The 54,450-nt window shown below is 38.1% G+C and carries 54 protein-coding genes and 1 pseudogene; 6 read left to right on the forward strand and 49 right to left on the reverse strand.

Features of this window, described 5'->3' with window-relative positions; all coding sequences use genetic code 11:
• Window positions 1-74 precede the first annotated feature (74 nt).
• Both ACR65M_RS11870 and mce read right to left on the reverse strand, forming a co-directional pair.
• Window positions 75-1,394: pseudogene (locus ACR65M_RS11870) on the reverse strand (acyl-CoA carboxylase subunit beta); the annotation flags it as partial.
• Entirely contained in the window at window positions 1,391-1,813 is a 423-nt protein-coding gene (gene mce, locus ACR65M_RS11875) for a methylmalonyl-CoA epimerase (protein ID WP_440273416.1), read from the reverse strand. The pseudogene ACR65M_RS11870 and the gene mce, both read right to left, overlap by 4 nt.
• Window positions 1,814-2,002: 189 nt before the next feature.
• Here mce and prli42 point away from each other — a divergent pair, with 189 nt between their 5' ends.
• Entirely contained in the window at window positions 2,003-2,095 is a 93-nt protein-coding gene (gene prli42, locus ACR65M_RS11880; RefSeq protein WP_165918224.1) for a stressosome-associated protein Prli42, read from the forward strand.
• Window positions 2,096-2,171: 76 nt separating this feature from the next.
• Here prli42 and ACR65M_RS11885 read toward each other — a convergent pair whose 3' ends face one another.
• From ACR65M_RS11885 to ACR65M_RS11960, 16 genes are all read right to left on the reverse strand, one after another.
• Window positions 2,172-3,125 (reverse strand): aromatic acid exporter family protein, encoded by a 954-nt coding sequence (locus tag ACR65M_RS11885; RefSeq protein ID WP_341330938.1) that lies wholly within the window; start codon window positions 3,123-3,125, stop codon window positions 2,172-2,174.
• 125 nt (window positions 3,126-3,250) lie between these two features.
• Entirely contained in the window at window positions 3,251-3,985 is a 735-nt protein-coding gene (locus ACR65M_RS11890; protein WP_341330937.1) for an amino acid ABC transporter ATP-binding protein, read from the reverse strand.
• Window positions 3,978-4,637, reverse strand: coding sequence for an amino acid ABC transporter permease (locus tag ACR65M_RS11895; RefSeq protein ID WP_121447982.1), 660 nt, complete (start codon window positions 4,635-4,637; stop codon window positions 3,978-3,980). Before ACR65M_RS11895 ends, ACR65M_RS11890 begins: the two co-directional genes overlap by 8 nt.
• Before the next feature lie 39 nt (window positions 4,638-4,676).
• A complete protein-coding gene (locus ACR65M_RS11900) occupies window positions 4,677-5,462 on the reverse strand; it encodes a transporter substrate-binding domain-containing protein (RefSeq protein WP_341330936.1) in 786 nt (261 codons plus the stop codon).
• 303 nt (window positions 5,463-5,765) lie between these two features.
• Window positions 5,766-6,203, reverse strand: a complete 438-nt coding sequence (locus ACR65M_RS11905) for a BrxA/BrxB family bacilliredoxin (RefSeq protein ID WP_440273417.1) — start codon at window positions 6,201-6,203, stop codon at window positions 5,766-5,768.
• A gap of 205 nt (window positions 6,204-6,408) precedes the next feature.
• A complete protein-coding gene (gene meaB / locus ACR65M_RS11910) occupies window positions 6,409-7,509 on the reverse strand; it encodes a methylmalonyl Co-A mutase-associated GTPase MeaB (protein ID WP_341330934.1) in 1,101 nt (366 codons plus the stop codon).
• A complete protein-coding gene (gene scpA, locus ACR65M_RS11915) occupies window positions 7,502-9,700 on the reverse strand; it encodes a methylmalonyl-CoA mutase (RefSeq protein ID WP_440273418.1) in 2,199 nt (732 codons plus the stop codon). Before scpA ends, meaB begins: the two co-directional genes overlap by 8 nt.
• Window position 9,701: 1 nt before the next feature.
• The gene (locus ACR65M_RS11920) at window positions 9,702-11,600 is read right to left on the reverse strand and encodes a methylmalonyl-CoA mutase family protein (RefSeq protein ID WP_440273419.1); all 1,899 of its coding nucleotides are present in this window, start codon (window positions 11,598-11,600) and stop codon (window positions 9,702-9,704) included.
• Between the two features lie 107 nt (window positions 11,601-11,707).
• Window positions 11,708-12,991: a dihydrolipoamide acetyltransferase family protein gene (locus ACR65M_RS11925; RefSeq protein ID WP_440273420.1), complete on the reverse strand. Its 1,284-nt coding sequence runs from the start codon at window positions 12,989-12,991 to the stop codon at window positions 11,708-11,710.
• 44 nt (window positions 12,992-13,035) lie between these two features.
• A complete protein-coding gene (locus tag ACR65M_RS11930) occupies window positions 13,036-14,019 on the reverse strand; it encodes an alpha-ketoacid dehydrogenase subunit beta (protein WP_341330930.1) in 984 nt (327 codons plus the stop codon).
• A 12-nt stretch (window positions 14,020-14,031) separates the two neighbouring features.
• On the reverse strand, window positions 14,032-15,027 hold the full coding sequence (locus ACR65M_RS11935; protein ID WP_341330929.1) for a thiamine pyrophosphate-dependent dehydrogenase E1 component subunit alpha: 996 nt from the start codon (window positions 15,025-15,027) through the stop codon (window positions 14,032-14,034).
• Window positions 15,028-15,107: 80 nt separating this feature from the next.
• Window positions 15,108-16,529 (reverse strand): dihydrolipoyl dehydrogenase, encoded by a 1,422-nt coding sequence (gene lpdA, locus ACR65M_RS11940; RefSeq protein ID WP_440273421.1) that lies wholly within the window; start codon window positions 16,527-16,529, stop codon window positions 15,108-15,110.
• A gap of 181 nt (window positions 16,530-16,710) precedes the next feature.
• The gene (gene buk / locus ACR65M_RS11945) at window positions 16,711-17,835 is read right to left on the reverse strand and encodes a butyrate kinase (protein ID WP_440273434.1); all 1,125 of its coding nucleotides are present in this window, start codon (window positions 17,833-17,835) and stop codon (window positions 16,711-16,713) included.
• Window positions 17,836-17,937: 102 nt separating this feature from the next.
• On the reverse strand, window positions 17,938-19,035 hold the full coding sequence (gene bcd, locus ACR65M_RS11950) for a branched-chain amino acid dehydrogenase (protein ID WP_440273422.1): 1,098 nt from the start codon (window positions 19,033-19,035) through the stop codon (window positions 17,938-17,940).
• Window positions 19,036-19,069: 34 nt separating this feature from the next.
• Window positions 19,070-19,975, reverse strand: a complete 906-nt coding sequence (gene yqiS / locus ACR65M_RS11955) for a phosphate butyryltransferase (RefSeq protein WP_440273423.1) — start codon at window positions 19,973-19,975, stop codon at window positions 19,070-19,072.
• Window positions 19,976-20,133: 158 nt separating this feature from the next.
• On the reverse strand, window positions 20,134-21,855 hold the full coding sequence (locus tag ACR65M_RS11960; RefSeq protein WP_341330925.1) for a sigma 54-interacting transcriptional regulator: 1,722 nt from the start codon (window positions 21,853-21,855) through the stop codon (window positions 20,134-20,136).
• A 173-nt stretch (window positions 21,856-22,028) separates the two neighbouring features.
• On the opposite strand from ACR65M_RS11960, the gene ACR65M_RS11965 reads away from it, so the two are divergent.
• Window positions 22,029-22,292, forward strand: coding sequence for a DUF2627 domain-containing protein (locus ACR65M_RS11965; protein WP_099351839.1), 264 nt, complete (start codon window positions 22,029-22,031; stop codon window positions 22,290-22,292).
• A 48-nt stretch (window positions 22,293-22,340) separates the two neighbouring features.
• Here ACR65M_RS11965 and ACR65M_RS11970 read toward each other — a convergent pair whose 3' ends face one another.
• Complete coding sequence (locus ACR65M_RS11970) at window positions 22,341-23,069, reverse strand: glycerophosphodiester phosphodiesterase (protein WP_440273424.1); 729 nt, start codon at window positions 23,067-23,069, stop codon at window positions 22,341-22,343.
• Between the two features lie 67 nt (window positions 23,070-23,136).
• Between ACR65M_RS11970 and ACR65M_RS11975 the strand changes: the two genes are divergently transcribed.
• Window positions 23,137-23,283 (forward strand): YycC family protein, encoded by a 147-nt coding sequence (locus ACR65M_RS11975; RefSeq protein WP_309101019.1) that lies wholly within the window; start codon window positions 23,137-23,139, stop codon window positions 23,281-23,283.
• An 83-nt stretch (window positions 23,284-23,366) separates the two neighbouring features.
• Here ACR65M_RS11975 and spo0A read toward each other — a convergent pair whose 3' ends face one another.
• The 27 genes from spo0A to ACR65M_RS12110 form a co-directional block, all read right to left on the reverse strand.
• Window positions 23,367-24,155 carry a sporulation transcription factor Spo0A gene (gene spo0A, locus ACR65M_RS11980; RefSeq protein ID WP_121447884.1) on the reverse strand — a complete coding sequence of 263 codons (789 nt, stop codon included), beginning with the start codon at window positions 24,153-24,155 and terminating at the stop codon, window positions 23,367-23,369.
• Window positions 24,156-24,438: 283 nt separating this feature from the next.
• On the reverse strand, window positions 24,439-25,728 hold the full coding sequence (spoIVB, locus tag ACR65M_RS11985) for a SpoIVB peptidase (protein WP_440273425.1): 1,290 nt from the start codon (window positions 25,726-25,728) through the stop codon (window positions 24,439-24,441).
• A gap of 212 nt (window positions 25,729-25,940) precedes the next feature.
• A complete protein-coding gene (recN, locus tag ACR65M_RS11990; RefSeq protein ID WP_341330923.1) occupies window positions 25,941-27,650 on the reverse strand; it encodes a DNA repair protein RecN in 1,710 nt (569 codons plus the stop codon).
• Window positions 27,651-27,680: 30 nt separating this feature from the next.
• Window positions 27,681-28,130, reverse strand: coding sequence for a transcriptional regulator AhrC/ArgR (gene ahrC, locus ACR65M_RS11995; RefSeq protein WP_099351844.1), 450 nt, complete (start codon window positions 28,128-28,130; stop codon window positions 27,681-27,683).
• A 172-nt stretch (window positions 28,131-28,302) separates the two neighbouring features.
• Entirely contained in the window at window positions 28,303-29,121 is an 819-nt protein-coding gene (locus ACR65M_RS12000; protein ID WP_440273426.1) for a TlyA family RNA methyltransferase, read from the reverse strand.
• A gap of 2 nt (window positions 29,122-29,123) precedes the next feature.
• Window positions 29,124-31,016: a 1-deoxy-D-xylulose-5-phosphate synthase gene (gene dxs / locus ACR65M_RS12005; protein ID WP_341330921.1), complete on the reverse strand. Its 1,893-nt coding sequence runs from the start codon at window positions 31,014-31,016 to the stop codon at window positions 29,124-29,126.
• A 51-nt stretch (window positions 31,017-31,067) separates the two neighbouring features.
• A complete protein-coding gene (locus tag ACR65M_RS12010) occupies window positions 31,068-31,961 on the reverse strand; it encodes a polyprenyl synthetase family protein (RefSeq protein WP_440273427.1) in 894 nt (297 codons plus the stop codon).
• A gap of 2 nt (window positions 31,962-31,963) precedes the next feature.
• The gene (locus ACR65M_RS12015; protein ID WP_121447878.1) at window positions 31,964-32,197 is read right to left on the reverse strand and encodes an exodeoxyribonuclease VII small subunit; all 234 of its coding nucleotides are present in this window, start codon (window positions 32,195-32,197) and stop codon (window positions 31,964-31,966) included.
• A complete protein-coding gene (gene xseA, locus ACR65M_RS12020; RefSeq protein ID WP_341330919.1) occupies window positions 32,198-33,544 on the reverse strand; it encodes an exodeoxyribonuclease VII large subunit in 1,347 nt (448 codons plus the stop codon).
• A gap of 12 nt (window positions 33,545-33,556) precedes the next feature.
• Window positions 33,557-34,423: a bifunctional methylenetetrahydrofolate dehydrogenase/methenyltetrahydrofolate cyclohydrolase FolD gene (folD, locus tag ACR65M_RS12025; protein WP_440273428.1), complete on the reverse strand. Its 867-nt coding sequence runs from the start codon at window positions 34,421-34,423 to the stop codon at window positions 33,557-33,559.
• 52 nt (window positions 34,424-34,475) lie between these two features.
• A complete protein-coding gene (nusB, locus tag ACR65M_RS12030) occupies window positions 34,476-34,868 on the reverse strand; it encodes a transcription antitermination factor NusB (protein ID WP_341330917.1) in 393 nt (130 codons plus the stop codon).
• A gap of 476 nt (window positions 34,869-35,344) precedes the next feature.
• The gene (locus tag ACR65M_RS12035) at window positions 35,345-35,755 is read right to left on the reverse strand and encodes an Asp23/Gls24 family envelope stress response protein (RefSeq protein WP_099360670.1); all 411 of its coding nucleotides are present in this window, start codon (window positions 35,753-35,755) and stop codon (window positions 35,345-35,347) included.
• 115 nt (window positions 35,756-35,870) lie between these two features.
• Window positions 35,871-37,220 (reverse strand): acetyl-CoA carboxylase biotin carboxylase subunit, encoded by a 1,350-nt coding sequence (accC, locus tag ACR65M_RS12040; protein WP_341330916.1) that lies wholly within the window; start codon window positions 37,218-37,220, stop codon window positions 35,871-35,873.
• A gap of 33 nt (window positions 37,221-37,253) precedes the next feature.
• On the reverse strand, window positions 37,254-37,760 hold the full coding sequence (gene accB, locus ACR65M_RS12045) for an acetyl-CoA carboxylase biotin carboxyl carrier protein (protein WP_341330915.1): 507 nt from the start codon (window positions 37,758-37,760) through the stop codon (window positions 37,254-37,256).
• A gap of 228 nt (window positions 37,761-37,988) precedes the next feature.
• Entirely contained in the window at window positions 37,989-38,591 is a 603-nt protein-coding gene (locus ACR65M_RS12050; protein WP_341330914.1) for a SpoIIIAH-like family protein, read from the reverse strand.
• A gap of 1 nt (window position 38,592) precedes the next feature.
• Window positions 38,593-39,264, reverse strand: coding sequence for a stage III sporulation protein AG (gene spoIIIAG, locus ACR65M_RS12055; RefSeq protein WP_121447870.1), 672 nt, complete (start codon window positions 39,262-39,264; stop codon window positions 38,593-38,595).
• Entirely contained in the window at window positions 39,265-39,927 is a 663-nt protein-coding gene (gene spoIIIAF / locus ACR65M_RS12060) for a stage III sporulation protein AF (RefSeq protein WP_341330913.1), read from the reverse strand.
• A 133-nt stretch (window positions 39,928-40,060) separates the two neighbouring features.
• Entirely contained in the window at window positions 40,061-41,257 is a 1,197-nt protein-coding gene (spoIIIAE, locus tag ACR65M_RS12065) for a stage III sporulation protein AE (RefSeq protein ID WP_341330912.1), read from the reverse strand.
• Window positions 41,258-41,295: 38 nt separating this feature from the next.
• A complete protein-coding gene (spoIIIAD, locus tag ACR65M_RS12070; RefSeq protein WP_121447868.1) occupies window positions 41,296-41,685 on the reverse strand; it encodes a stage III sporulation protein AD in 390 nt (129 codons plus the stop codon).
• A 14-nt stretch (window positions 41,686-41,699) separates the two neighbouring features.
• Window positions 41,700-41,906 (reverse strand): stage III sporulation protein AC, encoded by a 207-nt coding sequence (gene spoIIIAC / locus ACR65M_RS12075; protein ID WP_010284588.1) that lies wholly within the window; start codon window positions 41,904-41,906, stop codon window positions 41,700-41,702.
• Between the two features lie 15 nt (window positions 41,907-41,921).
• Complete coding sequence (gene spoIIIAB / locus ACR65M_RS12080) at window positions 41,922-42,437, reverse strand: stage III sporulation protein SpoIIIAB (protein WP_341330911.1); 516 nt, start codon at window positions 42,435-42,437, stop codon at window positions 41,922-41,924.
• Window positions 42,438-43,361, reverse strand: coding sequence for a stage III sporulation protein AA (gene spoIIIAA / locus ACR65M_RS12085; RefSeq protein ID WP_121447866.1), 924 nt, complete (start codon window positions 43,359-43,361; stop codon window positions 42,438-42,440).
• A gap of 317 nt (window positions 43,362-43,678) precedes the next feature.
• Window positions 43,679-43,960, reverse strand: a complete 282-nt coding sequence (locus tag ACR65M_RS12090; protein ID WP_121447865.1) for a DUF2619 domain-containing protein — start codon at window positions 43,958-43,960, stop codon at window positions 43,679-43,681.
• Window positions 43,961-44,146: 186 nt separating this feature from the next.
• Entirely contained in the window at window positions 44,147-44,704 is a 558-nt protein-coding gene (gene efp / locus ACR65M_RS12095) for an elongation factor P (RefSeq protein ID WP_121449700.1), read from the reverse strand.
• 41 nt (window positions 44,705-44,745) lie between these two features.
• The gene (locus ACR65M_RS12100; protein WP_440273429.1) at window positions 44,746-45,807 is read right to left on the reverse strand and encodes a M24 family metallopeptidase; all 1,062 of its coding nucleotides are present in this window, start codon (window positions 45,805-45,807) and stop codon (window positions 44,746-44,748) included.
• On the reverse strand, window positions 45,800-46,249 hold the full coding sequence (gene aroQ, locus ACR65M_RS12105) for a type II 3-dehydroquinate dehydratase (RefSeq protein WP_341330909.1): 450 nt from the start codon (window positions 46,247-46,249) through the stop codon (window positions 45,800-45,802). The genes ACR65M_RS12100 and aroQ overlap by 8 nt, the downstream gene beginning before the upstream one ends.
• A 284-nt stretch (window positions 46,250-46,533) precedes the next feature.
• On the reverse strand, window positions 46,534-47,055 hold the full coding sequence (locus tag ACR65M_RS12110) for a YqhR family membrane protein (RefSeq protein ID WP_341330908.1): 522 nt from the start codon (window positions 47,053-47,055) through the stop codon (window positions 46,534-46,536).
• 302 nt (window positions 47,056-47,357) lie between these two features.
• On the opposite strand from ACR65M_RS12110, the gene ACR65M_RS12115 reads away from it, so the two are divergent.
• A complete protein-coding gene (locus ACR65M_RS12115; RefSeq protein ID WP_341330907.1) occupies window positions 47,358-47,765 on the forward strand; it encodes an SA1362 family protein in 408 nt (135 codons plus the stop codon).
• Between the two features lie 63 nt (window positions 47,766-47,828).
• Here ACR65M_RS12115 and ACR65M_RS12120 read toward each other — a convergent pair whose 3' ends face one another.
• From ACR65M_RS12120 to lipM, 3 genes are all read right to left on the reverse strand, one after another.
• Entirely contained in the window at window positions 47,829-48,713 is an 885-nt protein-coding gene (locus ACR65M_RS12120; RefSeq protein ID WP_440273430.1) for a patatin-like phospholipase family protein, read from the reverse strand.
• A gap of 247 nt (window positions 48,714-48,960) precedes the next feature.
• Window positions 48,961-51,522, reverse strand: coding sequence for a vitamin B12-dependent ribonucleotide reductase (locus ACR65M_RS12125; RefSeq protein WP_440273431.1), 2,562 nt, complete (start codon window positions 51,520-51,522; stop codon window positions 48,961-48,963).
• 341 nt (window positions 51,523-51,863) lie between these two features.
• The gene (gene lipM, locus ACR65M_RS12130; RefSeq protein ID WP_440273432.1) at window positions 51,864-52,700 is read right to left on the reverse strand and encodes an octanoyltransferase LipM; all 837 of its coding nucleotides are present in this window, start codon (window positions 52,698-52,700) and stop codon (window positions 51,864-51,866) included.
• A gap of 124 nt (window positions 52,701-52,824) precedes the next feature.
• Here lipM and ACR65M_RS12135 point away from each other — a divergent pair, with 124 nt between their 5' ends.
• Both ACR65M_RS12135 and ACR65M_RS12140 read left to right on the forward strand, forming a co-directional pair.
• Window positions 52,825-53,226: a rhodanese-like domain-containing protein gene (locus ACR65M_RS12135; RefSeq protein ID WP_121449708.1), complete on the forward strand. Its 402-nt coding sequence runs from the start codon at window positions 52,825-52,827 to the stop codon at window positions 53,224-53,226.
• A 78-nt stretch (window positions 53,227-53,304) separates the two neighbouring features.
• Complete coding sequence (locus ACR65M_RS12140) at window positions 53,305-54,132, forward strand: hypothetical protein (RefSeq protein WP_440273433.1); 828 nt, start codon at window positions 53,305-53,307, stop codon at window positions 54,130-54,132.
• Window positions 54,133-54,450 lie beyond the last annotated feature (318 nt).

Raw genomic sequence — 54,450 nt, forward strand, 5'->3', positions numbered from 1 at the left:
GATTTTTTTTGTCTTCTGGTACGACTCTATAAGTTTCGTTTGCACACACGCAGAGCGTGTGGTTTAAAAAGACTAATATTAGCTGCGCCCTGAGGACCCATTACTGCAATTTCAGCATTAGGCCATGCGAAAACTAAATCAGCACCAATTGATTTACTGTTTAGTGCGACATATGCCCCTCCATATGCCTTTCTAAGAATGACAGTTAACTTAGGTACCGTTGCTTCTGAGTAGGCATATAAAATCTTTGCTCCGTGGCGGATAATTCCTCCATGTTCTTGTTTTACCCCTGGGAAGAACCCTGTCACATCCTCAAATGTAATAAGTGGGATATTGAAGGAATCACAAAAACGAATGAATCGTGAGGCTTTATCAGATGAATCAATATCAAGTCCACCTGCCATGTATTTAGGTTGGTTACATACTAACCCTACAACTTCCCCTTTTACTCTTGCAAACCCGACAACAATATTCTTCGCAAAATCTTTATGAACCTCCATAAATGTATCGGCATCGACTACTTGCTCGATCACTTTTCGAACATCATAGGGTCTGACTGCATCGAATGGAATGATTTCTGTTAAGTCGGGTCTATAATCATCGTTATCCTCAACTGGTAGTATTGGAGCCTTTTCTTCATTATTTTGGGGAAGATAGCTCACTAAAGCCCTCACCTGTTGTAATACCTCTTCTTCGGTCTTACCTGAAAAATGGGCGTTCCCACTAATCGAATTATGTACGTTTGCCCCACCTAAATCCTCCGAGCTTATTTTCTCACCCGTTACAGTTTCAATAACTTTCGGCCCTGTAATAAACATTTGAGACGTCTTTTCAACCATGAATACAAAATCAGTAATCGCAGGAGAATACACCGCACCACCCGCACAAGGTCCCATAATCACCGATATTTGAGGGATAACTCCAGAGTATATTGCATTCCGATAAAAAATGTGACCATATCCATCAAGAGAAACGACTCCCTCTTGGATTCTTGCACCACCCGAATCATTTAGGCCAATGAAAGGTGCCGCATTTTTAGCAGCTAGATCCATCACATTTGCGATTTTCTTTGCATGCATTTCTCCCAGTGCACCACCAAACACCGTAAAGTCCTGTGAAAACAAATAGACCGGTCTGCCATTTATTTTTCCGTAGCCTGTTACAACCCCGTCCCCAGGTCCTTTTTTATCTTCTAAGCCAAAGTCTGTGCTGCGGTGTTCAATAAAAGGATTTAATTCTACAAAAGTTCCTTTATCAAGTAATAAGTCGATTCGTTCTCGTGCAGTTAATTTTCCTTTTTCATGTTGTTTGTCTATTTTTTCATCTCCGCCACCTAATTCAACTTCACGACGGCGATCGTATAGTTCATTAATTTTTTCATAAATATCTATCATTTGTTCGTTTCCCCTTTACTAGGTTTCTCACAAAGCTCATATAAGACACTACCTGTTGATTTTGGATGCATAAATGCAATTTTTGCACCGCTTGCACCTAGCTTTGGCTCATCAGCAAGCATTCGAATACCATTTTCCTTCATATCTTGGATGCGGTCTTCAATCGATGACACACCTAAGGCAACGTGATGAATTCCTTCGCCACGTTTTTCTATAAATTTGGCAATTGGACTTTCTGGTGAAAGAGGCTCCAATAGTTCAAGCTTCGATTCTCCAATATTAATGAAAGCAACTTTTACGTTCTCTGATTCTACTTCTTCAATGCCTTCTAATTGGAGATTAAGAATATTTGTGTAAAATGGGAGGGAATTTTCAATCGATGAGACAGCAATTCCAATATGGTCTATTTTTTTTATCATGTTTTCACTCCTCAAGCGAGCGCTCGCTCAATAATTGTAAGCGTTTCATATAATAACTATATTGTAGCACGAACTCATTATAAATTGTGTATTTTCAGTTATAATGAATAATACATAATGGTTGTCCAAGTTGGTTTTTCAAGGTAAAATATTTATAAATAAGTATGTAAGCAGAAGGGAGTAAGTGACATGTCCCGTAAAACACAAAAGATTGTTGTATATTTAATGATTGGAGTAATGCTAATTACTACCCTCTTAGCAGGCGTAGGTATGTGGTTTTAATTCAAACATTTAAGTGATGCATGTTTTTTTTACAACGTGGAGGTGACCATTTTGGTCACCTTTAAACGTTAGAATATTAGGTTGGCAACCCCTTGAATAGTCTTTTTATAATTAAATACTCTTCCATTTCTTTAATAAATTGAAAGAGTGCAGCTCTTGTTTCAAACTCCTCTCGGGTTACTGGCAATGGCATCTCTCTAAACTCTTTCCGCATAGATTCTAACTTCTTCAAAAATACAATAGCCGTGTTTCCAGGATGAATGGACTGGCTTACCTCCATAATAAAATCGGCAACCATCTTCCCCTGCTCCACCGACTGAGTCATTGAAGTAATAGTAGGTAACATTCTTTGCAGAATCTCGAACTGCCTTTCTCGCATTTCGAAATAGGTATAATATAAATTTTCATCCCTCATTAAATTATTTTCAACATCTCTATATGCAATGTTTTTCGCTTTTTTTAATAATTCCTCAACAGCTGTTATCTCCCGACCGTCCCAAATACTATCGCCTGTTCGAAGATAATGAACCATTTCGTTTAAAATATTTCCAAATAGAATTTCAATTTCTTGTTGGTATGCCTTAAGTTGCTTGTCAACACTTGGCATATATAGATTTACAAGTAGCGCAACACCAATACCAATGATAATTAACCCTAGCTCATTAATAATTAAATTTAATGTTACATTACCCGCTGAAAATATATGTAAAATAATAACGATACTTGTTACGATTCCATCTTTTGCTTTTAGAATAACGACAGTAGGGATAAAAAGTAGCAGTAATAACCCAATGGTTAATGGATGATAGCCTATACCCTCGAAAAATACAGACGAAAATATGATTCCAACTACACACGCAACAAATCGCTCCCATGAACTTTCCAACGATTTTTTTCTTGTTACTTTAATACATAAAATCGTTAGAATTCCAGCAGATGCAAAACTATCTAGTCCAATTAGTTTTGCGATTGATATAGATATTGTTGTACCTATAGCTGTTTTTAACGTTCTATAACCTATTTTGAACATAAATCGGCTCCTAAAAATCCATAATAAATTTATTATATTGTTAAATAGAGGAAAAACAAAACACATTTACTAATCTTACTATACTTAATAAACGAAAAAAAGAATGATCACGTTGATCATTCTTTTTATAGAACCTTTTCTAAGAAGTCCTGCGCACGTTTGCTATTTGGATTTGTGAAAAACTCATTTGGAGTTGTTTCTTCAACGATGACTCCATCATCCATAAAGAGTACCTTATCTGCTACTTCGCGAGCAAAGCCCATTTCGTGGGTAACAATTAACATCGTCATCCCTGTATGAGCCAATCCTTTCATAACAGTAAGAACCTCTTTGACCATCTCAGGATCAAGTGCTGAAGTTGGCTCGTCGAATAACATTATTTCAGGTTCCATGGCTAACGCTCTTGCAATTGCTACCCTTTGTTTTTGACCACCAGAAAGGCGATTTGGATATTCATTGGCCTTTTCTGATAAGCCAACCTGTTTTAACAATTCCATAGCCTTACTTTCCGCCTCATTTTTGGAAAGCCCTCTTACCTTCATTGGTGCATATGTTAGATTTTGTAGGACTGTCTTATGTGGGAACAGGTGGAAATGCTGGAACACCATTCCGATATGCTCACGAACCTTCGTAATATTCGTTTTTGAATTTGTGATCTCATCTTGACCAACCCAAATCTGTCCCTGTGTCGGTTTTTCAAGTAAATTTAAACATCTAAGAAATGTGGATTTTCCAGACCCAGAAGGACCAATAATCGCTACAACCTCTCCTTGTTTAAAGGTGGTCGTAATCCCTTTTAACACATTCAGTTTGCCAAAAGATTTATGAAGACCTTCTACTCTGATATGATCATTACTCACTACGACGCAACCTCCTCTCAAGTCTTCCGCCTAGGAATGTGAGGATTGTAACGATAATCCAATAGACTAGACCAGCAATTAATAATGGTTCAAAATAGCGGAATGTGTTTGCTCCGACAACTTGAGCCCGTCTCATAATATCCAATAATCCAATTGTACTTACAATTGCAGATTCCTTCGTTAAGGTAATAAATTCATTTAAAAGTGCTGGTAAAATATTTTTGACTGCTTGTGGTAGGATAATATCTAACATCATTGGTCGGTACGAAATTCCAAGCGCTTCTGCGGCTTCTTGTTGGCCTTTGTCGACTGCCTGAATACCAGCTCTAATGATTTCAGAAATATATGCACCTGAATTTAATCCGAACGCCAAAACTCCTGCTACAAATTTATCAATATCATATTGAAATAGCTGTGGAACTGCAAAATAAATTAGAACCAATTGAAGGATAAGTGGTGTACCTCTAAAAATAGAAGTGTAAATATCCGCAAACCACTTTAAAAATGAAACTTTGCTTATTTTAAAAACCGCTAATATTGTCCCGAGAATTAAACCTAAAATTGCCGATACTAGTGCAAATGAAACCGTAATACCGATTCCTTCTAGTATAAACGGAATTGAAGGCAGGATTCCGGAGAAATCAATATCCAAACCCATGCCTTACACCTCATTTCTACCAAAAATTTTGACCTATTCTTCTATCCATTGTTTCTGAAGTTTCTCTAATTCGCCGTTCTCTTTCATCTCTTCTAATACTTTATTAAATTCATCTACTAGCGCATCACCTTTTGCAAATGCAATCGCCATACCTGGTGAAGCCTCAGTAGGGTCGTCGAATCCAGCTAGGTCTAGTTCTTCAATGAATCCTACAGCAACAGTTTTATCTAAATATACTGCATCGATTCTACCTGCTTTTAACTCTTGAATTAGTTCTGGCGCTTTATTTAATGCTGAGAATTCAATATTTTTTAGTGTTTCTTCTTTAATTTTTTTAGCCCCTTCTTCTTGAATGGTACCTAATTGAACTCCAATAGTTTTACCATCCAAATCTTCAAAAGCTTTAATATCTGAATCCTTTAAAGTAACAAACATTTCTCCTGATTTATGGTATTCATTCGAGAAATCAACGTTTTTCTTACGTTCTTCCGTTGCTGACATACCAGAAATGATAAAATCAAGACGTTCTGATTGTAATGCACTTATTAGTCCACCGAAATCCATATTTTCGATTTTAAGCTCATAACCTAGTTTATCCGCGATTGCGTTTGCTAAATCAATATCAAACCCAACATATTCTCCTGTTGCTGCATCAATTGTTTCAAATGGCGGGAAATCTGCAGACGTTCCCATTGTTAAAACCTTTTTCTCATCTTTTCCTTCTTCAGATCCAGTTGCATTGTCATCACTTGTCCCACATGCTGCTAAAAATGCAATTGATAAAATAGTAAACAATGTTACTAGTAAAAACTTTTTCATTATGTTTTCCCCCTATGTCATTTGTTTATAATTATTCGATAGAATGTATTTTAACACATCTGCATAAATATACAATATGTTTTTTAAAAATAATAATTGATTAATAATTCTATTATTTTTTCGAACGTATTATTATTCTGCTTATATTGGGCATTAGGGGATTATTCACACGGAAAAGCCGTTCCAATAAATCAAACTAATCACTTTACTAATATAAACAATTAAAGTAGAAAAGCAATAAAGAATCAACAATCTTATGCATACAATTTAATTATTTCAAAAAAAAGAAGCCCTTAAGGCTTCTTATACTTCTTCACAATATTCTTCAAAGGAATCCTGTAATTTATTGATTACATCCATTGGTTCATGTCCTTCAATTTCGTGACGCTCAATCATTTTTACAACCTTACCATCTTTTAATAATGCAAATGATGGTGATGATGGCGGATAACCCTCAAAATAGGATCTTGCTTTTTCAGTTGCAGCTTTATCTTGACCAGCAAACACGGTCACTAATTGATCTGGGCGCTTATCATAATGGATTGAATGTGCTGCCGCTGGTCTTGCGATTCCACCTGCACAACCACAAACTGAGTTAACCATTACTAAGGTAGTACCTTTTTTGCTTAGTGCTGCCTCAACTTCTTCAGGTGTTTTTAACTCTTGGTAGCCAGCTTCCGAAATTTCTTTACGAGCTGTTGTTACTATATCATTCATAAACAGATTGAAATCTACTTCCATCTAAAACACTCCTCCACAAAGAAAATTATATTGCCTTCTTTAATAATATCAATTTACAACATGTTTTTACAAACGAAAATGCTTTGATTAAAATATCAATAGAACGTTTAAAATTACATTATTCGGGTATTCTATAAATACATCTAGATCATACCCCTAAACTCCCTAGATGGAAGGAAAGCAATATTTTGCTCTCCTTCTTTTTTTATGCTTCATATAGCTGAATTAATTCTTTCACAGCCGATGTTACATTTAAATCCCCCTGGACAACCTTATTTTCTAAAATGGGAAGTTGTGTTTTGATCGACGGATGATTAAAGAAGCTTGCTTCAAGATAATCTTTAATCATCGCATTTATCCAATGCTTCGTTTGAGAATTCCTCCGCTCTGTAAAAACACCAGATTCTTTCGTCGTCTTAACAAACCGTTGGATAATTTTCCACATCTCTTCCATACCTTCATGATAAAGTGCTGAAGCTGTATACGCCTTTGATGACCAACCCTTCGTTGAAGGCTGAAGATAGTGGAGAATCCGATTGTACTCTCCGCGCGCTACCTTGGCCTTCTGTCTATTGTCACCATCGGCTTTATTGATTAATAATGCATCAGCTAGCTCCATGACCCCTTTTTTCATGCCTTGTAATTCATCTCCTGCACCTGTCAAAACGAGAAGAAGGAAAAAATCTACCATACTTCTTACAACCACTTCACTTTGACCTACACCAATTGTCTCTACCAAAATCACATCAAAACCCGCTGCTTCGCAAAGTAAGATCGTTTCTCTTGTTTTTCGATGAACCCCACCAAGGGTCCCCCCTGAAGGTGATGGACGAATAAATGCTTTCTTATTTCGGGCAAGTGTCTCCATTCTCGTCTTATCCCCGAGAATACTTCCACCTGTAATACTGCTACTTGGGTCTACGGCTAAAACGGCTACACGATGCCCCTGTTCACATAAATACGAACCGAAACTCTCAATGAACGTACTTTTCCCCGCACCTGGTACCCCTGTTATACCAATCCTGACGGAGTTACCAGTATGGGGTAGAATTTCATTGATAACAGCCTGTGCCTGATCTTGATGACGGTTTGCATTACTTTCAACAAGGGTAATCGCTTGTGCAAGAATTGCCCGATTACCTTCTCGGATTCCTTGCACAAACTCTTCAATTGAACGCTCTTTCTTTTTCACAAATGTACGTTTTTCAGAGGGACTATCTTGCTCTTTTCCCTTCACGATTTCGGTTGTAAAACCATCAGAGGCATTTTCTGGCACCCACTCAGGACGATTTTTCTTGTCATTCATCGCTCTCTTCCTCATAACCTAAACGATGATAGATCTCCTCGATGACGGTTTGGGCGGCAACCGGTATAACTGTACCAGGTCCAAAAATAGCAGCAGCTCCTTGTTCTTTCAAGTACTCATAATCCTGTGCTGGGATGACACCGCCCACAATTACAATAATATCCTCACGTCCCAGTTTTCTTAGCTCTTCTATAAGCTGTGGGAGTAATGTTTTGTGGCCCGCAGCAAGAGAGCTCATTCCAACTACATGTACATCATTCTCCACTGCTTGTAGGGCTGTTTCTGCTGGTGTTTGGAATAACGGGCCGATATCCACATCAAAGCCAAGATCTGCAAAGGCAGTAGCAATTACTTTAGCTCCCCGGTCATGTCCATCCTGACCCATTTTTGCAATCAGGATTCTTGGGCGTCTTCCCTCATTCTCCATAAACTCATCCGTCATATGTTTAACATTCATTATCTCTTCCTCATTTGAATATTCAGAGCTATAGATTCCACTAATCGAACGAATAACAGCTTTATGTCTTTGTGATGCTTTTTCAACTGCTTTTGAAATTTCTCCCAAAGTCGCACGAACACGAGCCGCATTCACCGCTAGCTCCAACAAATTTCCGTCACCTGTTGCCACTGCGTTTGTAATAGCAGCTAATGCCTCATCGACTTTTTTGTCATCACGAGAGGCTTTTAACTCATTCAGTCTCTCAATTTGTTTCAAGCGAACTGCCGTATTATCAATATCTAAAATATCAATGGGGTCTTCTTTTTGTAATCGATATTTATTCACACCAATAATAGTCTCTTTGCCAGAATCAATTCTTGCCTGGCGTCTAGCGGAAGCCTCCTCAATTCTCATTTTTGGAAGACCTGTTTCAATAGCTTTTGTCATTCCACCAAGTTCCTCAATTTCCTCAATATGCTTCCACGCTCTATCCATAAGCTCCTTGGTTAAGGATTCAACATAATAGGATCCTCCCCACGGATCAATTACATTACAAATCCCGGTTTCATCTTGTAAATATAATTGCGTGTTTCGAGCGATTCGGGCAGAGAAATCAGTTGGAAGGGCAATCGCCTCATCAAGTGCATTTGTATGCAAGGATTGGGTATGACCAGAGACAGCTGCCAATGCTTCAATACATGTTCTTGTCACATTATTATATGGGTCTTGCTCTGTTAAGCTCCATCCTGAAGTTTGTGAATGTGTTCTTAATGCAAGTGATTTTGGATTTTTCGGATTGAAGGCCTTCATCATTTGCGCCCAAATGAGTCGAGCCGCTCTCATCTTTGCTACCTCCATAAAATAATTCATGCCAATTGCCCAGAAAAAAGACAATCGAGGTGCAAAGGAATCAATATCTATCCCTTTTTTAATTCCTGTTCGTACATATTCCAACCCATCTGCAAGGGTATATGCTAACTCAAGGTCTGCTGGTGCACCTGCTTCTTGCATGTGATATCCAGAAATACTAATGCTATTGAACTTCGGCATCTTGTTAGACGTGTACTCAAAAATATCGGAAATAATTCTCATCGAAGTTTCCGGTGGGTAAATATACGTATTTCTAACCATATATTCTTTTAATATATCATTCTGAATCGTACCTGATAATTTTTCAGGAGGAACCCCCTGCTCCTCTGCTGTAACAATATAGAAAGCCATGATTGGAAGAACCGCACCATTCATCGTCATCGAAACACTCATTTGATCGAGTGGAATCCCATCAAATAATGTTTTCATATCAAGAATCGAGTCAATCGCCACTCCAGCTTTACCAACATCACCAACAACACGAGGGTGGTCTGAATCATATCCACGATGAGTAGCTAAGTCAAATGCAACAGAAAGTCCTTTTTGCCCCATTGCAAGATTTCGGCGGTAAAAAGCATTACTTTCCTCTGCTGTGGAAAATCCTGCATACTGTCGAACTGTCCATGGGCGATTAACATACATCGTTGGATATGGTCCACGTAGAAATGGAGGAATACCTGGCATATAATCAAGATGGGTTAGCCCCTCCAAATCCTTTTCTGTATATAAAGGTTTTATTGCAATTTGTTCGTTTGTCTCAAATAGTAAATCCTCAATAGATTGATTGATTTCTTCTTCTACTCTCTTTGTCCACTGTTCAGGAGTAGAGGGTAGATCCGACTTCTTTAATTTTATTTTTGAAAGATCAAGTCTTTTAGCCATGTTACTTCACCCCCAACTCTTGTTGTAATTGATGTAAAAACTCAAAACAATTTGTGCCCATATGAATAAAACCACTGATTCCTGTATTTAGAAATTGTGCCTCATCTTCTGGTTTTCCTGCTATAAAGAAACGATAGTCTTTGTTGAATTCCTTGAGTTCACTACATATCCTCATTGTCATTTCTTTGTATGATTCGTCCTTCCCACAGAATACAAAGGTTGTCAGATTCATAGCCTTTGCACCTGCAATAGCATCCTCAACTTTCAGATACCCATCATTTTTCAAAAGTTGGAAACCTCCTGCTTCAAAGAACCCAGTAATGAAGTCTGCTCTTGGTTTATGTTCAGGAATTGGACCTAAATTAATTAAACCAACCTTAGGACGTTCACCAGTAGCCCGCAGATAATCCTCTGAAGCTTTTCTCAGTAGTTCAAAGCTTTCCGAAATTCTTACTGATGGGATTGGATTGATGAAAGAGGATGACGCTGAGCTTTGCTTTTTGTCTTTTTGCACTATTTGACCAATCGATGTCTCTTGAATATTCGCATACATATTCGTGCCGACAATTTTATCTCTTCGAAGGTTCACATTTTTTTGTCTTTCCGATAATACTGTTGAGATACTTTCTTGAACACTTCCAGATTTTAAAGCTTCAAGCATTCCACCCTGTGACTCAATTTCTTTTAATAGCTTCCATGCGCTCTCTGCCAATTCGTTTGTTAATGCTTCGACATACCAGGACCCACCTGCAGGGTCAATCACCCTATTTAAAAAGGACTCCTTGTGAAGAATCGCTTGTGTGTTTCTTGCAATTCTTCTCGAAAAAGAATCCGACCTTTTGATTGGTTCATCAAATGCAGAAACGTGTAGACTATTGATTCCACCAACAATTGCAGAAAAAGCTTCTAAAGTAGACCGTAGCATATTCACATATGGGTCGTGAATTGTTTTTGTAAATGCTGATGTTCTTGCATGGATATGCATTTTTGAGGATTCTTCATTTCCTCCGTACGCTTCAATAACTGTCGACCAAATCATCCTTGCAGCTCTTATTTTGGCAATTTCCATAAATACATTTGAACCAATTGAAAACGTAAATGTCATTCGTTGTGCTATTTCATCAATTGAATGCTTTCTATCGAGTAATTCGGATATATATTCAATCCCAGTCCCAATAGTATAAGCAAGTTCTTGTACCGCATTTGCGCCACCATTATGATATGATGACCCTTTGACAAGAATTGTTCTTAAATTGGGTTGTTTCTCTGTGGCCCATTTTACCGATTCTGATAATTGTTCATAAGCAACTTCAAGTTTTGAAGGAAACTGACCATTCTCGACTAATACCGCTAGTGGGTCCATTCCGATTGTCCCTGTCAGAGAATCTTCTTTTGCATAAGCTTCAATCAATGATAAAAAAGGTAATAAATCAGTTTGTGCATCAATTAATACGGGTGTATTTGATAACGAGATGCCATGAAAGGCTTTTTTCATATCATTTTCGTTATGTATGTCCAGCCCGTCACTCGAGTTATTCTCGGTTCGCAATGTAAAATGGATCATCGTTTGCCCATTTTGAAGTGCTTCCTTTAATGCATTATTGAATTCTTCAGGCGTTTGTATATCTATTTCCTGACTCACATGCCATGGATTGTTCACGTATCCAGTGAGTTTTGAACCGCGCACTTTTGATCCTTCTCCAGGCATATCTTTTAAAAACGGTATATGCTGAATGTCTTCCTTTGTATAAATAGGTTTTAGTGTGATTTTTTCATATGTTTTTTTATGTAATTTTTCAAGAGGCTTTCCTTTTAATGATTTTTCTGCTTCCTGTTTCCATGTCGCGTAATCTATGGATGGGAAGGTTATATCTTGGTAATTTTTCGATTTATTTGTCACAAGGATTCCCCTACCTTCGTAATCGTTTTCAACTATAATTTTAGTATATCTAATAGGATGTCGCAATGAATAGATAAAAGAAAAAAGACACTGCCTAAGCAATGTCTTTAGTAAATAGATGTATTTTCTTTCGTGGTAGTTTCAATGATTTCTTTGACCCGTGCTAAGAAACGACCTGCAATTAGTCCGTCTAACACACGATGGTCAAGAGACATACAAAGATTCACCATATCACGAACAGCAATCATTCCATTAATGATTACTGGTCGTTGCACGATTGATTCAACCTGTAGTATAGCTGCTTGTGGATAATTGATAATCCCCATTGACTGGATAGAACCAAATGAACCTGTATTATTCACCGTGAAGGTACCACCCTGCATATCGTCAGCTGAAAGCTTCCCAGTTCGAACCTTTGTTGCCAGCTCAGTGATTTCCCTTGCAATCCCTTTAATTGATTTTTCGTCGGCATTCTTAATAACTGGAACAAATAGAGCATCTTCTGTGGCAACCGCAATGGAAATATTAATATCCTTTTTCTGAATAATTTTATCTCCTGCCCACATTGAATTTATTTGTGGGAATTCCTTAAGCGCTTGAGCGACTGCTTTTACGAAAAACGCAAAGAATGTAAGATTAAACCCTTCCTTTTGTTTAAAATCATTTTTAATAGAATTTCTGTATGCAACCATATTGGTAGCATCCACTTCAATCATGGTCCATGCATGTGGTGCTTCATGTTTACTACGTAGCATATTTGCCGCAATCGCTTTACGCACCCCCGTTACTGGTATTTCAACATCACCAACAGTAACCGGTATGTTTGATGGTGGCGCAGTTCTACTCGTTTGTGGGCTAGCAACAGGTTGGCTAACAGGTTCAGACTCAACTGTTTCTACTTGTTGACCTGCTTTCGGTATCTGACCAGACTCAATCACCTTCTGGAGGTCCTTACGTGTTATTCTACCGCTTGCCCCAGTCCCCTTCACCTGAGTTAGATCGATTTCATGTTCCTGTGAAAGCTTTAGAACGGCCGGTGAATAGCGTAATTTTTGGGAAGTATCACTCTGCACTGCCACTACATTTGTAGCTTTTTCAGTAGTGTCTTCTTTGTCAGTGCTGGGGGTTGACTTCTGATCAGTTTCACTTCCTGCCGTTTCAATCACACAGATTACTTCACCGACTGCTAGAGTTTCTCCTTCTTCCGCAATAAGCTCTTTTATTGTTCCTGAAAACGAGGAAGGTACCTCTGCATTCACTTTATCCGTCATTACCTCAGCTAATGGATCATATTTGTTTACTGTATCTCCAACTTCAACAAGCCATTTACTAATGGTGCCCTCGGTTACACTCTCACCGAGTTGGGGCATTGTTATTTTTTCAGTCGCCAATCATGAAACCTCCTCAATTAAGCAGAATAATATTCTGCGCAAATTTAGAATTCCGCAAGCTCTCTCATTGCTTTTTCGACTTTATCCGGGTTCACCATGAAGAATTTTTCCATTGTTGGTGCGTATGGCATAGCAGGTACTTCTGGACCAGCAAGTCGCTTAATTGGTGCATCTAAATCAAATAAACAATTTTCAGCAATGATTGCGGAAACTTCACTTATTATACTTCCTTCTTTATTGTCTTCTGTTAACAGTAAGACTTTGCCCGTCTTAGAAGCTGCTTCAATAATGGCTTCTTTATCAAGCGGATATACGGTACGCAAATCAAGAATATGGGCTTGAATTCCATCCTTTGCAAGACGCTCTGCAGCCTGCAAAGCAAAATGCACACACAAGCCATACGTAATAACCGTAATATCGTCACCCTCACGCTTCACATCTGCTTTACCAATTGGCAGTACATAGTCATCATCTGGTACTTCGCCTTTAATTAAGCGATAGGCACGTTTATGTTCGAAAAATAAAACTGGGTCTTCATCACGAATAGCTGCCTTTAACAATCCTTTAACATCATAAGGGGTAGATGGCATCACAATTTTCAAGCCGGGTTGGTTTGCAAAAACCGCTTCAACGGATTGCGAATGATAAAGTGCACCATGGACTCCACCACCATACGGAGCACGAATTGTGATTGGACAACTCCAATCATTGTTCGAACGATATCGTATTTTAGCTGCTTCAGAAATGATTTGATTGACTGCAGGCATTATAAAATCTGCAAATTGCATTTCAGCAATAGGTCTCATTCCATACATTGCTGCACCAATTCCAACACCTGCAATGGCTGACTCAGCTAAAGGGGTGTCAATTACCCGTTGCTCCCCAAATTTTTCATATAGTCCATTTGTCGCCTTAAATACTCCACCTTTTTTTCCTACATCCTCACCCATTATAAAGACTTTAGGATCTCGTTCCATTTCTTCACGAATTGCCATTGTTACGGCATCAATATATGAAATTACAGGCATTCTTTTTCCCCCTTACTGTTCAGCGTAAACATATTTTAGAGCATGCTCTGGCTCCGCGTATGGAGCATTTTCTGCATAGTCTGTTGCTTCGTTAACAAGCTTCGCAATACGGTCTACGATTTCCTGTTCTTTTTCCTTATCTAGAACTCCTACTTCCTTTAAATAAGCCGCAAAAGAGAGGATTGGATCATTCTTCTTTGCTTCCGCCACTTCTTCCTGCTCACGATATGCACGATCATCATCATCAGATGAGTGTGCAGTCAGACGATACGAGATCGTCTCAACTAAAGTTGGTCCTTCTCCCCGACGGCCTCTGTCTGCTGCTTCTTTCACAGCTTTATATACTTCAAGTGGATCATTTCCGTCGACAGTTACACCGGGCATTCCATATCCAATAGCCCGATCGGAAATCTTTTCACAAGCTACCTGCTTTTCGTATGGAACAGAAATAGCGTATTTATTATTTTCACACATGAAGATAACAGGTAGTTTGTGGACGGCTGCAAAATTCGCACCTTCATGGAAATCACCTTGGTTAGATGAACCTTCACCGAATGTAACAAAAGTAACTAAATCTTTTCCTTCCATCCTTCCCCCTAGGGCTACACCTACTGCGTGAGGAACTTGTGTAGTAACTGGAGACGAACCCGTTACAATACGGTTTTTCTTTTGACCAAAATGACCAGGCATTTGACGTCCGCCTGAATTTGGGTCTTCAGCCTTTGCGAATGCAGACAACATCAATTCCTTTGCCGTCATTCCAAATGTAAGAACCACTCCCATATCCCGGTAATATGGCAACACATAATCTTTTTCACGTTCAAGGGCAAATGCGGCACCTACTTGTGCTGCTTCTTGACCTTGACAGGAAATAACAAATGGAATTTTACCCGCACGGTTTAATAACCACATTCTTTCATCTATTTTTCTTGCTAAAAGCATGGTTTCATACATTTCAAGAACTGCATCATCACTTAACCCCAATGCTTGATGACGATTTTCGGACATGAAAAGACCTCCTTAAAAAATCATTATTTTCGCAGGTTGGACAAGCCCGCTAATTAAAAAATATTAAAAACAGAACAAAATTATGCGTGTATGGCTTTACCATCAACAGCTAAAGCAGCTTCCCCGATCGCTTCAGACAAAGTTGGATGAGGGTGTATGGTGTGTGCAACCTCCCATGGAGTTGCATCTAGTACTCTTGCTAACCCAGCCTCTGAAATCATATCCGTTACATGTGGCCCGATCATATGAACACCAAGTAAATCGTCAGTAACTTCATCAACAACAAGTTTTACAAATCCATCAGATTCACCAAAAACAAGGGCTTTCCCGATTGCTCTAAATGAAAACTTCCCTACTTTCACTGTGTAACCTTTTTCTTTCGCTTCCTCTTCTGTAAAACCAACACTCGCTACTTCGGGATTACTGTATACACATTTAGAAACTAGTGAATAATCAATCGGCATCGGATTCTCACCAGCAATATGCTCGACCGCTACAATTCCCTCATGGGATGCAACGTGTGCAAGTTGAAGACCACCAATTACGTCTCCAATTGCATAAATATGAGACTCTTTCGTTTGGAAATATTCATTCGTTTTGATATACCCTTTTTCTACAAGAATTTCCGTATTTTCAAGGCCTATATTTTCTACATTTGCTTGTCGGCCGACAGATACAAGAACCTTTTCTGCTGAAAAAGATTTTATTTCGCCTTTTTGCTCAGCTTGAATCGAAATTCCTTCTCCTTTTTCAAGGGTCTCCGGCAATACTTTTGCACCTGTCACAATTTTTACGCCCTTTTTCTTAAGCAGCCGTTGCATTTCCTTTGAAATTTCATGATCCTCGGTTGGAAGAATTCGATTTGCATACTCAAGGACTGTTACTTCAACACCAAAATCGTGCAACATCGATGCCCATTCAATCCCTATTACACCTCCACCAACAATGACTATTGATTTTGGCAAACTCTCCATTTGAAGAGCTTCATCCGAAGTTAAAACGTATTCCCCATCAATTTCAAGTCCAGGTAAAGAACGTGGTCTAGATCCTGTTGCAATAATCACATTTTTAGGAATCAACATTTCATTTTCTTCGCCATTATTCATTTCGACTGAAATTGTCCCAGGCATTGGTGAAAATATAGATGGGCCTAAGATGCGACCATACCCGTCAACAACATCGATTTTCCCTTGTTTCATTAAATGTTGAACACCTTTATATAATTGCTCAGTAATTTTTGCTTTACGTTCCTGTACTTTTGAAAAATCTAGTGAAACATCTTTTGTGATAACACCAAATTCTTCACTTCTTTTCGTCGTTGCATACACTTCAGCACTTCTAAGCAGAGCTTTACTTGGGATACATCCTGCATGCAAACAGGTTCCACCAAGCTTACCTTTCTCTACTACTGCCACTTTCAGTCCCAGCTGTGAGGCACGAATGGCAGCTACATAGCCACCGGTCCCGCCTCCTAAAATCACTAAATCATATTCTTTTGACATGATATTCACCTTCTCGCTCCACTTATTTTAAGATGATGTTTAAAAAGTCGGCCGAAAATGACACATCTAATTTCTGCGTTGTCTTGCTTCTCCGTTCCTCACGTATTAACTGCATACGTTCCGGTACTCAAAGCTGCGCCGCCTTGAACTTCTCGGTCCTTTCAACCTCCATTTTAAACACTTATTTTAAGACCGGGGTTTGAAGTGGTTTCCCTGGATATTCTTTTTCCTTCTCTTCCCCTTGCAGTACACGCAATGCTCCCTCCGCCAGTGCCCTTAGTTCATTTTCTCCTGGCTGGACGATGACATCCGCAATCCAATTTACACGGTTAGAAATTTCGGAAATAAACTCATTTCCATAAGCTAACCCACCGGTTAGAATAATGGCATCTACTCGTCCAGATAAGGCTGCACTTGCTGCTCCTATTTCTTTGGAGATTTGATAGGCCATTGCCTGGTAAATTAATTTCGCCTTTTCATTACCATGTTTAATCATTTTTTCGACTTCAATTGCATTATTAGTACCAAGATATCCTACCAATCCACCATGACCTACAAGCTTTTTCATGATTTCTTCTCTAAAATATTGACCAGAAAAACAGAGATCGATTAAATCTCCAGCAGGAACTGTCCCAGCACGTTCTGGGCTAAATGGTCCATCACCATGCAACCCATTATTAACGTCCACTACTTTCCCTTGTCTATGGACACCGACAGTAATCCCTCCGCCCATATGAGTGACAATTAAATTTAACTCCTCATACTTTTTTCCGAGATCTTTCGCAATTCTTCGTGCGACTGCCTTTTGATTTAATGCATGAAAAATGCTTCTTCTCTCAATCAAATCAAAGCCCGATATTCTGGCAATTGGCTCAAGCTCATCAACGACAACTGGATCGACAATATATGGAGGTATGTTTAAGCCAGATGCAATTTCATATGCTAATATACCCCCGAGGTTTGAGGCATGCTGGCCCGCGTAACCAATACGCAAATCATGAAGCATCTCATCATTAACTTTGTAAGTCCCACCTTGAATTGGTCTTAACAATCCACCTCTTCCACATACGGCATTTAATTTTGAAATATTTATACCCTCTTTATCTAATGTTTCAAGAATAGTTGTTTTTCGAAATTCATATTGATCAATGATATTTTCATATGCGTCTAGTTCTGATATATCATGTCTAATCGTTTTCTCAAAAACCGAAAGTTCATTATCATATACGCCAATTTTCGTTGATGTCGACCCTGGATTGATAACGAGAATTCGATATTCTTTGTCCTGCAACATTGAAACCTCCATCTGCTTAAGGCTGTGCTTCGTTTGTTTTGCATTCATGTTTGCAACTTAATGAAGGTAAAAAGGAGGAAAAGCTTTGCTTAAGCCTTCCCCCACTACAAGCCTTTACTTTCTGCGACTTAAAATGTGGTGCCCGTTTTGTAAAAACTGGCTTCTAGAGTTTCTCATTCTTTCAATACGTTCTTCTGCCAATCGATCGGCAGCTTGGTAGGTAGGAATACCGTCTCTTTTTGCGATTTCAATGACCTTGGCAATTGTGTCATATATGAGTTCCACCTTTTTAAGAGCACGGTCTTGGTTGTAACCATATAATTCATCTGCAACATTGATGACTCCACCAGCATTAATAACATAGTCTGGAGCGTAAACGATACCTAATTCATGTATCGTGTCACCATGACGAGGTTCTTTTAACTGATTGTTTGCAGACCCAGCAATAACCTTTGCTTTTAATTGTGGAATTGTCTCATCATTTACTGTGGCACCGAGTGCACAAGGAGCATAAATATCGCAATCCACCCCATAAATGTCGTTAGGGTCCACTGCTTTGGCTCCAAAATCTCTTACCGCACGGTCTACTGCTTCTTTATTAATATCTGTTACGATTAGATTTGCCCCTTCTTCATGAAGGTATTTACAAAGGGTGTACGCCACATTTCCTACACCTTGAACAGCTACTATCTTTCCTTCAAGTGAATCCGAACCAAATGCTTCTTTTGCAGCTGCCTTCATACCGCGGTATACACCAAATGCAGTAACCGGAGATGGGTTTCCAGAAGATCCAAACGCTGGTGAGATACCTGTTACAAAATCTGTTTCTTCGTGAATAATATCCATATCTGCAACTGTAGTACCAACATCTTCAGCAGTGATGTATCGGCCATTTAGCCCTTGGATATAACGTCCAAATGCACGGAACATTTCTTCATTTTTATCTTTACGTGGGTCACCGATTATAACTGTTTTACCTCCACCTAAATTTAATCCTGCAGCAGCATTTTTATAGGTCATACCTTTCGCTAATCTGAGCGCATCCTCAATTGCAGCTTCCTCTGAAGCATATGTCCACATACGTGTTCCACCAAGTGCTGGACCCAACGTTGTATCGTGAATAGCAATAATTGCCTTTAGTCCAGATTGTTTGTCCTGACAAAATACTAATTGTTCATAATCATATTTTTCCATGTAAGAAAAGATTTCCATTTGTATGTTCCTCCCAAGATTGACTAAAAGTTGATTACTTACTGGCAGAGCAAACAGCCAATGCCAATGAATATAATTTGCTTTTTGCAGAATCGGCTCTAGAAGTTAATACAATTGGGACACGAGCACCCGCAATAACAGCCCCAACTTCTGCTTTTGCAAAATAGACTAATGATTTATATAATGCATTTCCAACTTCTATCGTTGGAACTAGCAAAATATCAGCCTGTCCAGCCACTTCACTCGCGATTCCTTTATGCACTGCTGCTGAAATAGAGATAGCGTTATCGAGCGCCAACGGTCCATCGACGACACAATTAGGAATTTGTCCGCGATGATTCATTTGGGTTAAAACTGCTGCATCCAATGTTGACTGCATTGAAGGATTAACCACTTCAACGGCCGCAATTGGTGCAACTTTTGGTAATGAGATACCGATTGAATTTGCCACTTTTACGGCATTAGTTAAAATCTGTATCTTTTCCTGAAGTTCCGGAGATATATTCATCGCCGCATCCGTAACGATGATGAGACGATCGTAATCTGGCACTTCAAATACAGCAACGTGTGATAGGATATTACCTGTCCGCAGTCCATATTCTTTATTCAAAACTGCCTTTAGAATAGTCGCGGTTGGAATATTTCCTTTCATTAGCACATCTGCTTCTCCTGAATGTACAGCTTTAACCGCAGCCACTGCCGCCTCTTCTTTTGAAGAGATATTTACTACAACAATTGCCTCTTGTCCTAATTCATATCCCCCTTTTAAAGAAAGGATTTGTTCAATTTTTTCTTTATTACCAAACAATAAAAATCGGGAAAGCTTATTTTTTACGGCTTCTACTACAGCTTCAAGTACTTCTTCATCCTCAGCAGCTGCAACTGCAACGGTCACTTGTGATTGTTCGGCTGCAATATTAATAAGATCACTAAGTTTCATTTAGACTTTACCTTCTTTTCAATCAAAATTCCCTTTGTTACACCTTTTTATTATGCAATTATCGTGCCAACATATTATTTTGTAAGCGCTTTATTTCACTTACTTTCTCTTAATATTTTTGTGCAAATTCCTGCATACTTTGCAAATTATTGCGTGCTTTAATTTGCAAGATTATATTTTTCCAACTTATAATACAGGCTTCTTAGGGATATCCCTAATGATTTAGCTGCTGCTGTTTTATTTCCGCCATTTAACCTTAATACTTCTTCAATTACTTCTGCTTCGTATTTCTCTACTAATTCCGTTAGTGGAACATCCTTAATTTCAGTCTCAGCTAACAATTGTTTGGTAGGAGCCTTCTCACTCAAACTATGTAATGGCTGTACATGTTTTATATCAATTAGTCTTTCCTGATAGTTCATAAAGATTACAGCTCTACCTAAGACATTCTCAAGCTCCCTAACATTCCCTGGCCAGTCATATTGATACAAATAATTGATTGCACCCTCAGTTAGTCCTTCGACTGTCCGACCATAATCCTGATTAATTTTATGCAGCAAATGTTCTGCTAGTGGTTTAATATCTTGTTTTCGCATACGCAATGAAGGGATATAAATCGGAATTTTATTTAAACGATAGTAGAGATCTTCTCTAAATGTTCCGTTGCCAATTCCTTTTTCTAAATTCACATTCGTTGCTGCAATAATTCTTACATCAATTGGTATTGGTTTTGTTCCACCAACTCGAACTATCTCACGTTCCTGCAACACCCTTAGTAATTTGGCCTGGGTATTTAAGGACATCTCTCCAATTTCATCTAAGAAAATACTGCCATTGTTCGCTTCCTCAAAAATACCTCGTTTGCCACCACGTTTAGCTCCTGAAAACGCTCCTTCCTCATATCCAAAAAGCTCACTTTCTAACAGCGATTCAGAAATAGCAGCACAATTCACACGGACGAACTTATTAAATTTTCGTTTACTTTCATTATGTATTGCATGTGCAAATAACTCCTTACCCGTTCCCGATTCTCCTCTAAGTAAAACCGTAGCAGGAGTTTTTGCACCAAGTTTTGCTTGTTCAATAGCAAATTCCATTTCTTCAGATGAACCTATGATATCGTCGAACGTATATTTCGCTTCAAGTGAACGAATGATATGTCTGGCTCGATTTAATTCAGATGTTAATTGACTTATTTCAGATACATCATGAATGACACCAACACTACCCTTAAGCTTTCCATCCACAATGATCGGTGCAACATTAACAATTACATCTTTTTCGTGAGGCCCTACCTTCATGCGGGCACCTCTTACAGCTCTTCTTGTTTTCAAAACCTGCATGTGCATACTCTCGCCTTCAGATATATCTGCATTTGCGGGTTTTCCAATTACCTGCTCTTTTTCTAGTCCAGTGATCCGAGTGTATGCGCGATTAATTAATATTCCTCTTCCATCTTCATCAACAACCGAAATGGCTTCTTCAGAGGATTGAATAATTGCTTCGAGCATTGTTTGTATCTCTTTTAAATTTGTAATTTCTTCAGCAAGATTTACTACCTCGGTAATATCTTTAAAAACAGCAAATGCTCCTAATAACATCCCCGATTCATTGACCATCGGAATTCGGGTTGTAATAATCTTACGTCCATTTTTCAGGACGAATTCTTGGTTGACCTCAATGGCTCTAGTCGTAAGTATTTCAGGTAATCTGCTATCAGGAATACACTCATATATATGTTTTCCAATTGCTTCTTCCTTCGTGACACCAATCATCTTTGATGCACTGTTGTTTAGTAAGATGACTTGGCTATCAATATTGATGACAATCATTCCATCATGGGTTGAATCTAAGATCAAATCGACCATAACTTTCTGCATAACCACAGTCACCCCCTAACAAATATGTAAACCATGCAATATTTTACATACTCCCATTACTCTCTTTGCAAAATAATGCACACTTATATAATAACCTTAATTCTCCATCTTGACAAATTTTATTAATGACTTACATTTATATATAGGTCGTTTTTATTGAAAGGATTTTTGATATGCAACGTATACTAGCTCTAATAGTGCTATTAATACCAGGAGTTATTGCAGGGGTTGGAATTAAATTTATGAGGGATATGTTTTTTGGTGTCTTACACAGCCCTATTCCATCCTTAATGCTACAATTTATTATTGGCCTTATTTTCTTTTTAGCAGGTCTCTCTTTTATTGGCGGATTTATTTTACACCGTGACCGGAAAAGAAATAAAGTTCAGGAAAAATTTCAAAACGAAAGTTCACCTGCTGGCGAGCAAAATAAATAATCCTGCTTTTTATAAGCAGGATTTTTTACATGTTTATTTATTACATTGTTATTTTGTTAAAGCTAACGCTTTTTTCGGATAATCTGTGATGATCGCGGAACAACCAAAATCTATAAGTTGCTTCATCTTTTTCTCATCATTTATTGTAAAAGGGCGTACAGCAATACCATTCAGCTTCGATTCTTCAACTATTTCCTTATTTATCGTCTGGTGATATGGATGAATGCCGTTCGTCTTAAGACGTTTTGCATAATCCCACGGCTTATAAATACCTTCCATATACAAAATGGCAAGTTCAATTTTAGTTGAAATGCGTCTACACTTAACTAAGCTATAATGATTAAAACTTGATAAAACAATTCGATTTTCCAGACCATAGTCACGAATCATCTTCAAGGTCTTTTCTTCTATACCCTTATACGAAACTAACCCGGTCTTAAATTCCACATTTATTAGCAACTGGTTTGATTTTGCCCAATCAAATACCTCTTCAAGTGTCGGAATTTCACAAAAACCATACTTATCCTTAAACTTGTAGCTTACATCCATTTTTTTGATTTGTTTTAATGTATAATCTTTAACCCAGCCCTTATGTTTTCCATTCGTAGTACGATTAACGGTTTCATCATGGATGACCACAATGACTCCATCCTTTGTCATTTGAATATCTAACTCAATCCCATCTGCTCCAACCCTAGCCGCTTCGTTAAACGATATCATTGTATTTTCCGGGTGTGTTCCGGCAGAACCTCTATGACCAAAAATTTTCGTTTTCATCATTGATATTCTCCTTTTTTTGGTATACTTCCATTATAGTGTAATTTTAGTAAAGGGAGAACCAAATATGAGACCATTGCAAATTTCTGCTGAAACAGCAATCCGTTTATCAAAAGCCCTAAATGTTCCGATTGAGCAAATCATGCATATGCCACAACATATTCTTGTACAAAAAATGATGGAGCTGGAGAAAGCCGAAAAAGAAGACAAATAAGAAAAACACCGTTTCCTCTTGGAAACGGTGTTTTTCTATCATATAACAAATAATAAGTTCAGTTGTAGTTATTCCTTTCCCTCTCAAGAAGCTTTATGCTCAAGACGAAGCTTATCTGCTACCATTGCAATAAATTCTGAGTTTGTTGGTTTTGCTTTTGACATACTTACTGTATAACCAAAAAGACTAGAAATAGAATCGATATTGCCTCGACTCCACGCAACTTCGATTGCATGACGAATCGCACGCTCAACACGGCTTGCAGTTGTATTGAATTTCTTTGCAATGTCAGGATAAAGTACCTTTGTAATTGATCCTAATAATTCGATATCATTGTATACCATTGAGATTGCTTCTCTTAGGTAAAGATATCCTTTAATATGCGCAGGAACCCCAATTTCATGAATAATACTAGTAATGCTCGCATCTAAATTTTTCGGACTATTTTCCGTACGAACAACATTGCTTCCAGAATTTCGTTTAATAATCGGGGCAGTCTTTCCGCTTACTTGACGAATTCGACTTGCAAGGTTTTCCATATCAAATGGCTTGAGAATAAAATACGCAGCACCTAAATCGACAGCTTTCTTCGTCACATCCTCTTGACCAAATGCTGTTAACATGATGACATTTGGCTGTTTTTCAAGATTTAATTCACGGAGCCTCTCTAATACTGCTAGGCCATCTAGATGAGGCATAATAATATCTAAAACGAGAACGTCTGGTTGTTTATCTTGAAGCATGTTTAGGCAATCCTGACCGTTATACGCAACACCTAATACTTCGATATCATCTTGGCTTGATAAATATTCATCAAGTAAATTAACCAGTTCTCTATTATCATCAACCACACAAACTTTAATTTTCTTCACTCTATTTCCTCCTCAAGCTTAAATCCAGAAAATTTGTATATATTCTTATTCTAAAGAAAGAATTCGACAATGCAATAAGAATTCCTTTAATTTTTTAAAAAAATAGGAAAATTTTATTGAAAAATAAATTATTCTCCATTATACTGAAGTATTCGACTAAAAACGCCAATATTTATTGATGAAATTTGGGTTTTGTCGAAAAATCTTTATGCCCTATTTATTATATAAGCTGAATCAAAATTTGGCGATATCTTTTATAGAATTGAACAAGAAAAGGCAAGCATTAGCTCGCCTTTTTTTGTTCTTTTTTATAAATATCAATTCCCGCCTCACTTAGCATCCACTCAATATGGACACCATATCCGCTAGTTGGGTCATTTACAAATACATGTGTAACGGCTCCAATTAGTTTACCGTCTTGAATAATTGGGCTACCGCTCATACCTTGGACGATACCGCCTGTTTTTTCTAATAGACGTTTATCCGTTATTTTAACAACCATTCCTTTTGTAGCAGGAATTTTTTGAGGAACCGCACTTACAATTTCAATATCAAATTCCTCAACTTTATCATCTTCAACAACCGTTAAAATCTTCGCTGGTCCTGGTTTTACTTGGTGTGAAAGTGCAATTGGCAACGGCTTATCCATAATGCCATTATTCACTTGTTTATTTAATTCACCAAAAATGCCAAATGGACTATTACGTTTGATGTTCCCGATAATTTCTTTATCTGCTGAAAAACGCGCAAGCTTTTCACCAGGATCACCATTACTTCCTTTTTCAATCGAGGTAACAGTAGATCTAACAATTTGGCCATCCGATACGACAATAGGTTCTTTAGTATCCATATCTGAGATAACATGTCCTAATGCCCCGTACTTTTTCGTTTCCGGATGGTAGAAGGTCATAGTTCCTATACCCGCAGCTGAATCCCGTATATAAAGACCAATTCGATAAGCTTCATCGTTCTTATCCTTTAATGGCATGAGCTTTGCCTTTATATCTTCATTGTCGCGAACAATTACAAGGTTTAACGGTTCTCCTGTCTTACCCGATTCTTGAACAAATGGTCCAACATCACTCATCTTTTCGATTTTCTTACCATTAATCTCTTTAATAATATCGCCAACCTCTACTCCAGCAATCTCACCTGGGGATTTTTTCCCATCTGCTGTTTCGATTTGGTGATGCCCAACAACCAAAACACCTAGTGTATTGAGTTTAACACCTATTGACTGTCCGCCAGGTATCACCTTAAAATCAGATAAAACATTTACATTAACCTTTTTTACGGGAATACCTGCTAATTCAACCATCATCTCACCTTCACCGCTTTCATTTGCAGCAACTGAGATTTGTTTGTTCTCCACCGCTGATGAAAAGGCAAAATTGGCATTATGAGTAGTTGTTGTGACTGGTAGTGAGGATTGGACTGTAAAATCTTGGCCTTCAAACAAAGTAAGTTGTAATGGAATTTCTAAATATTCTTTTACCGGCTTATAAAAACCTAAAGCCATTATTGAAACAAGGAGAAATGTACCGATTATATATCTAATTTTATCTATTTTCATTTATTTTTCACTCTCCTCGCTCCTATCCCACGCCATAAATCAAACCACTACTAAAAGAGGTGACTTGACTCACTAATAAAGTTTTTATGGCTACATTCTATAATTTGGCCTTTCAAGGCCACATTTATAACCACTTCGAGATTAAAAAAGCTACCCAATTTGGATAGCATTACAAATAAAAATTGCTTCTTATTTTGTATATCATAAATACATTAGTGGTTTACCATCTGTCTTGCATGTTTGCTTTCCTTCGCAAGTTTCAATAATTCCTGTGCATGTTCCTTTGTTAAATCCGTTATTTCGACCCCGGAAATCATTCTACTTATTTCTTTTACTTTGGCATCCTCATCCAATGGTGTTACGGATGTCATTGTTCTTCCTTGTACAGTCTCTTTGGATATAAACAAATGGGTATCTGCCATAGCTGCAACCTGCGGGAGATGGGAAATACAAAGTACTTGTGAACCTATTGAAATACCATGAATTTTTTCGGCGATTGCTTGTGCAACACGCCCACTAACCCCTGTATCAACCTCATCAAAAATAATGGATGTAACACCTTGATGTTTCGAAAAGATACCTTTTATGGCAAGCATAATCCTCGATAACTCTCCACCTGAGGCAATTTTTGCTAAAGGTTTAAGTGGTTCACCTGGATTTGTCGAAATGTAAAATTCAATATCATCTTTCCCATTTGGAGTGAATTTAATAGTCGAATCCTCAAAAAAGTTAATATCAAATTTTGCTTTTTCCATATATAGCTCTTTTAATTCCTGTTTAATTTTATGAATTAGTTCTTTTGCTAGTTTTTTTCGAAGGTTTGAGATATTTTCAGCCTCAAGCTTCACATCCTCTAGTACTGACTCAAGTTCTTCTTTAATCTTTCCGATATGTTGCTCGCGATTTTGGATAGTATCGACTTCATCCTCTATTTTTGCTGCGTATTCGAGAATTTCCTCAACAGTATGTCCATATTTTCGCTTTAATTGAGCAATTTCATTTAAACGACCTTCAATATAGTCAAGTCTTGCAGGATCATATTCTAATTCGTCTAATTGAGTTCTGATTTTATAGGAGATTTCCTCTAACAAATAGAAGCTATTGGAGATGGTCTCATGGATATTTTTTAATTCTTTATCAATATCCATAATATCTTCTGCATGATTCATGGCTAACCCAACCCAGTCAAGTCCTTTTTGGTCACCATGTAGCGCATTATAACTATTTTGTAACGCTTTGAAGATTTTTTCGTAATTTGAAATCTTTCTTCTTTCCTCAGTTAATTCCACATCTTCATTCGGTTGCAAATTTGCATTGCCAATTTCATTTAATTGAAATTGAATTAAATCAAGTCGATGGGCCATTTCCTGTTCATTTTCATTAAAGCTTTTTAACCTTTGCTTTACTTGTAGATAGCTTTTATAAACCTCTTGATAGGCCCTTAATGCTTGTTCAAGTAATTTTCCACCGTATTGATCCAGCATATGAATATGTTGTTCCTGATTCATTAAATCTTGGTGTTCATGTTGACCATGGATATCGATTAATGTTCTGCCAAACTCACGAAGAATCGAAATGGTGACGAGTTTTCCGTTAATTCTACAGACACTTTTCCCTGATTTAGATATATCCCTACGTAAAACAATCATTCCCTCGCTAATTTCAATCCCAAACTCTTCAGCTTTTGCATAACAGGGGTGATTGTTATTATCGATTAAAAATAGTCCCTCTATTTCCGCTCGGTCTTCGCCATATCGTACAAATTCAACAGAGCCTCTTCCGCCCACCAATAAATGAACAGCATCAATTATGATGGACTTTCCCGCTCCTGTTTCACCCGTTAGAACTGTCAATCCTTTTTCTAATGAAACCGAAAGAGACTCAATAATGGCAAAGTTCTTTATTGATAATTCTGCTAACAATTCCTACACCTCCTAATTCCACTCTCTCCCTTAGAGCATGTCTAGGAATCGATTTGAAACTGTTTCTGTTTGTTCTGGAGTTTTACAGATAATTAAGATGGTGTCATCGCCACAAATTGTACCTAAAATTTCTTCCCAATCTAAATGGTCGATTAATGCACCGATCGCATTTGCATTCCCCGGAAGGGTTTTCATCACAAGCATATGCCCCGCTGAGTCGATTTTCACAAAAGCATCCATTAATGAACGTTTTAATTTTTGTAGCGGATTAAAACGTTGATCAGCTGGTAGACTATATTTATAACGGCCATCAATCATTGGTACCTTTACCAAATGAAGTTCTTTAATATCCCGGGATACAGTCGCTTGTGTGATGTTATATCCCTCACTTTTTAGAATATCGACAATTTCATCTTGTGTTTCTATATCATTGCTCGTGATAATTTCACGAATTTTTATATGTCTTTGCCCTTTATTCATTGTGACTTCCTCTCTCTCAAACTTTGTTTTATTACCTCCTATGTTAGCCGATTCTGACAGAATTGTACATTTTTTTAATGAGTTATTGGGTTTTCAATATGTATAGCGTAATATCATTTCTTCATGAAGAAAGAGGACAGCACTACGGCTATCCCCTCTATTATTTATCATTTTATAAATTTGCATGTGCACTTTGTACGATCTCCTGCTCAGAAATAGGTAACTTGTTTTCGCCCTTCTCAGCCGGACCATTCCAGCGCAAATGGAGTAAAAATTCGATATTTCCTTCTCCACCTGTGATTGGCGAATACGACAAATTAATGCAATCATACCCTTCTTTTAAGGAAAACTCAATGATATGCGTAAGGACCGCCTCATGGGTTTTCGGTTCACGTACGATCCCTTTTTTACCAACCTGCTCTTTACCTGCCTCAAATTGTGGTTTTACAAGCGCCACAACGTCACTATTCGGAACTAGGAGCGTTTTTAAAACAGGCAGAATTAAACGCAAAGAGATAAACGAAACATCAATTGTCGCAAACTCAGGTAGACCGCTTTGTAGGTCAGCTGGTGTTACATATCGAAAATTAGTTCGTTCCATAACGACGACACGTTCATCTTGTCTGAGTTTCCAGGCAAGCTGATTATAGCCAACATCAAGGGCATATGATTTTTTGACTCCATTTTGAAGTGCACAATCCGTAAAACCACCAGTTGAGGAGCCTACATCAATCATAATTTTATCCTTGACGTTTAAATTAAAATCTTTAATGGCTTTTTCAAGCTTTAACCCACCTCTGCTGACATAAGGAATGACATTCCCTTTCACAACAAGTGGTATATCAATTTCTACTTTTTCTCCTGGCTTATCAAGTCGTTCTTCATTTGAATACACGAGACCAGCCATAATGGATCGTTTTGCTTTTTCTCTTGTTTCGATTAAGCCGCGTTCAACCAACAAAACATCGAGTCTTTCTTTTTTTGTACCCATGTCTACACTCTTTTCTGTTTCTTAGGTACGAGATTGTGTATGCGCTCAACCACATTCTCAGTTGTCATGCCTATTTCATGCAACAGATCATTTACATTTCCATGCTCAATAAATTGGTCAGGAATGCCCATTCGGTCGATTGATGCATTTTGATATCCATGTTCTTGAGCAAATTCAAGAACTGCACTTCCAAATCCACCCATTAATACGGACTCCTCAATTGTTAAAACTGGAAGGCTTGACCCTAAGATTTGGTGCATCATATCATTATCGAGTGGTTTAATAAAACGGGCATTGACCACTCTTACAGATATATCTTCTTTTTCAAGTCGCTCTGCTGCTTCTAGTGCCATTGGAATCGTAGTACCAAACGTAAGAATTACAGCATCTGTACCTGGTTTTATAATTTCCCATGTACCGATAGGAATAACCTTAAGTTCTTCATCCATGTCGACTCCAAGTCCATTTCCTCTTGCATATCTTAAAGCAATTGGACCATCATCATATTGAATCGCAGTATTCACCATGTGCTGACCTTCATTTTCATCCTTTGGCATCATAAGGACCATATTTGGGATATGTCTTAAGAAAGGAATATCAAACACACCTTGATGTGTTTCTCCATCTGCCCCCACTAAACCTGAGCGGTCAATTCCAATGAACACATTTAGATTTTGGCGGCATATGTCATGCACAACCTGATCATAAGCTCTTTGCAAGAAGGTCGAATAAATCGCTAAGAAAGGCTTCATATCTTGCGTTGCCAGACCTGCAGCCATCGTAGTTGCATGCTGTTCTGCAATTCCCACGTCGAACATTCTGTCAGGGAATTCCTTTGCAAACTTTTCAAGTTTTGAACCTACAGGCATTGCAGGTGTTATTGCAACAATTCGATTATCATTTTTAGCTAACTTCCGGACAGTTTCACTAATAACAGCGCTCCATGCAGGAGGTGGATTTACAGGCTTAACGAAATCCCCTGTTTCAATTTTATAAGGACCTGTTCCATGCCATGTACCCACTTTATCTGTTTCCGCAGGGGTGTAACCCTTCCCTTTTTTGGTAATTACATGAACCAATACTGGCCCCTTTGTTTTCTTTGCGTATTCTAGTGTCTCAAATAAATCCTCATAATTATGTCCATCAATTGGCCCTAGGTATGTAAAACCTAGTTCCTCAAAGAAAACTCCAGACACAAGCAAATATTTCAGGCTGTCCTTGATACGCTCAGCGGTTGAAGCAAGCTTACCACCTACAGCTGGAATTTTTTTAAGTAAATACTCAAGTTCATCTTTTACCCAGTTGTATTTACCCGCTGTACGCAGCCTTGCGAGTACATTATGAAGTGCACCAACATTTGGTGCAATTGACATCTCATTATCGTTTAAAATGACAATCATATCTTTCTTTTCATGTCCGATATGATTTAATGCTTCTAATGCCATTCCACCTGTTAAGGCACCATCACCAATTATCGGAACGATAAATTCTTTAGTTCCTTTAATATCTCGTGCAGCAGCCATTCCCATAGCAGCGGAAAGACTGGTTGAGCTATGTCCAGTTTCCCAAACGTCATGCTCACTTTCAATCCGTTTCGGAAACCCACATAGCCCTTTATATTGTCGCAATGTATCAAATTCACAAGCCCGACCTGTCAAAATTTTGTGTACATAGGACTGATGCCCAACATCCCAAATGAATTTATCCTTTGGGCTATCAAATTCCTTATGTAAAGCGATTGTTAATTCAACCACCCCAAGATTTGGACCAATATGTCCACCTGTCTTGGAAAGCTTTTCAATTAAAAATTGACGGATATCCTGACTAAGTTTATTTAATTCATCTATAGACATATTTTTTAGGAACTTAGGGTCTTTAATACTTAGAAGATCCAAAGGATTCACTCACTTTCATTTACTATGTAATACATTTTTTTGGAATGTATTTTAATGATCTCTGGATGCGATTAGATTACACATATAGTCTAGTATATCATGTTTCATATCAACACTATATAAAAACCGCCTTGCTTCATCTATATGAAAGGTTAGTTTCTCCTTTGCACCCTCAAGAGTTAATAATGCAGGATAAGTATTCTTATGATTACCAGTATCACTGCCGACCGGTTTCCCAAGTTTAACTTCTGTACCTTCGATATCTAAAATATCATCTCGAATTTGAAAGGCTAAACCTAAATGATGCGCAAATTGCGTAAGCTTATCAAGCTGTTCACTAGTAGCATCTGCAAGAATCGCTCCTGCAATCACACTATATGCTAATAATTTTCCTGTTTTATGGCGGTGAATGTATTCTAATTCATCTAGGCTCAGGACTTTACCTTCGCCTTCCATATCCGCCACCTGTCCTCCAACCATGCCTTCTGGACCAGAAGCTTTTGCTAATTCAGTTACGAGCAACAGCTTTTTTTCAGGGGATAATTCAGGACTGATGGATTCAGTAATTACCTGAAAACTATATGTTAATAGTGCATCACCCGCTAAAATTGCCACTGCCTCTCCAAACACCTTGTGATTGGTAGGTTTTCCCCTACGAAGATCATCATCATCCATACTCGGTAGGTCGTCATGAATAAGGGAATACGTATGAATCATTTCAATCGCACACGCAGTCGGTAGACCGATTGCTTCATCTTTTCCAAAAGAATGTAGTGTACCAAGGAGTAATAAAGGGCGAATCCGTTTCCCACCCGCTTCAAGAGAGTAGTGCATCGCTTCCTTTATTATTTTGGGTGCTGATAAGCTAGAAATATACTTAGGAAGCTGCTCTTCAATAGTATTCTTTTGTACATCTAAAAATTGTGCTATCTCAGTCGGATTCATGTTCATTCTTCCTCCTGAATCGTAAACGGTTCAAGTTCACCGTCTTCGCGTAAGATTTGCTCCATTTGCTTTTCAACATGTTGGAGCTTGTCATGACAAAGCTTTGAAAGCTTCATGCCTTCTTGGAAATATGTGATTGCTTTTTCTAAAGGGACATCTCCTTCTTCAAGATGCCCGACAATTTGCTCGAGTTTTTCCATTGCTTCTTCAAAGGATAATACCTTGTCTTCACTCATCTATTGTCTCTCCTCTATTTCAATTACTTCACAGTCAAGATGACCATCCGACAGCTTAACCTTGATTTTATTCCCCTGTTCAACTTGCTGCACACTTTTTACTAAATGTTCTTCCTGATCATATACAAGACTATACCCACGATCCATGATTTTCAACGGACTAAGTGCCTCTAGCTTCGATACTTGGGACGAAAAAGCAAATTGCTTCTGTTTCAAAATTTGTGTAAATTCTTTTAAAAGCATTTTTCGATTAAGATCCTGCTTTTGTTTGGCACGAATCAGCTTTTCACTTGGATGGTTATGCTGCAACCGTAGGCTAAGCTTTTGAAATACTTCTTGCTTTCGAGATATTGCCATAGCCCCTTCTCTTTCTAATCGGTCTACCAAGCGATCCAGCTGTTGTTGCTTTTGATCGTAAAGATTTTTCGGAAAACGAAAAGCATAGGATTTCTTCAATGTATCTAAACGTTTTGAATCACTTACTAGTTTTTCTTTCATTGCACGCAGTAGACGAGTATGTCTAACGAGTAAGCGTTCAGAAAGCTCGGCCATATGTGGCACAGCTAATTCGGCAGCTCCTGTTGGTGTAGGTGCACGTAAATCTGCCACAAAATCTGCGATCGTAATATCTGTCTCATGTCCCACTGCAGAAATAATGGGCACCTTAGACTGAAAAATCGCTCTTGCCACGATTTCTTCATTAAATGCCCAAAGTTCCTCAATTGAGCCACCGCCACGGCCAACAATTAAAACATCAATTTTTCCAAATTCATTCGCTTGCTCGATGGCGTTTACCACTGATGGCCCGGCATTCACTCCTTGGACAAGGGCAGGAAAGACAATTACTTTTGCGATTGGATATCTACGTCTAATCGTTGTAATTATATCGCGAATCGCAGCCCCTGTTGGTGATGTAACAATCCCAATATAATGTGGTATTTTAGGAATTGGCTTTTTATAGTTTTGGGAGAAAAGTCCTTCCGCTTCAAGACGTTTTTTCATTTCTTCATAGGCTAAGTATAAATTTCCGATTCCGTCAGGCTGCATTTCTTTTACATAGATCTGATAGTTTCCATTTGATTCAAATACTGTAACCTCGCCGCGAAGCAAAACTTTCATCCCATTTTCAGGAGTAAATTTTAAATCTCGGTTATAGCCAGCAAACATCACAGCTTGAATTCGTGCTTGTTGATCCTTTATTGTAAAATACATATGTCCACGACTATGTGCCTTAAAATTCGAGATTTCTCCCTTCACCCAAATATCCTGAAGGTGAGGATCCGCATCAAATTTACGTTTAATATATTTTGTTAAAGCTGTAACGGTTAGATATCGATTCTGTTCCATTCCAACCAATCCTTACTTCCTAGAAAGAAGGGCGAATTTTTTCGCAGACTGAACCGTATTATGAAGAAGCATTGTAATCGTCATAGGACCAACTCCACCTGGTACTGGTGTAAGATAGCTTGCTTTCTCTTTTGCTTCGTCAAAAACAACGTCCCCAACAAGCTTACCGGTTGATTCAAGGCGGTTTACACCAACATCAATCACAACTGCACCTTCTTTAATATAATCTCCAGGAATAAAATTCGCTTTTCCAACAGCAGCAACTAAAATATCTGCTTGAAGGGTCATTTCTTTCAAATTTTTAGTCCTGGAATGACAATATGTTACTGTAGCATTCTCTTTAAGGAAGAGTTGTCCAACTGGTTTCCCGACAATATTACTTCTGCCAACAACCACAACATGCTTACCTTCGATTGATATTTGTTTCGATTTTACCATTTCAATAACTCCAAAAGGTGTACATGGTAAGAAAGCGTCTTGTCCAGTCATCATGCGGCCAATGTTAATTGGATGAAAACCATCCACATCTTTTTCGGGTGAAATTCTTTCAATAACTGCCGTTTCATTAATCGTGTTTGGTAATGGCAATTGAACAAGAATACCATGGATAGAAGGATCCTGGTTTAGGCGGTCAATTTCACTAAGTAAAAATTCTTCCGTAATGGTATCTGGATATTCTAGCATCAAAGAGTAAATGCCAGTTTCCTTACATGCTTTATCTTTCCCTTTTACATAGGATCTTGAAGCTGGGTCATTACCAACTAATAACACAGCTAATCCAGGAACGATACCGTCCTGTGATAAATTCTTTACCTCTTCTGCAATTTCATTACGTTTTGTTTGTGCTAATTCTTTCCCACTTATAATCTCTGCCGACATTTTTCAACTCTCCCTTATCTAATTTGAATTCTTTATGGACTACAGCGATATTTTACTTTACTAATGTATCTTTTATTTTCGATAGAATAGCATTAATAAAACGACTCGAGCTATCATCACCAAATTCTTTAGCAAGTTCAATTGCCTCATCAATACTTACCTTAACAGGAATTTCCTCTATATATTTCATTTCATAGACTGCGATGCGTAAAATCGAACGGTCTACATTTGCAAGTCTTTCAAGATTCCATTTTTCTAGATGCTCTCTTAATAGAGAATCAATTTCTTCTTTATGTTCGATTACTCCATGTACAATCTGTTCTAAGAAAGGATCTAAAGACTCTTCTTCAAGTACACTTTCAATTGCCTCATTTGGGTCACTCTGGCTTACATCAACTTGAAATAACGATTGCAAAGCCTTTTGTCGTGCTGTACGTCTTTTCATACTAATTATTTCTCCTTTATATATAGTAAAACTTTTGTCCCACTATCAATTGCATTCCGATAACATGATAATATCATAAAATAATTTTAAAATAAAAACCAACTCTTTATTGTAAGGTAAAAATAAAAAGGCTGTTTTCGCAATCTTTGTTGTTTTTTATATCGTTGACTTCCTCTTCTGGTGGATCCTTTCCGTGGGCGTGGCTTTAGCCTCCTCAATGAAATGCGGAGGCAGCTTGCACAGAAACGAGAAAATTTGGCCACTCAGACAATGAGGCGTAATTTGGCTCTGAAGGAGGAGTTGAAATTTCTCGAGTTTCTAGCTGCTACAACTGGACAGGTGCTGTTCCTCTTACTGGATTCGCCATCTTACGCTCCAATCATCATGGTTTGCAATGTAATAACAAAAAGCAACAATCTTTTTAAAAAGAGCCAATAAAAAAGTCTGATAGCGTTTGCCATCAGACTACCTAGTGCCTACATCTCTTCTTCTACTTCAACTTCAGGTTTTTGCGTTTCAAATAACACACCAACAACATGGATGTTAACTTCATTCGCATCTAAAGCTGTCATATTCAATAAAGCCTGGCGTACATTGTCTTGAATTTGACGAGCAACATTCGGAATAGAAACGCCAAAGTTCATTACACAGTATACATCCACAATGATCCCGGTTTCTGTTAATTCAACTTTAACACCTTTACCATGGTTTTTCTTTCCTAGTTTCTCAACCACTCCAGAAGCAAAGTTCCCTCTCATTTGTGCGACTCCTTCAACCTCTGAAGAAGCAATACCAGCAATTACTTCAATTACCTCTGGTGCAATTTCAACCTTACCAAGACCGTTACTGCCTTGATCCATTTCTAAAATATTCGTTTCCGCTGCCATTAGCAAGCACCTCCTATATTTAACTTTATTCAGCCAATCTCTTCTATATGTGGTGGTTCAATGCTACATAAGTAGTCGATTCAGATGAGGATACAACAAGGCGTTTTTTGACGTACTACTTCATAACCTCATATAATTCAAGAAATTTGGTGTTGAAGTCTCCGCCAACAAATTTCTCATGATTCATAAGCTTAAGGTGGAAAGGAATTGTAGTGTGTACACCCTCAATTACAAATTCACTAAGAGCACGCTTCATTCTTGCGATTGCTTCTTCCCTAGTTGCCCCATATGTAATTAACTTAGCAATCATCGAATCATAATATGGAGGTATTGAATAACCAGGATATGCAGCAGAATCTACCCTTACTCCTAGACCACCAGGTGGCAAATACATTTCAATTTTGCCTGGAGATGGCATGAAATTCTTCTCTGGGTTCTCTGCATTGATTCGGCATTCAATAGCCCAACCATTAAATGTTACTTCACTTTGAGTGAGTGAAAGCTCTTCTCCTGATGCAACACGAATTTGTTCTTTAATTAAGTCTACACCTGTTACCATCTCAGTAACGGGATGCTCAACTTGAATTCTTGTATTCATTTCCATGAAATAGAATTGATCATTGACATGGTCATAAATAAATTCTATTGTTCCAGCACCTGAGTAGTTAACAGCTTGTGCTGCTTTAACTGCAGCATCACCCATTTTTTGTCTTGTAGCTTCATTTAGTGCAGGAGATGGTGTTTCCTCAACTAGCTTTTGTAAACGCCTTTGAATGGAGCAATCTCTCTCCCCTAAATGTATCACATTTCCGTGGTTGTCTGCTAATACTTGAATTTCAACGTGGCGGAAATCCTGAATATATTTTTCAATATATACACCTGGATTTCCAAAGGCAGTAGCAGCTTCCTGTTGAGTGATGTTGATTCCCTTAGTGAGTTCCTCTTCATCCTTCGCAACACGGATTCCTTTTCCGCCTCCACCAGCAGTAGCTTTAATAATGACTGGATAGCCCATATCATTCGCCAGCGCGATTGCTTCACCTGTATCTTTAATGATTCCTTGTGAACCAGGCACAATCGGTACACCTGCTTGTCTCATCGTTTCACGGGCAACATCCTTTGTACCCATTTTATTAATGGCTTCAGGGCTTGGACCAATGAAAGTTAGATTTACTTCACGACAAAGCTCCGCAAAGTCTGCGTTCTCAGCTAAGAATCCGTAACCTGGGTGAATCCCTTCACTTTCAGTAAGCTTTGCAACGCTAATAATATTTGTAAAGTTTAAATAGCTGTCCTTTGAAGACTTTGGACCAATACAATAGGCCTCATCTGCAAGTTGAACGTGAAGAGATTCCCGGTCTGCCTCAGAGAAAACAGCTACCGTTTCAATACCGAGCTCTTTACAGGCACGAATTATACGAACCGCAATTTCTCCACGGTTTGCTATTAGTATTTTTTTTAACATGAGGGTCGCTCCTTACTTATTTGAACAATCATACTATGCTTTAACTAGGAATAATGGTTGACCATACTCCACAAGCTGACCATTCTCAACTAATATTTCAACGATTTCTCCATTTACTTCAGCTTCGATTTCGTTAAATAGCTTCATGGCTTCTACGATACAAACTACTGAATCTTCTTTAACTTTATCACCTTTTTGAACATATGCATCTGCATCTGGAGATGGAGATGCATAGAAAGTACCAACCATCGGTGAGACAATTTTATGTAGGTTTTCATCAACTGCAGGTGCTGCTGTAACAGGTTCAGCTGGCTGTGACTGTGGTTGTACAGATTGTGCTGGTGCAGCAGGCTGAGCTACCTCAGTAACAACAGGTGCAACCGGTTGTGCTTGCACTTTGCTTTCTACAATTGTTTGTACAGTTGTTTCTTTACTTTTCTTCATTTTAATTTTTGAGCCTTCGCTCTCAAAAGTAAACTCGTCAATATTTGAATGATCAACTAACTTAATAAGTTCACGTAATTCTTGAATTTTAAACATTCATTACACTCCTTGTGATTAACTCGAAATATAAAACTATAAATTGATGTCACATTTTATTGCTAGTATTAGTACCACATACTAACATGATACGATACTTAAAACCCTCTTTTCAATATATTGCAGAGATTTTTTCAGGAAAACGTTAACATTGATTTCCCCACTACCCATTTATTTTACCAAAAAGAAAAGAAAGTACAGCATTTTAGCCGTACTTTCTTTTCTTTATTATTTTTCTTTGTCACCAGTTAATTCAAACTCTACCGCAACATTTTGGAGTTCGCCTAACTCGCTGCGAACTAGTCGTAGAATTTCATTAGCTTGTTGCTTTGAGCTTTCCTTAGATTTAACTGTAATCTTAATCTTGTCACCTTCTACGCGAACTAAAGCATCCTCGTAGTTATTTCCTTTGATAAGCATTTCGATAATCTTTTCTTTTGATTCAATATCTTCTAACTTCTTTAACTCATCATATGCTTTAAGCTTTTGATCTGCTGTTAGTTCTGTTGAAGCTGCTTGATCTTCTAAATTGCTTCTTATTTTACTGCGGTGCTCATCAATTTCCAAGCGCAATGCAGCAAACATGTCATCACTAGAAACAGAAGAAATCACATTACCATCTTCATCTTCCTCAACAGTTACACTTGCTCCGTCTTTATTTTCAGTAGATGTTTCTACATTTTCTTTTTCTTTTTCATTATCCTTTTGTTCATCCTGCTCCATTGCAACTTCATTAGGATTGTTTTCAGGTGTCGTAATATAATAGACTGATAACACAACTACTAGACTTAACATTGTTAATAACCATACAGTTTGTTTTTTCAATAACATTTTATGAATCCCCCTTCGTTTTCCTTGGTACAACTGCTACCTTGTGATTTGGTACATCAAAACCTTTGGTAACAGCCTCCACTACCATTTGTTTTATTTTTGCGTTCTCAACACCTTTAGCAACAATTAGAACACTTCGTATTTCAGGCTTTTCAATCTTCAAGACGATTGGTGTTTCAGAATCCCCGCTGCGGATGATGACAACTTGTTCATCTTTTGTTATATCCTCAACTTGTCTTTTTCCACCATCCCTGTCTTCCTCATTTGTGATTTGACTTTGGGATACGGTGTTTTTTTCAAGTATTTTTGATTCAGTAGCATCTACACTTACTGAAACAATGACATCCTCTACTCCAGCAATTGCTTCTAGTGCTTCTTTGAGCTCGTTTTCATAACGATCCTCATATTTTGCAATTGCTGTAGTTAGTTCATCTTTCTGTCCTCCAAAAGTTGGCTCATCTTTGGCACTTACTTCCGAGGATGTAGCTGGCAAAACAGAAGATGTTGGTTTGTCATTTGAGAATAGATTACTAATTAACATAAAGGCTATCCCAACTGCTAATAAAAGTAAGAAATATTGGTTTTTCTTGTTTCCCTTTTTATCTGGTGGATCATCCTTGGACCCGGAGAACATTCCTTTGATTTTGTTCAAGATACCTTTGTCCTTATCCATCTACGACTCTTTCCCCCCTTCCACAGTGACTACAATTTTTTCTGAGTCTATTTCCCATCTGGAAGCTAATGTTTTTGTGATTGCCTTAACATTGTTTTGATCTACTTTTTTATACACTGGCTCATTCTGTTTGGAGGTATCAATCTCAACTGTTTTTACTACTGCCACATCATCAGGTTCGGCTGTCTCTTTCGATAGCACCACCTCAATTGACTGAATGTCATCCAACATTTCATCCAAAGTAACAATCTCTTTACTGTCTACAGCACTTGAAAGGGATACATTTACTTTTTGAACAGTTAAATCATATTCGTTTTGCACCAACTCCTCTTCCACTTCAGATTCCAATTGGACAGCCATTGTTTCTAAAATATATGCACGTTGTGAGGCTTGTATTTCTTTTTTCTTCAAATCTATTAAATTTTCTAGATTTTTTTCACTTTGAACTGGTTTTAAATTCATATTTAACAAGGCCTGGTCCAAATCAGATTTAAAAAGTGAGAACAGAGGAGTTAATATAATTAGGATTAATAAAAGCCCTGTTACCATTTTTACGTATTTTTGCATACTTGAACTCGGCAGAAGCATGTCCACGATTGTCGCGAGTAAAATGAATAAAATAATATTCGTAATCCATTCGGCAATAAAACTCAGTGTCCTCACCTCCTAGGCCTTTTGTCTAGCTCCAGGCACCATCGGCTCGAGGTCATAAGCCAATCGCTTCGGAAGGTAAAATGCACCTTCTGTCAGCGCTCGTCTTATGCTTGTCGTCGATAATCGGGCACCTTGCGCCTTTCTATCTCACCATCAATGTCAGGTTTCCAGCTGCAATAATAACCGTGATACTTAGGAAAAACATCAGTGACACGATTGCTAATGCCGCAAAGATATATACGACACTTTTACTAATGATATTTAAACAAGCAATGACCGGTCCCCCGCCAAGTGGCTGCAAAAGTGCAGCTGCTAGCTTATAAATAATTGCTAATGACAGCACTTTAATCGCTGGGAATGCTGCAATTAGCAGGAGAATAACAACCCCAAAGATACCAACTGTGTTTTTCAGAATAACCGAGGCACTGATTACAGTATCAGTGGCATCGGTAAACATCCGGCCAATGACCGGAATAAAATTACCAGTAATAAATTTTGCGGTCCTGATTGTTATTCCATCTGCAACCGCAGTTGTAGTTCCCTGCACTGAGATAACGCCTAAGAAAATCGTCAGGAAAACCCCGATAATACCAATACTCACATTACGTAGTAATTGGGCAAGCTGTGTTACCTTGTAGTGTTCACTTAACGTACTCACTATGCTTAATAGAGCTGACATAAACAATAAAGGTAAAACGATATATTGAATTAAAAGCCCGCTAGTATTCATTAAAAACAATATCAGTGGGTGGAAAAATGCTGCTGATGCGATTCCACCTGATGATGCCACTAACGCAAGCAATAAAGGAACAAGTGCAAGTATAAAATTGATCATCGTCTCGATAGCTTCCTCTGTGTACATGATAGCAACCCTGAAGCTATTTAGTGCGATGATGATTAACACCATGTAAACAATGGCATAAGCAACTTTACTAACTGCACTCTTCTCAAATGAATTTTGCAATGTTTGTAAAAACATACTAAAGATCGTAAGCATGATTAGTGTGCTAAGAAGTTTTCCATTTGCTATCAATTCATGGAATACGAATTTGACGAGTCCGAGCAGCCATTCATTCAATGAAAGCTCCTTTTCGCCTTGAATGAACTCTAGTAAACTACCCTTTTGGCTTTCAGGTAAATAACCTCCATAGTCCGTAACAATTTCATCCCAAAATTGTTTTATTTCGTCAATGCCAAGGGTTTCTAGTTGTTCCTCAACCTGTTCTTGAATTTGGTTTTCGATGATTTCTTGTTGTGAGGGTGAGGCTTGTACAATATGTGGTAAAGAAAAAAAGAAAAGAAATAGCGCTAGAATAGATAAGGTTTTACTACCGGTCAATGCCAACCACCCCCTTGAAAACCTTGGTTTCTATTGATTTAACTAGGAATAAGTCCAATAATTGTTTCTATTAATACTGTTAAAATTGGTATAGCTAGTGCTAAAATCAGGATTTTCCCCCCGAGTTCAATCTTTGAGGCTAGTGACCCTTGACCTGCATCTTTTGTAATCTGTGCGCCAAATTCAGCGATGTATGCTATTCCAATGATTTTTAGAATGGTTTCTACATATACAGTGTTCACATTTGCGTTAATTGCAACTTTCTCAAGCATGCGAATGATATCTGCAATTTCTCCCACTAAAAATAGAAAGATTACACAGCCGACAAATACGACAAGTAAAAAGGCAAAGGTAGGTTTTTGTTCTTTTACAATGAGTGCCAGAAAGGTTCCAATTAAACCTAATCCAACGATTTGTATAATCTCAATCGCTCATCCCCTCCTTACCCCTGAAAGAGGAATACAGCTTTAATCTTTTTAAATAGGTCCTCAACGATTGTTGCAACCATAAACAGGATATATATGAAGCCCAACAGTGTAACCCACTGTGCATATTCCTTTTTACCCATCTGATCTAGGATTGTATGGAGAAAGGCAACCACAATTCCTACACCGGCTATTTGAAATATAATATTTACATCCACTCCCATTCGCTTCTTCTCCCCCTAAATCAATAAAATGACTACTAATAAACCAGACAAAAAGCCCAGGCTTTTCACCATTTTTTCGTAACGCATTTGTCTATCTTTTGCATCGCTTTCTTCACGTTCAAGATGGGTTATAGCAAGTTTTATGTGCTTTTGTTGTGAGGTTCGATCATGCTGTCCGAGTGTTTCCCCGAACTGTTGAAGAATCTCGATTTCTCCTTGATGAAAGGCAGTCAATTTGGAAACTTCCTTTAGACTTTCATCCCAAGCAATCTTGACACTTACCTCTCCTGTTTGAAGCCTTTTCGCGAAGCCCTCAAAAAAATAAGATACGGGCTTTGGAATTTGCCTTGAGAGATGGGTTGCAACATCAATTAAGGGTACATGGCCGTACATAATTTCTGCTTCCAGTGATTGTAAGGCTGTTTTTAACATCCTTAACTGACGGGGTCTTTCACTTAAACGTCGTGCTGCTTCAAACCCTGCCCAAGTGGTTGCAAGAAGAATAAGTATTGCTCCTAAAATTTTTATCATCTACGTCACGCTCACTTTTGGTAAAAGATGCTTTCCAGTTGGACCTAGGATGGATTTTATGGTTCCCGGCCCCTTAGTGCGTGATAACTCTACAAATCTCTCTATAACTCCTGCTTCTATAATCTTCTTTAAGGATGGACGCTTCATGAGGTCGGAAATTTGATGTCCGTGTGCAGTCACAATCAAACTTACCCCTGCATTAACGGCTTCCATAATCGCTTGACTGTCTTCCTCTCTACCAATTTCATCAACAATTAATACGTCAGGACTCATCGACCTAATCATCATCATCATCCCTTCAGCTTTTGGACATGCATCTAGGACATCAACTCTTGGCCCCAATGAAGCTTGAGGAACTCCTTTCACACAGCCAGCAATCTCTGAACGCTCATCTACGATTCCAACCTTTAACGCCGGAATGTGTTTAGATTCGATTCCTGTACTAATCATTCTTGCAAGATCCCTTAGTAAAGTGGTTTTACCAGTCTGTGGTGGTCCAATGATGATGGTATTTTTCCAATAAGAATCATAGAGATAAGGTGCCAGTGGAGCTGCAACTCCAATTTTTTGCTTTGCAATCCGAATATTAAAGGAAGTCACATCTCGAATTGCTTTGACATTTCCATTCTCCGTGATTACTTTTCCAGCTAGTCCCACTCGATGTCCACCTTGGATGGTGACATAACCCCGTTTCAGCTCTTCTTCAAGTGTATATATCGAATATTGACCAAGTTTGTTCAGAAGCTGAACGGCATCTTCACCGGTAACGGAATAATTATGAAAAATGGGAATTCCATTCTCAATGATTTCAAGAGGTCTAGCCACTCTAATTCGGATTTCTTCCATTTTTTCTATGCGTTCTGGAGGATACTTGTTTATAAGGCTTACGATTGATTTTGGTAGCACATCAATTATTTCTTTCATCTAGTAAACTCCTTATATCAAATGCGCCTTGGCGTATTTGCCGCCCGATTTTTTTAGGCCCACACGAGGTGGGTCACAAAGACGTTGCCACAGGAAGTGGCGTTCCTAGTCTTTGATCCTATGCTCGAAAAACTTCCATTGAAAAATCGTGGCATCCGCTGGAGGCTTTAACTTTATTCAGTCAGGGTTTTAACCCCAAACGAATTGTATACTCTTTGGCATTTCCCTCCACTTTTCCAAGTAAGGGATTTCAACTGAATAAAGTTAATATCTCTCATAATTCAATGTATGCATGCTTGGACACATTATGCCGATTTCTATTTGAAGATTCCATACAATATAAATGCAACGCCAAGCCCAATAAATAGAAGCTTCGAATACGATAGCTGATCAGCTAAACCAATCAGTCCAATAGACATAGTCGAGATCAAAATTAGCGGCCCCACAACCGCTAGTGATGCATTAACTGCTAACGCTTTTTTTACATCATTAAAAACCAGCATTAAAATCGCTGCCGTTATTTCCAAGCAACCAGATAAAATTCGCAGTCCTGCCATCGTCAAAACACTTGTATCAAACATCGAAAATATTCGTTTCATCGTTGTCCCCACCCAAATAAATTTCTTTTGTACAACCTATGCTTGTTCATTGATTTTCAGAAGAGGAATTTTTATGGGGTGGTTAAGTGGTGGTGATTTTGTGGTTTATCTGCTGCTGTCACTTAGAAAAACATAATAAAAAGAACCCATCTAAAAAGATGGGTCCTTAATTGATCTCAATATTCATTATGCACGTGATACATATGATCCTTCAGTTGTGTTGATGATTAAAACATCACCTTCGTTAATGAAGAAAGGAACTTGAACGATTAAACCTGTTTCAAGTGTTGCTGGCTTTGATCCACCAGAAGCTGTGTCACCTTTGATGCCAGGTTCTGTTTCAGTAACCTTAAGCTCAACTGTGTTTGGCAGCTCAACACCTAATGTTTCACTTTGGAACATCATAATGTGTACTTCCATGTTTTCTTTTAAGTATTTTAACTCATACTCGATTGCAGATGCAGGTAGTTCAATTTGCTCGTAGGACTCATTGTCCATGAATACATGTGAATCACCGTTTGCATATAGATATTGCATTTTGCGGTTTTCGATTTGTGCTTTTGCTACTTTTTCGCCAGCACGGAATGTTTTCTCTTGAACGGCACCTGTACGAAGGTTACGTAACTTAGAGCGTACAAATGCTGCTCCTTTTCCTGGTTTAACGTGTTGGAAATCCATTACTCTCCAGATCCCACCGTCCACTTCAATTGTCAAACCTGTACGAAAATCGTTAACTGAAATCATATACTATTTCCTCCTAATTCAATTGCGACAAACCATTTTGTCTATAAAATAATTAACTCTTTCTTAGAGAATGTTAGTGATTCATTGCCGTCTTTTCTAACAACAACATCGTCCTCAATTCTCACGCCACCTAAACCTGCTATGTAAATACCTGGTTCACAGGTTACAATCATTCCTGGTTCTAATACATTGTCAGATCGGAATGATAATGATGGCTGTTCATGAACCTCCATACCAAGACCGTGTCCAGTTGAATGACCAAAATATTCACCATAACCTTTTTCCGTAATATAATCACGAGTTATGGCATCGGCTTCTTTTCCTGTGATGCCAGCCTTAATACCGGCCATACCACGAAGCTGAGCTTCTAAAACAACATCATAAATGTTTTTCAGTTCATCGCTAGGATTCCCTACAGCGACGGTACGTGTGATATCTGAGCAATATCCTTTATAATATGCACCAAAATCAAGGGTTACAAAATCACCATTTTCAATCACTTTATCACTCGCAACCCCATGAGGTAATGCTGAGCGATAACCTGATGCAACGATTGTGTCAAATGAAGATGAAGTCGCCCCTTGTTTTCGCATAAAAAATTCTAACTCAGTAGAAACTTCAATTTCAGTAATACCAGGACGAATCACATCTAGAATATGAGTAAAGGCGGCGTCAGCTATCTCCGCTGCTTCCTTTAATATCTTAATCTCTGAATCGGTCTTAATCAAGCGTAACTTTTCAATCACTCCTGAAACAGGAACAAGTTCTGCTTGTACTGCTTTATCATACTCAGTATAAGTTGCATAGGAAAGATCATCTTGTTCAAACCCAAGCTTTTTAATCCCCATTTTTTCAGCTTGTTTGGCAACCTCTTCGATGATTGGCCCTGAATGTTGAACAATTTCAAATTCCTTCACCTGTTCACTTGCTTGCTCGACATAACGAAAATCTGTAATAAAAACTGCCTTCTCTTCTGATATAAGAGCAACTCCCGCTGTACCAGTGAAATTAGTTATGTAACGTCTGTTATAGCTATTCGTAACGAATAAGCCATCAATTCCAAAACCTGAAAAACTTTCACGTAGCTTTTCTAATTTACTCATCTAGTTTTCCCCCTAAATGCTCAATCATTGCTAATAACGCAAGTTTGTAGCCGTATACACCTACTCCAACAATTTGCCCAATTGTAACAGGAGCGATGACTGATGTGTGTCGAAATTCTTCGCGAGTATGAATATTCGAAATATGTATCTCTACTACAGGCACAGTAACTCCAGCGATGGCGTCACGAATCGCATAGCTGTAATGCGTAAAAGCCGCTGGATTCATTACGATTCCATCGTATTCTCCTTCGGCATTGTGGATCGCATCAATAATTGCACCCTCGTAGTTCGATTGGAAGCAATTAAGCTCCACATTCCTGTTATGCGCAAACTCAGTTAAGTCTTTCTCCACATCGGCTAGTGTGAGACTCCCATAAATATGCGGCTCCCTTTTTCCAAGTCGATTTAAATTAGGTCCGTTAATAAGGAGTATTTTCTTCATAAATAGATCTCCCTTTAAAGAGGATTTTCAAAAAGTCCGGTGAAAATGGCACTTCGAATTTCACGTTGGCTTGCTTCTCCGTTCCTCACGTATTAACTACATACGCTCCGGTACTCAAAGCTGCACCGCCTTGAACTTTCGACGCACAGGATGTGCTAGTGTCGACAATGCCACAGGACGTGGCGTTCTTGTCGAAGCGGTCCTTTTCATCCTCCTTATTGAACTCTTACTAAAAAATAGAATGTTCGAACAAGAACATTCTACCATATCTTACCCTAATTTACCTACTCATTTGTAGAGACGACACGCCTTTCTGCCCTCATATCATTTTCTTCAAATGATATGGAGTAACCAATAAAGACACCATATAAGATATAAAAGCATATTGTAGTAATAACTGTATTACGTTCTAATTCCCCAACGGTTTTAATATCAGGAAAGATCGGATTAAACACGTAAAACACAATAAGCCATAAGGCAATGCCAAATGCAGCACCAACCCAAATGGACTGAAACTTTTTTAGTAATGCATAATATAAAAGTGCTACACCGATTGATATAATACCAATCATTAAAATCCCAATAAACTGACCTAACACGCGGTTTTTCCAATCACCAAGGATCCACGGTTTGAGGATAAGATTTGGGCTAAGTTCTGTAAAATTAAAAATATACGTTAAGTACGACAATAGACTCCAAAATATCCCCCCAAACAAACCAATAACTACAACTTTAGCCATTAAAGACATATCTCCGTCTTTTTTGTTCTGTTCAAGTTCTGGATTCTTTTTTTCAGCATCTACCATAGGTCAACACCTCCATTTGCTAGTATGTCCCGAACTTTTTTAATCTATTTGGAAAAGATTCTCGGAAAAATGTGTATCAATGGTAATTACTGGGTAGAATAGTAAATGTTAGTTTGAATAAAAAATAAAATTCAAATAATTGATGCTTTTAACATAGAGGTTTATTAGCTTATCTTGTAGAATATATATAAGTAGGAGTACTTTATATTTTTACATGTATCGATCAATTTACTGAAATATACGGGCAACAATGACATGGATTCATAATACAATATAAGTATAGCTTTCAGGAGGTGTATCTCATGAATCGTCGTAAATCAAATATAGTCGTCATGATTTTACTAGGATTAGGAGCACTTGGATTTGTCTACACCCTTTTCACTCGTCCAGGTTCATTACTCGTGCAAGCAGGCATGATTTTCCTTTTCATAGGTATAATCTATCTACTATATAAATTTGTGATTAGTCGACGAATGGGAGGAAAAGAAAATTCCGCTTATTTACGCGCAGCAAAACAATCTAGGAAACGTTTTAAAACAGGAAGTCAGAGGAAGACTCGGACTATGGGAATAGGGAATAAAAGACCTACGACCAGCGCGGCAAAACGATCGACTGTAGCGTCTATTCATAAAAAGCGAAAAACGAATACGACACACCTAACTGTTATTGAAGGTAAAAAAGGCAAAAAGAAGAATCGAGCATTATTTTAAACTTTATTCAGCACAAAAGCTGGATAAAGTTTTTTTATACTCTGGATTCTTCTCTTGTTTGATTTAAAAACCCCACGTTCGCAAGAAGGCTTCTGTACGTTGTTTTCCAAGTTGAATAAGCTCTTGCTTTTTTTCATCTGTTACTCCAAATTCGGTTGTCAATCCACTTTCAACGGGGATAAAAATAATATTTTTTTCGTGTCTACGTGAGATATAACGCGCATCATGCGCATTCTTCATTGTTTCAAAGAGAGCTCCAAACATTTCGATTGTATTGTGAATTTTATTTTGTTTTTGCTGCTGATTATTCCCACTTAGCCTAATCCCAATAACTGGGCGTTTTTTTAGCTTTTGTTCCTCATCAAAGAGCCATATTGGAAAGTTGGAGAGCACTCCTCCATCGACTACGATTGTGTTTCCTTGATAATCTTTTAATCGGACTGGTTCAAAAAAGTATGGAAGGCTACAACTCATCCGAACAGCTTTTGCCACCGGGAAAGTTTGGGGATGAATCCCATAGCGTTCTAAATCGTCGGGTAATACCATGATTCTTCCATTTGTTAAGTCCGATGCAATAATTCTTAATGATCCGGGAGGGAGGTTCTGAAACGTAACTACACCCTTTGCACGAAGCTTTTGATAGATCCATTTCTCCAACATATCCCCTTTGTATAACCCGAGACGCCAATAGAGGAGTAGCCACTTCGTTAAGGCTGTGTTTAACGGGGTCTTACGTTCATCTAAAAAATCGCTAAGGTCTAATTCTTCCATAAGATTGATAATTTCTTCACTTGTGTAACCAGCAGCTATTAAGGAAGCAATCAAGGACCCTGCACTGGTTCCGGCCAATCTTTTGAATCTAAAACCTTTTGCTTCGATAGCTTGATAAGCCCCTATTAGCGCAAAGCCTTTAATACCCCCACCTGAAAAAACACCATCAATAAACATCGTACCCCTCCCAATCAAATGCGCCTTGGCGTATTTGCGCCCAGATTTTTTCGAGCCTGCTCGAAAAATTTCCATTGAAAATCTGTGGCATTCGCCGGAGGCTGATTAACTTTATTCAGCTTCGGATGAATAAAGTTAATCAATCCCTTTATACATTTTTAATCGGATAGCTCGGGATTTAGTACGTGTGATTTTTTGAATATAAAAAAAGAAGGAATCCGTACAGGATTCCCTCTTTAGCATTTGATTACAATCCACATTTAAGTTGTGCATTACAGTTAGTACATGTGTTACATCCACCAAGGTCTTCTACCGTACCTTGACGGCAAACTGGACAAGTGTCGCCAACTTCAGAACCGATTGTAACATCAGTTTGACGTAAATCAATGACAGTATCCATTAGGACTACACGATTTTTTGGCTTTTCTTCTTCAGTTGTAACTTCAGCTTCTTCAAATGTGTTTTCTTCCGCCTTAAGCGTAAGAACTTGAGCATCACGGCTTCCATCTACGTATACTGTACCACCTTTTGCTCCACCTTTGTAGAGGCGCTCATATACAGCTTCTACTTGAGAAACAGTGTAGCCTTTTGGTGCGTTAACAGTTTTACTGATTGAGCTGTCAATCCAACGTTGGATGACACATTGTACATCTGCATGTGCTTCTGGTGAAAGTTCCATTGCAGAAACGAACCAGCTAGGCAGGTTGTTAGGATCTGCTTCTGGGTGTTTATCTAAATATTCTTGAACGATATCCGCTTTTACTTCAATAAACTTACCTAAACGTCCACTTCTAAAATAAGAGAATGAGAAGTAAGGTTCTAAACCTGTTGAAACGCCAACCATTGTCCCAGTACTGCCTGTAGGAGCGACGGTTAATAAGTGTGAGTTACGAATTCCGTGTTGTTTAATGCCTTCTTTGATATCTTCTGGCATCTTTTGCATGTATCCAGTATTAATTAAAGCTTCTCTGATACGATTGCCATCCTCTAGTGAATTACCTTCTAAGAATGGGAAGCTGCCTTTTTCTTTTGCAAGTTCAATTGATGCACGATAAGCAGTTGTTGCAATTGTTTCGAACACTTCGTCAACTAACTTATTTCCTTCTTCAGAACCATATTCAGTTTCGCAATAGATAAGTAGGTCGTGTAATCCCATAACCCCAAGACCAACACGGCGCTCACCTAATGCTTGCTTTTTATTTGCTTCTAAGAAGTATGGAGTTGCATCAATTACGTTATCCTGCATTCTTACTCCAACTTCAACAGTTTGCTTTAGTTTCTCAAAGTTAACAGTCTTTGTGTCTTTATCAACCATTTCAGCTAAGTTAACCGCTGCAAGGTTACATACTGAATAAGGTGCGAGAGGTTGCTCCCCACAAGGATTTGTTGCAACAACTTTTTGACCATAGCTTTGTGCATTAGTCATGTCGTTTGCATTATCGATGAAGAAAATTCCTGGTTCTGCAGCGTACGTTGCGCAGATATTGATTAAGTTCCAAAGATCTCTTGCTTTGATTTTACGGTACACACGTACTTTATGGCCAAGTTTTTCCCACTCACGTACGTCCCCAACCTTGTGCCATTCTTCATTGTAGATTTTCATTTCTTCTTCATTGTAGCTTTCAACATCCGGGAATTTAAGTTCATATAACCCGTCTTCTTCAACAGCTTGCATGAAGTCTTTAGTAATACAAACGGAAATGTTTGCACCCGTTAAGAACTCTGGATTATGAACACTGTAAGTTCCGCCAGTCACTATTTTTTGTTCAGCATCTTTAATGATTTTTTCACTAAAGCCACCATAACCAGGAATTTGCTTGTAATTTACAATTCCTTGATACATTTGAATTTCCTGTTCCGTGAATGGAGTGAACTTTAGCTTTTCTTGAGCATATTTTTTAATTGTTGCATCTTGTGTATTTTCCATTAAATAACGAAGAATTCTTGGATTTTGCATCTTCGAAATGATGAATTCAATAATGTCAGGGTGATCAGATTGAAGCATGATCATTTGAGCTCCCCTGCGCGAACCACCTTGCTCAACTAGATGTGTAAGTTTCGCAATGTCATCAAGCCATGAAACGGAACCAGATGACTTACCGTTTACACCGCGTGCTAGTGTGTTGCGTGGGCGTAGTGTAGAACCGTTTGTTCCGACACCGCCACCACGGCTCATGATTTCCATAACCTGTTTTCGGTGCTCAGAGATACCTTCACGAGAATCCTGTACATATGGCATTACGTAACAGTTAAAGTACGTAACATCAGTATCCGCACCAGCTCCGTAAAGAACACGTCCAGCTGGAATGAAGTTTAGATTTACAAACTCTTGATAGAACTTTTCAAACCATTCTTTGCGCTTCTCCTCCGTTTTCTCTACTGCAGCTAAACCAGTGGCATTTCTTTTTGCAATTTGCTCATAGAAAATTTCGAGAGGCTTCTCGATAACATCAAGTGAACGATTAACAATACCTGTCTCAATTTCTTCTGGCTTGTCCAACACACCACGATACTCTTCTTCAACAAGCACCTGTGCTGTCTTCTGTTCCCAATCAATGTCAATGATGAAACCTAAACCACGAGCTGGAAACTTTGGATCTTCCTTGATTGTTAGAACAACAAAGTCACCTTCTGCCAGAGTAATTTTTTCGGTATCCTTAAATGTATACCGATCAAGCATTACGAGCCTTGATACGCCCTTGTGGGTAATCTTCATGTCCTCCGTAATTGGATGGACTTGAGGAAAAAGGCGTATATCCTGGTTCAGCCTTTCAACATTCATATTCATTTTTTCTAGCACAACAGTCATTCCCACATCTCCCTTTAAAATCTATTAATCTACATAAGGTTTATTTTTTATATGATAAAATTAAAGTACCATATATCTATTTGAAAGACAATAAAAAAATCAATATATAGTGTTAAAATAATTTTCGACACTACTATATATTGATTTTTAGATAAATAAAATCTTTTTTGTCAAACTGAAAATAGTATAAGATATAAAGTAAAACAGAGGAAAATCTAGGTAAACTAAATTATTTCATCTTTTTTGAAGAATTTTGTCGGTTGATTTTTCCCTTAAAAGAACAAACCTAATAATACCAAGGATAGGTCTTTTAGCCAAGTAAAAAACGACTAAAAAAGTCGTTATCGTTTAAAATTCCATTCATCTGTTTTATAGCGTTTCTCTGCAATCCCATGAACATAATCCAATTCCTCATCAGTCAAATGATAAGGTTCAAGTACTATATTTAGTCCTTCCTCAAAACCTTCTTTAAAAGCCTGTTTGGCTTCATCAATCGTAACCGGATTCTCCCTCAATGCATTGATTGCAACTGCTTTATTTTTAAAATTCCGTTGCATTCTTTCCCTTACACGATCACTCGGATATTTAAATAGGTCAAATAATTTATCCTCATCTATATCTAGTAGAATTGATCCGTGCTGAAGAATGACACCCTTCTGTCTCGTTTGAGCACTCCCGGCTACCTTTCTTCCTTCGACAACAAGTTCGTACCAGGAAGGTGCATCGAAACAAACTGCAGAACGTGGATTTTTTAAGCCTTCTCGTTCTTCGCTCGTTTTTGGAACTGCAAAATAAGCATCGAGACCCAACTTTCGAAAGCCCTGTAAGATTCCTTCCGAGATAACACGATATGCTTCAGTTACCGTGTGAGGCATCTCAGGATGCTCTTCCGATACAATCACACTATAAGTTAACTCTTGATCATGTAGAACCCCTCTACCACCCGTTGGTCGACGAACAAAACCAAGACCATATTTTTTGACAGCTTCTAAATCGATTTCTCTTTCTACCTTTTGAAAATAACCTATTGAAAGAGTCGGTGGATTCCAGCCATAAAAACGAATGGTTGGAGGAATTTTACCCTCACTGTTCCAATCAAGCAATGCTTCATCTAAAGCCATATTAAACTCAGGGGAACAATTGCCTGAATCAATAAATCTCCATACCTCTTTTCCCATACTAAACCCTCTTTAATCAAAAATTATCAACCTCCCTTAGTCTATCAGAACAAAATTGAAATTCAAAATCAAATACTCCAGAGAATTCCTTTGATTCTTTTAAGTCACACGAATATAATAGAAAATGAGAGATAGAAAAAGGAGTAGATTGATTTTGGAAATACTTTTAATTGTTTTGGGTGCAATCATCGCATACGCTATATTTACATTCTTCTACCAGCGTAAAATCGTAACTGTTTTAACCGAGGAACAGTTCCGCGAAGGATATCGTAAAGCACAACTAATCGACGTACGTGAACCAAACGAATTTGACGGGGGTCATATTCTTGGCGCACGTAATATACCATTATCCCAAATGAAACAACGTTTAACAGAAATCAGACCTGATAAACCAGTCTACTTGTACTGCCAAAACACGGTTCGTAGTGGTCGTGCAGCCCAATTACTTCGTAGAAAAGGGTACAAAGACCTTTACCAACTTCAAGGTGGCTTTAAAAAGTGGTCAGGTAAAATAAAGAAAAAATAACCTATTCCATTTTTGGAGTAGGTTTTTTCATGTCTCGTATATAATAAACTATGGAAAGAAATAACTCGAGGTGATACTTTGAACATTTCGAAAGGACTTTACCACACCATCTACCACCCAAGATTGGTGATCATCCCACTCATCGTTCATGTGATTCAAACTTTCATAGGAGTCTTAGGTATCTACTTTGGTTTTACCCTATTTTCTATTGATACCCAATTCCCCTATGCAATTCCAGTATTAAATAATGAGATTCTTTCTATATATGGACCCTATACTAACAACTGGCTACTAACTAGTATTGCTACCATAATAATGCTACTAATAAAAAGCTACGCGCTCAGCATGTATCTTGGAGCCATGAAATGCTTTTTAGAAGGACCTGATAATACATATTCAATATTAAAAATTGCACCCTATTATTTTAATAGAATGATACAATTTTCAATACTCGAACTCCTATTTAGCAGCTTAATCATTCAACTAATTCATACTTTTTGGCCATTAGCAATTATTGTTATTCTGGTTGTACTTTTATTCTCATTAACCCCATACATAGTTGTATTAGAAGATACAACGGTTAGGGATGCGATTGTAAAATCACCCAAGCTATTGCTAAAAATCCTTGGTGCCTTATTATGGATAGCACTAGTGTCACTAATCTTGACAATTTTACTAACAAGACTTCCTTTTGCAAATATAAAAGTCGAATATTACATTGTTTCACTTCTATATAGTTTTATTGGCACCACTATGATCTTTGCTGTCATGAATTGTTTATATAAAAGCATTTACAAATTCAGTCTGCCTTTTAAGAAAGTTAAAAAATCGAGAAAGTATTTTCCGCCACTCTGGATTGCAGCACTACTTTTACCATTATTAGGGGCTTTGTTGGTTAACGGATAAGGGGAGGGTAGGGTGAGAACAGTTCAGTAGTTCTGTTATGAGCCACCTCTTCCATATTAGTATCATGGGCAACATTGTGTTCCCATTTGTTGTAACTCAACCTTCAAATGGGCATGATTCAAGCACTTTGAGTTACTCTTTTATTAAACTTTGAAAAAAGGTATAGATGATTACTTTGCACGCCTTTTGTCCTTCTCAATTACAGAAACGGAACGAATAGCCCTTTACAGATATGATTTCACCTAATTTTATCCAGTTGCGTACCTCTTTCTGGTGTTTTCTAGTTTAGCTTTCCCTAATTTTATCCAGTTGCGTACC

It is taken from the genome of Ferdinandcohnia sp. SAFN-114, from assembly GCF_059415045.1.

What these genes read in the sequence shown, in the direction of transcription:
- mce (WP_440273416.1), bottom strand. Translation starts at nt 1,813, where the DNA reads ATGATAAAAAAAATAGACCATATTGGAATTGCTGTCTCATCGATTGAA.
- prli42 (WP_165918224.1), top strand. Translation starts at nt 2,003, where the DNA reads ATGTCCCGTAAAACACAAAAGATTGTTGTATATTTAATGATTGGAGTA.
- ACR65M_RS11885 (WP_341330938.1), bottom strand. Translation starts at nt 3,125, where the DNA reads ATGTTCAAAATAGGTTATAGAACGTTAAAAACAGCTATAGGTACAACA.
- ACR65M_RS11900 (WP_341330936.1), bottom strand. Translation starts at nt 5,462, where the DNA reads ATGAAAAAGTTTTTACTAGTAACATTGTTTACTATTTTATCAATTGCA.
- ACR65M_RS11905 (WP_440273417.1), bottom strand. Translation starts at nt 6,203, where the DNA reads ATGGAAGTAGATTTCAATCTGTTTATGAATGATATAGTAACAACAGCT.
- meaB (WP_341330934.1), bottom strand. Translation starts at nt 7,509, where the DNA reads ATGAATGACAAGAAAAATCGTCCTGAGTGGGTGCCAGAAAATGCCTCT.
- scpA (WP_440273418.1), bottom strand. Translation starts at nt 9,700, where the DNA reads ATGGCTAAAAGACTTGATCTTTCAAAAATAAAATTAAAGAAGTCGGAT.
- ACR65M_RS11930 (WP_341330930.1), bottom strand. Translation starts at nt 14,019, where the DNA reads ATGCCTGTAATTTCATATATTGATGCCGTAACAATGGCAATTCGTGAA.
- ACR65M_RS11935 (WP_341330929.1), bottom strand. Translation starts at nt 15,027, where the DNA reads ATGTCCGAAAATCGTCATCAAGCATTGGGGTTAAGTGATGATGCAGTT.
- lpdA (WP_440273421.1), bottom strand. Translation starts at nt 16,529, where the DNA reads ATGTCAAAAGAATATGATTTAGTGATTTTAGGAGGCGGGACCGGTGGC.
- buk (WP_440273434.1), bottom strand. Translation starts at nt 17,835, where the DNA reads ATGGAGGTTTCAATGTTGCAGGACAAAGAATATCGAATTCTCGTTATC.
- bcd (WP_440273422.1), bottom strand. Translation starts at nt 19,035, where the DNA reads ATGGAAATCTTTTCTTACATGGAAAAATATGATTATGAACAATTAGTA.
- yqiS (WP_440273423.1), bottom strand. Translation starts at nt 19,975, where the DNA reads ATGAAACTTAGTGATCTTATTAATATTGCAGCCGAACAATCACAAGTG.
- ACR65M_RS11960 (WP_341330925.1), bottom strand. Translation starts at nt 21,855, where the DNA reads ATGCAGAAAGTTATGGTCGATTTGATCTTAGATTCAACCCATGATGGA.
- ACR65M_RS11965 (WP_099351839.1), top strand. Translation starts at nt 22,029, where the DNA reads ATGCAACGTATACTAGCTCTAATAGTGCTATTAATACCAGGAGTTATT.
- ACR65M_RS11970 (WP_440273424.1), bottom strand. Translation starts at nt 23,069, where the DNA reads ATGAAAACGAAAATTTTTGGTCATAGAGGTTCTGCCGGAACACACCCG.
- ACR65M_RS11975 (WP_309101019.1), top strand. Translation starts at nt 23,137, where the DNA reads ATGAGACCATTGCAAATTTCTGCTGAAACAGCAATCCGTTTATCAAAA.
- spoIVB (WP_440273425.1), bottom strand. Translation starts at nt 25,728, where the DNA reads ATGAAAATAGATAAAATTAGATATATAATCGGTACATTTCTCCTTGTT.
- ahrC (WP_099351844.1), bottom strand. Translation starts at nt 28,130, where the DNA reads ATGAATAAAGGGCAAAGACATATAAAAATTCGTGAAATTATCACGAGC.
- ACR65M_RS12000 (WP_440273426.1), bottom strand. Translation starts at nt 29,121, where the DNA reads ATGGGTACAAAAAAAGAAAGACTCGATGTTTTGTTGGTTGAACGCGGC.
- ACR65M_RS12010 (WP_440273427.1), bottom strand. Translation starts at nt 31,961, where the DNA reads ATGAATCCGACTGAGATAGCACAATTTTTAGATGTACAAAAGAATACT.
- ACR65M_RS12015 (WP_121447878.1), bottom strand. Translation starts at nt 32,197, where the DNA reads ATGAGTGAAGACAAGGTATTATCCTTTGAAGAAGCAATGGAAAAACTC.
- xseA (WP_341330919.1), bottom strand. Translation starts at nt 33,544, where the DNA reads ATGGAACAGAATCGATATCTAACCGTTACAGCTTTAACAAAATATATT.
- folD (WP_440273428.1), bottom strand. Translation starts at nt 34,423, where the DNA reads ATGTCGGCAGAGATTATAAGTGGGAAAGAATTAGCACAAACAAAACGT.
- nusB (WP_341330917.1), bottom strand. Translation starts at nt 34,868, where the DNA reads ATGAAAAGACGTACAGCACGACAAAAGGCTTTGCAATCGTTATTTCAA.
- ACR65M_RS12035 (WP_099360670.1), bottom strand. Translation starts at nt 35,755, where the DNA reads ATGGCAGCGGAAACGAATATTTTAGAAATGGATCAAGGCAGTAACGGT.
- accC (WP_341330916.1), bottom strand. Translation starts at nt 37,220, where the DNA reads ATGTTAAAAAAAATACTAATAGCAAACCGTGGAGAAATTGCGGTTCGT.
- accB (WP_341330915.1), bottom strand. Translation starts at nt 37,760, where the DNA reads ATGTTTAAAATTCAAGAATTACGTGAACTTATTAAGTTAGTTGATCAT.
- ACR65M_RS12050 (WP_341330914.1), bottom strand. Translation starts at nt 38,591, where the DNA reads ATGTTATTGAAAAAACAAACTGTATGGTTATTAACAATGTTAAGTCTA.
- spoIIIAG (WP_121447870.1), bottom strand. Translation starts at nt 39,264, where the DNA reads ATGGATAAGGACAAAGGTATCTTGAACAAAATCAAAGGAATGTTCTCC.
- spoIIIAC (WP_010284588.1), bottom strand. Translation starts at nt 41,906, where the DNA reads ATGGGAGTGGATGTAAATATTATATTTCAAATAGCCGGTGTAGGAATT.
- spoIIIAB (WP_341330911.1), bottom strand. Translation starts at nt 42,437, where the DNA reads ATGATAAAAATTTTAGGAGCAATACTTATTCTTCTTGCAACCACTTGG.
- spoIIIAA (WP_121447866.1), bottom strand. Translation starts at nt 43,361, where the DNA reads ATGAAAGAAATAATTGATGTGCTACCAAAATCAATCGTAAGCCTTATA.
- ACR65M_RS12090 (WP_121447865.1), bottom strand. Translation starts at nt 43,960, where the DNA reads ATGAAACGAATATTTTCGATGTTTGATACAAGTGTTTTGACGATGGCA.
- efp (WP_121449700.1), bottom strand. Translation starts at nt 44,704, where the DNA reads ATGATTTCAGTTAACGATTTTCGTACAGGTTTGACAATTGAAGTGGAC.
- ACR65M_RS12100 (WP_440273429.1), bottom strand. Translation starts at nt 45,807, where the DNA reads ATGAGTAAATTAGAAAAGCTACGTGAAAGTTTTTCAGGTTTTGGAATT.
- aroQ (WP_341330909.1), bottom strand. Translation starts at nt 46,249, where the DNA reads ATGAAGAAAATACTCCTTATTAACGGACCTAATTTAAATCGACTTGGA.
- ACR65M_RS12110 (WP_341330908.1), bottom strand. Translation starts at nt 47,055, where the DNA reads ATGGTAGATGCTGAAAAAAAGAATCCAGAACTTGAACAGAACAAAAAA.
- ACR65M_RS12115 (WP_341330907.1), top strand. Translation starts at nt 47,358, where the DNA reads ATGAATCGTCGTAAATCAAATATAGTCGTCATGATTTTACTAGGATTA.
- ACR65M_RS12120 (WP_440273430.1), bottom strand. Translation starts at nt 48,713, where the DNA reads ATGTTTATTGATGGTGTTTTTTCAGGTGGGGGTATTAAAGGCTTTGCG.
- ACR65M_RS12125 (WP_440273431.1), bottom strand. Translation starts at nt 51,522, where the DNA reads ATGACTGTTGTGCTAGAAAAAATGAATATGAATGTTGAAAGGCTGAAC.
- lipM (WP_440273432.1), bottom strand. Translation starts at nt 52,700, where the DNA reads ATGGGAAAAGAGGTATGGAGATTTATTGATTCAGGCAATTGTTCCCCT.
- ACR65M_RS12135 (WP_121449708.1), top strand. Translation starts at nt 52,825, where the DNA reads ATGAGAGATAGAAAAAGGAGTAGATTGATTTTGGAAATACTTTTAATT.